Source organism: Armatimonadota bacterium, assembly GCA_016789105.1.
Lineage (GTDB): Bacteria > Armatimonadota > Fimbriimonadia > Fimbriimonadales > Fimbriimonadaceae > UphvI-Ar2.
In genome coordinates this window covers 401,237-457,672 of the sequence record JAEURN010000004.1, presented here as the reverse complement: position 1 = coordinate 457,672, position 56,436 = coordinate 401,237, and the positions used below count along the sequence as shown (strand labels likewise).

Sequence of the window (56,436 nt, the reverse complement as noted above, 5' to 3'; positions counted from 1 at the left end):
TCGGCAACGATCAATTTATCGGCAGTCTCCAGGCGCAACATATCGGGCTTAGCCAGTTGGATCGAATAGGCAGAAGTTGTGCCGCCAACCACCGAAACCTGGACGTCGGCCGAGAGGCCATCGGCCTTCAAGAGGGTCGTTTTGAAACTATCGAATGCCGGAGCGGACAAAAGCGCGGTCGCCGCGACCGCTGCCGCCAAAACCGGAAGGGCGAATAGGATGCGATTTCCTTTCATGGTTGCCTCTACGTAACGGGGACCCGTTGGGGATCGTTCCCCCTATTCTACCGGGAATCTGGATCTGGACAGAAAGTTTCCCAAGAGCGGGAGAAAATCCGCGCCAGGCTCGACTAAACTGCAAAACGCCGATGAAGCTGCCTCCCGCCCTTTATGCGGTTCTCGCCGTCTTCCTGATCTTGACCGGGGTCTATAGCTCCCTGACCCCGTATCGCCAAGGCGGTTTCCTCAAGCATCAGCGCGATCCGGCCACGGGCGGGCCCCAGCGGGCCGAAGATATCGGTGCCCCAGACGAACGGCAGCATGCCAACTACATCGCGTTTGTCAAATCGGGAAAGGGTTTCCCCGTGCTTGTCCCCGGCTCACCAGACGCCTACGAGAATTACCAGGCCCACCAACCACCCCTTTATTACATCTTGGCTGCGGGATGGTCCACCGTGACAGGAGCCGACCCGACGGACCCTGGAGCGGGATTCCGGCTCCGATTCTTGAACTCGCTGATCGGCATTGGCACTTTGCTCGGCATTTATTTCGCCGGGATCTGGGGGTTGCGCCGGCAAGATGTCGCCTTGGCCGCAACGGCCTTTGCCGCCCTGTTGCCCATGAACATCGCCCTCCACGCCGCGGTTTCAAACGATCCCCTCCTCTATTGTTTGGTGACCTGGGTGTTCGCGCTGTCCCTCAAGGGCATCCATGAAGGTTGGGATAACAAGGTCGCCCTCACGATCGGGCTGCTCGCTGGGCTCGGATTGCTCACCAAGACCACGGCCCTTGTTTGTTTCCCCGTCATCCTTGGCGCGTTCCTGATCTCCTGGCGCAAAAATGGGGCAAAGCCGGGGTTGCAAGCCGTTGCGTTGGCGCTGGTGTTGCCGGCAATTTTGGCCTCTCCCTGGTTAATGCGAAACAAATCGCTTTACGGGGACTTCTTTGCGTTGTCCGTCTTCAACGCGGCCTTCACCGGTTCGCCGCAAGCCTCACTCTTCATCGGGGCATTGGGGGCATGGGGGTATTGGTTGAACATGGTGCTGTGGTGGACAGCCCGGTCGTTCGTCGGCGCATTCGGATACATGGATGTGTTCCTCTTCGATTCCATGCGGCCCGACCAATCCGGCGCCCTCTATTCGGCCATCTTTGCCATCCTCGCCGGGATTGTGATCTTGGGTTTGCTGGGATTAAAGGCAGAATCGGCAAAAGCCGCCGAAGAAGATTTGCCCGCGCCATCCCACCTTTTGATCCTGTCAGCTGTGCTCCTAGTTTTCGCGACGGCCTTGTTCATCCGGTTCAACATGCAATATTTCCAAGGCCAGGCAAGATACCTGTTCCCCGCGCTCGTCGCCTTTTCCTACTTTTTCGCCTTTGGAGCGGTGAGGCTGACCAAGGATAAACCTCAATCCGCCTGGATCGTCCCCGCGGTATTCCTCGGACTGTTGAATTTGGCGGCCCTTCAAGCGATTTCCGAAGGGTTCCCGCTAAGGCTTGGGCAATGACCCCGATGCCGAAAAGGGCACTCCCGCAATTGTGCGGTACCCATCCCGGTAACCCGCTAAATCAGCTTTTCGTCCAAACTCAAGGTGTTGTCTAAGGCATACGACCACGTGAAACCTGAACAATTCGACGAGGATCTCTTGCTGGTCGATAGGGTTTTGTCGTCAGACCCCCATGCCTTCCAAGCCCTCTACGAAAAGTATTACGACCGGGTCTACGGCATCTCCTACGGTGTTTTGCGAGACGCCGACGAAGCCGCCGACGCCATCCAAGAGATCTTCACCCTCGTCTATAAGAACCTCGGCCGGTTCGATCGCAGGTCTAAGTTCTCGACCTGGCTGTTCCGCATCGCCGTCAACCGATCGATCCAGCAAGCGCGCAAGCTCAAATACAAAAAACGGGAAGCCGAATTCGACGACCGAATCGAATCCATTCCGGAGCGAGTCCCGCCCACCGAAGACAACGATCCCAGGATCAATGAAGCCATGGGGCAACTCCACCCCAACGACCGGGCGATCCTCACTTTGTTTTATGGCGATGAACTCAGCCTGCAAGAAATCGCCGATAGCATGGGGTGCTCGGCCAACGCGGCAAAAACCAGGCTGTTCCGAGCCCGCGAACGGTTGCGCGAAGCCTACGAGAAGATTTCTGGGGAAACCATCGACGGAGTGGGACTGTGAGCGCCACCGAATACAACGACATCTTGTGGCAATTGGCCGAGCACCAAGATGCCAAGCAGATCGACGCGTTCCTCAAGCAGCATCCTGAGCTCAAAGGAGAACTGCAATCGCGCATCAATATGATCGCCGGGCTCAAAGGTGTCACGGCGGCACCCAAGCGAAAGCCCGAGCGGTTCATGCCTTCGGCCAGACCCCTTTCTGCCGGGCCGCCCCGCTGGGCGGCCGCGCTTGCCGCCGCTATTTTGGTGGCCGGTGCCGTTTTTGCCACCCTCGGCACACTTCGGTTTATCGAATCCCGCAATGCGCCCGAACCCACTTACGACCCTGGGCAGATCAAACCGGGAATCGAGGCCAACAACGGCAACCCCCAATCCGGCGGAAACTCCCTGCCGAATCCGGTGAACAATCCGCCAACGACGACCGGCCCGGGGGATACGCCGCCCATCCAAGCCGAACGACCAGTTGACCGGCGTGTGACCCTTGTCGCCCGGCAGACCTCGCTTTCGGCCGCCCTCAACGATGTCGGGATCCAAGCGGGCATCCGGTTGGAATCGGCCCCAGGCATGCCCGACCCGACCATTGCGGTTGATTTCCGCGACCTGCCCGCCCTCCAAGTCTTGGAAAAACTGGGGGCGGAACTCGGGTTCACCGCCTCGGTGCAGTCCCCCGATTCGATCCTCCTCATTCCCGCGCGAGACCCCAACGCCCCCGGGGCAGGCACGCTCCCCGGATTTGTGGAGCCGAATTCCGGCCCAGGTGATCCGGATTCCGGGCTCCAGCCGATCCCGACCGGCCGCCCTGGCGCCGGAGAGCCAGCCGACCGCTCGGCTAACCGGTAACGAGCCCCGTTTCAAACTTTTTGTGTTATCATTGCAGTCAGTATTTAGGATCAACATGCGAAAAGCATTCACCCTCATCGAACTCTTGGTCGTGATCGCGATCATCGCCATCTTGGCGGCTATCCTCTTCCCCGTTTTTTCCCAGGCGAAGGTGGCGGCAAAGCAAACCCAATCGCTTTCCCAAATGCGGCAATTAGGCATGAGCGTCATGATCTATGCCGGCGACTACGACGACTTTTTCGTCCCGGCTTCTATGCGCGACGTCAATCCGGCCTTGGATCCGACGATTTGGACGCAAGGGCTCTCACCCTACGTCAAAAATGAACAGATTTTCATCACTCCCGACTCAGGCGGGGGATTCGCCGCCAGTTGGGCAACCCGTCGGCACCAGTCGGTTGGCTACAGTGATGCGACCGGGGTCGACCCCAACAGTACCGCCGTCCCCGGAGCCGCGCTCCCAGGAACCGAAGGATTCACCTCTGCGGCCAACTTCAGCCAAGCCGAAGAAACCGCCAAAACCGGACTGTTCGCGGTGACGGCCAACGCGCCCAAAGATGTCACAACGACCAAACACCGGGGCTACGTGTTCAATCCGTACAACGGCCTCAACGACCCAGGCGGCGACTATAAAAAAGGCCTCCCGATGATCAGCGACCGGGACTTGGTCACCGAAACTGGCGACGAAAATTATCCGGCCTCTCCCAGCTTGAGCGCCGGCGCACTTAAGCCGATCAAGTGCCCCTTTGGAGCTGACAAGAAGAATAACGGGCGGGCACCGGTCATCTTTGCCGACGGGCACGCCAAAGTTTACAGTGCCAAATCTTTGAACACATTTGGCAACGTGATCTGGCGATTCCGGTAACGGGGCTCCCAACCGGTAAAATTAGCGGCCGGACACTTGACAGCGTCCGGCCGCGTCAATACACTATCGGTTTCAGGGCCGACCGACGATGAGCGAAGACGAAAACATCTCCCAAGAAGGACAAAGCGCGGAAATCGAACCGGTTTTGATGCAAGCGGCCGACGCCAAAGAGCGGATTGCCGCCGATGCCGTGTTCAGCCTCGCCCCCGGCGTGGTCATTCTGCTGATCGCCGCGGTCGTCTTCTATTACCAACGGAGCCAAGGCGGGCTTTTTTCGGGACTTGGCGTTGTTTTGGGAGTGATCGGCATCGGGTTACTCGGTTTTGGCATTTACCGACTCACCAAAGTCCGGGAAGTCGAAGGACATCCGGTTGAATGCCCGTTCTGCCAGAAAACCAACATTTTGACGGCCGCCCCCGAAAGTGATTTCCGATGTATCCATTGCAACCGGGAAGTGCCCATCGAGGGCGGCAAGATCCTCAACGTCTATCAGGTTCGCTGCGGTTACTGCAACACGCTCAATTACTACAGCGAAAAATCCACTGGGTTGATCTGCGAATCCTGCGACCGGGAGATCCCCATCGCAACCGACGAACAAACGGCGGCCAAAAAGGTCTTTGAAGCCTATACCATCCACGACGACGACCAACCGTACGACCTCATTTTGGTCAAGGCGCCCGACAGCAACGAAATGATCTCCTGCCTTCAGCAGATGTTGGCCTTGAACCGAAACCAAGTGAAAGAATTGTTGGATGAACTTCCACAAACCCTGCTGACCGGGATCCCCAAAAAGAAAGCGGAGCTCTTGACCGCCCAAATTGCCGTTCACAAGGGCGTCGCCGAAAACAAAGTCAGCGGGACCTGAGTCCGCTTTTTTGCCTGAGAAACCGGCGGCGGCCGTCCAACTATTGTAAGTGTGAAGCAGTTGCACCCCGCATTTGTGGCAGTGGTTTCGGCCGCCATCGTTCTTTTTGCAATCGGTTGCGGAGGCGGAGGAAACAGCACGCCCGGCGGAAACACCACGCCGCTTGCCTGCGGGCCCAACTTCCTCACCCCAAACTACGTCCAGGCGACCGACCCCGGCGACAACCAGCCGAACAAGATCCTGACTTGGCCCGGCTTCCCCATCAACGTCTACTTTGCCTCCAACCAGGTCAACACCTACGGCGGCAACAGCTATGACACAAACGATATTTTTTGGGCGGCCATGCAACGGTGGGTGGCGGCAAGCAGCGGAAACATGGTGGTGACCCAGGTAGGCTCTTCTTCAGGCGCCGATATCACCGTCGATGTCAACCAGCTTTCCACGGCTCCCGGGGGCGGGGGCACGCTCGGATTCACTCAAGTCACCTATTACCCCTCGACCGGGCAAATCGTCAGCGCCCACGTGACGATCAACACGTGGCCTGGGATGACGGCTGCCCAGTTCCAAGATGGGCTGAAGGCCACATGCACGCACGAATTCGGCCATGCGCTCTTCCTCCAGGGTCACAGCGACGACAGTCTGGACAATATGTACTACCAAGGCTCTTCGAGTCTAGATAAACCGCTGACCCAGCGAGACCAAAACAGTTTCCTCACCGCCTACTGCGGAACGTTTGCTTCGCGGTCTCGTGCCCGTGGCGAAACCGGCGAACAGCCGGTGACGGTCACCATCGAGTGCAAAGGGCACTAGAAGGCGTTCCCCTGCCTTGGGCGCAGGCTGTCGCGCCCTCACTACGCCCTGGCAACCGGATTTTCAGCGGATGGCCTGTTCGGTCTCGCCGTCGAAAATGTGGATCTTCTCGATGGTGGCAACAAACTTGTGCTCGCTCCCCATCTCCAAGCGGTTTGCCGGATCGAGCGTGGCGATCATGGCGACATCCCCGACCTTCAGGTAGGCGGTGTCTTCCGCCCCGAGCTTTTCGAGCACATCGACCGTTGCCGTGAAGCAGTGGGATTCGTCGACTTTGCCAGCAAGCGAGGCGTCGGAAACATCTTCCGGCCGGATCCCCAGGGTCACCTTTTTGCCTTCCATTCCCGCGGCGGCATGACCCGCTGGCAACGGGAGGGTCAGGTTGGGGGAAACGAACTTTCCGGCTTGGATAGATCCTTCAACAAAGTTCATGGGCGGGGCGCCAATGAACCCGGCAACGAATTTGTTCGCCGGGAAATTGTAGACCGTTTCCGGTTCGTCGCACTGTTGGAGCACCCCGTTGGACATGACACTGATGCGTTGGCCCATCGTCATCGCCTCCACTTGGTCGTGGGTCACATAGATCGTTGTGATTCCCAAGTCGCGGTGGAGCCGGATCAGCTCGGCCCGCGTTTGGATGCGGAGCTTGGCATCCAAGTTGGAAAGCGGCTCATCCATCAAAAAGACTTTCGGCTTGCGCACAATCGCGCGGCCCAAGGCCACCCGCTGGCGTTGCCCGCCAGAAAGCTCCTTGGGTTTGCGGTGCAACAAATGGTCGATGTCGAGCATCTTCGCCGCCTCATGGACGCGGCTGTCGATATCGGCTTTGACCTTTTTGGCTTCTGCAGCATTGGCAATTTGCCAGAGGAAACCCTTTAGTTCACGAAGGCGGAGCCCAAACGCGATGTTGTCGTAAACCGACATGTGCGGATAAAGGGCATAGTTTTGGAACACCATGGCGATATCCCGATCTTTCGGAGGGACATCATTGACCCGGCGGTCACCGATGTTCAAATCGCCTTCGGTCGCCTCTTCCAGGCCCGCGATCATGCGGAGGGCCGTTGTCTTCCCACAACCCGAAGGGCCGACGAGAACCATGAATTCTTTATCTCGAATCTCCAAGTTCAAGTTATCGACGGCTTTGACATCTTTGCCAAAAATCTTTGTGACGCCTTTGAAGCTGACCCCGGCCAAACTGTGAATTCTCCTTTGCCTTTGGTCCAGGCGCCGTTGCCTGACTGGAAGGGATTATAGCCAATCGTGCCGCACGCTACGTCCTCTTCAAAAAAAATGCAGGCCAGACACTGGAATATGCAGCCAAGTTAGAGGCTTTTTAACGTATCATTGACATTAGCGGGTTTCCGCCCGGTCATCGACGACCTGTTTTGAAGCCATGAAAACACGTGCATTCACCCTCATCGAACTGCTGGTGGTCATTGCCATTATCGCAATCCTCGCCGCCATCCTGTTCCCCGTCTTCGCGCAAGCCAAAGTTGCCGCAAAGAAGGCGCAAGCCATCTCCAACGTCAAAAACATCAACACGGCTGCCCAGATCTATCTGTCGGACTACGACGACACGATGCCCATCACCAATATCTGGAACCCGCAGAACAACCGCACCCTCTATAACCGGTTCTGCCCGGTTCCGGCTGAGCAGGCAGCAGCATTCACCGATCAAAGCGGGATCAACGCGTTTAACACGTTCTACGTGAATTCGATGCGGCCCTACCTCAAAAACGAGCAGATCTACGACGACCCCGTCGCCTCCTCGACCACCTCGATCTACACGTTGAGCATTGCCAACGGCATGCCCTACCAAAACATCAACAACAACTACGCGTATGCCTATAACGGCTTGTTGAACAGCTACAGCGCAACGGCCGTCACCAACCCGGCCGGCTTGATCCTGTTCTCGCAAGACGGCAACCGCAAAACCCCCGGTGCTTGGTTCGCCAACCCGTACATGGGTTGCGAAAACGCCAACCGCCTGACGTCCTGCGTCTACAAACCCGGATACGCCGGCTGCAACACGCTGGACAACGGCTCCACCTCGTTCGTCTCGCGCTCCACGGGTGGCGCCGGTTGGGACATGTATAGCGGCCACTGGATCGTCACGTTTGTGGATGGCCACGCCAAAACCCGCAAGATCGGTTCCCGATCCACCGGCCCCACCGATCCGCGGATCGACCCGTTCACCGATTGGCAAGGCACCAACGGTGGCACCAACCTCATGAAGCGCTGGTGGTCGGCAGAAGACCCCGCCGGATGCCACGCCTACCTCTTCCGGCCCGACCTGGACTTCGGAACCTGGGACACGGCGGTCGCCCTGTAATGAAGAACCTCCTTGCCATCGCAATGCTCGCCGCGCTCATGTGCGGCATGATTGCCGGGTGCGCCTCGGACACTGCATCAACCGATGCCGCGCCGAAAGGCAATGCGCCTGAAACTACCACCGCACCCCCAGGGGCCAAAAACCCCGAAGAACGCGGGATGGAAGAAATGCGCAAACAAGGCACCAGCCAACCTGGCGACCAGGATGGCGGCGGCCAAGACGGCAAGTAGCCGTAAGCCGGATCTATTGAGACGGGCGGGGGATTGTCCCCCGCCCGCCCCCATTTTTGCCTCAGTGAGAACTCAGTGGCACTCCGGAACCCCGTTCAAAAAAGCAAGGTCCCGCCACTCGACTATGCCGCCGAGCCAGAGCCTTTTTGACGTATGATTGAGAACGGCGGGTTTCCGCCCGGTCATCAACGACCTGTTTTGAAGCCATGAAAACAAGAGCATTCACCCTCATCGAACTGCTGGTGGTGATCGCGATCATCGCGATCCTCGCCGCAATATTGTTCCCCGTCTTCGCGCAAGCCAAATTGGCTGCCAAAAAGACGCAGTCGCTCAGCAATCTGAAGAATATGGGAACCGCAACTCAGATCTACCTCAGCGATTACGACGACTACTACCCGCAAGGGACCGTTGAAGCGCCAGGGATAGCAGTTGGCGCCACTACGGCCAACCGGTTCGTCCCGACCCCCGACAGCATTGCAACCAATCTCGGTGTCAACCAATCCTTGGTCAACACGGCGCGGTCATTTGTAACAAATGCAATTCAGCCGTATATGAAAAACATTGATATCATTCACGACCCTGTAGCAAACCGTTTTGATGGCGGCACCTTCTCGATGATGGGTGGACTCAAACCGCCGGGAGATTCCAAGGATTTGACCTATACCTACAACGGACTCCTGAATGCATATAGTGCAACTGCTATTGGCAGCGTTGCCGACTTGATCGTCTGGTGGCCGGGTCAGGGCAAACGCTCCCTGATCGGTGGCGGCTACGCCAGCCCCTGGCTCATCTGCCCTCAAGCCGGTGTTCCCTGCGTTTATCAGCCTCAGACTCCCACATGTTCGACGGCCGTCAACGGCCAGGCAAGCTCCTACACGTCCAATTCCAGCGGCCAAGGGTACGACCTGTTTAGCGGTGTCATGACTTTTAACTACGCAGACAGCCACGCAAAGGCCCGGAGAATTGGTGTCAACCAAACGGGCGACCAAGACCCGCGGACGGACCCATTTGCCCGTTATAGCGGTCAATTTGTCGCCAACCGGTCTTGGGATCAGTACTTCTGCCACCCCTACCTGTTCCGACCGGAATTCGACTTTGCAAACTTCGGCCCGAGGACCATCTTCTAGGTTGATGAAAAAGTTCGTTTTCATGGCTTTTGCAACCCTGGCCGCATTCGCTTCCATTGGTTGCAGCAGTGATGCTGGCTCCGATGCGCCGGCGCCAAAAGGCACCAAACCGGAATCAGTCGACCTGACCGACTCCAGCAAGCTCACCCCTCAACAACAGGAACTTGCCAAAGCCCGGGGGGCTAGTGGCGAAGCCTCAAAGGGTGATCAGGGCGAGACCGAAGGCGGTCGTTAGGACGCTCTAAATTGCCAAAGTGGGGGATGGCTAGCCATCCCCCTAACAAAACTTCGTGGCACTCCGGAACCCCCTTCACGCATAATGGGTGTTAATGTCTCAAGACATCCTGCGCATCGTTGCCACCGACTGTGGCTCCACCACCACCAAGGCCATCATGATCGAGCGGAACGCCGAAGGCCAATACCGGTTGGTTGCCCGGGGCGAAGCCCCAACCACGGTCGAAAAACCCTTTGAAGACGTCACGATCGGCGTCACCAACGCCATGACCGAACTCGAAGAGGTCAGCGAAGGCAAGGTTCCAGATGGTTTCACTGCCAAGCGGCGAAACCTCCTCAAAGACGGGCACGTCTGGCGCATGGTCAAAGACGGGAAAAGGGATCAAGAACGTGCCGGCGAATTCGACGGCAGCGACCTCTATGTCAGCACATCCAGCGCCGGGGGCGGGCTGCAAATGATGGTCGCCGGAGTTGTCAAATCGATGTCCGCCGAATCTGCCGAGCGGGCCGCCCTCGGGGCCGGAGCCATCCTGATGGACACTCTGGCCGTCGACGATGGCCGCAAAGACTTTCAAAAGGTTGAGCGGTTGCGCAAACTTCGCCCCGACATCATCCTCATGTCCGGCGGAACCGATGGCGGCACAAAAATCCACCTCATCGACATGGCCGAAGTCATCCGCCGGGCTGACCCCAAGCCGCGGTTCGGCGACATGAAGCTCCCCGTCATCTACGCCGGCAACAAGGATGTCCGGGAAGAAGTCAGCGAAGTTCTCGGCGACTCCATCGCCCTCAACGTGGTCGACAATTTGCGGCCGACCCTGGACAGCGAAAACCTCGACCCGGCCCGGGAAGAAATCCATGAGCTGTTCTTGGAGCACGTCATGCAACAAGCTCCTGGTTACAACAAGCTGTTGGAATGGGCGAGCTACGACGTAATGGCGACTCCCAACGCAGTCGGCAAACTGCTCAAGTCGTATGCCGATCAAGAAGGGATCAACATCCTCGGAGTCGATATCGGCGGGGCAACCACCGACGTCTTTTCCGTATTCGACGGCATCTATAACCGGACGGTCTCGGCCAACCTCGGCATGAGCTACTCGATCTGCAACGTGCTCAAGGAAACCGGCACCACCAACATCGCCCGCTGGTTGCCGTTCGAAATCGACCCGTACGAAGTTCGGAACCGCCTGCGCAACAAAATGATCCGCCCCACGACGATCCCGCAGGCCTATGAGGACCTGCTGATTGAACAGGCGGTCAGCCGCGAGGCCCTGCGCCTTGCATTCGACCACCACAAATCGCTCGCCCGGTCGCTCAAAGGCGTCCAACAACAGCGCGATGTCGGACAGATCTTTGAACAGCAAGAATCGGGCTCGACGCTCATCAAAATGATGAAGTTGGACATGATCATCGGCTCCGGAGGGGTGCTCAGCCACGCCCCGATGCGCGCCCAAAGCGCCCTGATGATGATGGACGCCTACCAACCCGAAGGCATCACCATGCTCACGGTGGACAGCATCTTCATGATGCCCCACCTCGGCGTGTTGAGCGAGCACTTTTTTGAAGCCGCCAAACAAGTGTTCGACTATGACTGCATCGTCAAATGCGGCCACTGCATCAGCCCGGTCGGCACCGGCAAAGAAGGTGAACCCATGGTCACTGTTACCGGCGACGGCATCAACGAATCCGTCCAAGTTGGGCAGATCAAAGTCATCCCACTCGGGCGGCACGAGTTCAAAAACGTGACCGTCACCCCGACCAAAAACTTCGATGTCGGGGCGGGCAAAGGCAACAGGGTTGAAGCGAAATTGGAAGGGGGTACGGTCGGCATCGTCATCGACGGCCGCGGCCGGCCACTCGTCCTCCCCACGGAAAACGCCACCCGAATCGCCAAACTCCGCGAATGGTTGGAAGCCATGGGATTGCCGTTGCCCAAGTAATTGGTTGCACGCACCTGAGATCTTTGCGGCGGTTCAGACAAACTGCTTTGCATCCGCCGCCATGTAAACATTTGGCGGCGCACCGCCTTTGAATCACCCACAGGCTTTGGATCTGATCCGGATGACCGTGGTGGAAGCGCAAATTCTTGGGTGAATCGTCCCACAATCCCGTGCCGGGTTTGCCAAGTTTACAGAAGAACTTAATGTCGTATATATTGATAATAAGTTCTCTTATATGTTTTTCCAATTGCCTACATGATATATAACAACTTAGGCACCAAGGGGAGCGGGAAAGGATTGTTGGAGACAGCCTTTTCGACCTTTTTCGATTGGTCTAACCGATCCCCCTTGGAACACAGACCTTTACCGGTTGCTAGAAGCTAAAGTTCCTCAATCTTTGCCAATAGGGCCTCTTGCCCGCCCAACGGCCTACCGTTCTGGATTCGACAACCCGAAAATATTTCCTGGTTGCCGATGGATCGGCACCTCTGGGAAGAGAGATGGATTTCAAGAACCTTACGCTGGTTGCCCTTGCGGCCACATGCGGCGCCGCCTGTGCCGACGAACCGGTGACCGCCAAATTGGATATGCCGGTTTACAGCAAGTACGTCTGGCGCGGCATCAACTTCATCGACGACCCCGTCTTCCAACCTTCAGCCAACCTGGCCTGGCACGGATGGAACCTCAACTTCTGGGGTGATTACGACATCAACGGCTCAAAGAGGTTTGACGAGTGGGATACGACGGTCAGTTATTCGGCTAGCGGCCCCCAAGGCTCTTGGAGCCTTGGCTACATCGACTATGCCTTTCCTCTCGGCCCCATTCGAACGGCCGAGTTTTACGGCAGCTTCACCTTCAGCGGGGACTTCAGCCCAACGATCCAGGTCAACATGGATGTCGACGAGGCCGACAAGGCGGTCTATGGCCGCTTTGGGGCCAGCCGCCAACTCGAGACGCCGGTTGGCGCGATCGGTTTGGGAGGCTGGGTCGGGTACGGCAACCGAACCCACAACAGCTATTACTATGGCAACGGTCGGAGCGGTTTTGCCGACTTCGGTTTGGAGGCCACCTTTACCCGCACCCTCTTCCGGGGGACGGACGGCTACCTCAAGGTCGGATACGCCGGCTTTCTGGACTCCAAAAACCTGCAGGGCGCGCCGAACCGCACCAATTTCACCTTCGGAATCGGGTTCACAGCGGGATTCTGACCCACTAGTTCTTGGCCCGCAATGCCCCCGGCAAAATCGCTGGGGGCATTTTTTGTGCTGAACGGGGCTACCAGCCCTCAAGCCTCTCGTATTCATGCCGAAGATGGGGATGTGCCGGGTTCTGCCCGGCCACTCCACCCCAAGGATCGGGGTGGGAAACGCAACGGACGGCGCGACAGAACAGGAAACTGCCGTGCAATTACTGGACAAGCTTTTCGGGCCGCAATCCCGCAACCTGAACCGGGCGATGGATCTGACCACGCAACGGGCGGGCCTCATCACGCGGAACTTGGCCAATGTGAACGTCCCCAATTACAAGCGCCAAGACATCGACTTCGGCATTGAGCCCGAAGGTGAAGACCAAAGCAGTATTTCCACCCTCCGGACGCGGCGCTCCCGCATGGATGGAGACAACGAGTCCCGACCCGTGCGGTTGGATGGCAACAGCGTGAACTTGGAGGACGAAGTCATGTCGATGGCCGAGATGGAAGTCCGCTATCAATTGATGACCGAAATCACAAGCCGCTACTTCTCCGGATTAAAAAGCGTGATCCGGGAGGGTAGATGATGACACTGGGCTCAGCATTGCGGTCCAGCTCTTCCGGCCTCCACGCCGAGCGGATGCGACTTGATGTCGTTTCGGCAAACATCGCCAACGCCAACAGCGTCAGCACCCCGGGCAAAGAAGCCTACCGCCGCAAAATCGTCGTCCTCGAACCGACTGACGAGGGGCCGAGGATCGAAAGAATCGTCGATGACCCTTCGGACCTCCGTGCCGTCACCGAGCCAGATAACCCGCTCGCCGACGCCGAAGGAAAGGTCTATTACTCCAACGTCAACCCCGTGCTCGAGATGGTGAACATGATGTCCGCCACCCGGGCATACGAAGCAAACGTCGCCGCTTTCAACTCCACCAAGGGGATGATGATGGCGGCCCTGAACATTGGGAAGGTTTAAGGCTGAGCCATGCGCATCGATGCCTCGATCAATCCCGCCAAAACCCTTGCGAAGCCACCGCAAGCCGAAACAGGCGAAAAGTCTGAAAACTTCGGCCAAATGTTGATGGACGCCATCAAGGAAGTCAACTCAGCCCAGTCCGACGCGACCAAGCTGCAAAACGACCTTATGGCGAATCGACCGGTGGAAACACACGACCTATTGATCGCAATGGAACGGGCCAGCACGGCCTTGCAACTCATGATGCAAGTCCGGAACAAAACGCTGGAAGCCTATCAAGAGATCAGCCGCATGCAAGTCTAGCGGCTAGGAAATGAACACCGGTCAGCGGGACACACATGGGTGCCTTACTCGACCGAATCAGACAATGGTGGGACACCGCCGACCGAACGCAGAAAATGGTCACGGTGTTCGGCGGGGCGTTTCTTGCGCTTTTGCTTGGACTCACAATCTTCTTTGCCGGAAAGCCGAAGATGCAGCCCGTCATACCCGGGCTCAGCGATGCGGAGCGAGGCGGCATTTACGATGAGCTCACCAAGGGCGGGTTCCAAGTGGAAATCACTCCCCAGGGAGAAGTCGTCGTCCCCAACCAAGATGTCCCCAGGGCCAAGATGTACTTGGCCACAAAGAACAAGCTCCCGAAAACAAGCACGGGTGGCATGGACCTCATCAACTCCATCGGAATCGGCGATAGCCAGAAGAAGGAGAATGAAAAAATCATCGCTGCCAAAACCGCCGAGCTTGCCCAGTCCATCATGACCATGCCCGGGGTGGCCAACGCCCAGGTTCACCTTGCCGCTGGAAAAGATTCGCCCTTTGGCGACCAAACCATCCCGCCGACGGCCGCTGTGCGCATCACCGAATCCAACGACGGGGCGCTCACCCAAGACAACGGCAAAGCGATCGCCCGGTTGGTCCAAAACGCCATTACCGGGATGACCCCCAAGAGCGTCACCGTTGTTACAGATTCCGGCCGCATGATCTACGACGGCGAAGAAGCCAATTCTTCCGGAACTTTGGCCAGCAAGAAGATGGAGGCCGAATCGGCCGAAGCCAAAAGGAGGGCCGCCGAACTCCAGCGAGAACTCGACATGGTTTTTGGCAAGGGCAACACCATCGTCCAAGTCGATGTCCAGCTCAACATGGACACGACTACCATCAAAAAGGATGAAACGGTGCGCACCGGAGATCCGACGGTAGAAGAGTCGGCTACGGAGACGATGGTCTCCAGCACTTCGGAACCGCTCAATGGCGTCGGTGCAGAAAGCAACATCCCGGGCCAGAACAACGCGAAAGTCAACTCGGACAAGAATTCCAACTACCAAAGCGACCAAAAAACCAAGCACTACCCCACGACCAACACCCAGACGGAAATTGAAAAGGCGGCGGGGGAGATCATTGGCATGAACGTGAGCGTGTTTGCCAACAGCGGAGTCATCAAGGATCTAAAACCGCTGCAGAGCCGGGTCGCCAACTATGTCGCGCCTTGGAAGGGCAACCCCAAATTCACGGAATCTGTCACCGCGGCTGAATTCAGCAATGAGGCGGCAAAGTCCCAAAAGGCCGCGAGCGACGCCGCCGCCAGCGCTGCCCAAATGCAACAGGTCATCTCGCTCCTCCCCATTGGAGCGCTCATTGCCGTTGCCGCAATCCTCATCAAATCCCTGACCGGCACCATCAAAAGGTCGCAGAACCAAACCCTGGTGCTTTCCAACGGCGACAAACTCACCATCCCCGTCAACAGCGACCCCAAACTGTTGGCCCTCATCGACCAGGCAACCCGGCCCGCCCCAGAAGCCCTCCCCGACTATCAGGAACTCGAAGAGATCATCGAAGAGTCCGTCGACGAGAACGGCGATGTCGTGGTGACGACCCGCAAACGCAAGAAAGGGATGTACGAAGACGAAGGCGAAGAGGACCCCGATATCGAATCCATCAAACGCAAAGTCGACGTGCCGCTCGAACAGATCCGCAAGATGTCGCGCAACAACCCAGAAGCCGTTGCCATGCTCCTGAAAAGCTGGATGATGGAGGAGGCGAAGTAGATGCGCAAGAAAGCCATCGAACTCACCCCCAGGCGCAAGGCGGCAATCATCTTGGCCGTCATGGGGCCGGAATTTGCCGGGGAAATCCTCAAACACTTCAACGAAGACCAAGTCGAAGCCATCTCGATGGAGATCGCCCGGTTGGAAAAGGTCTCGCCAGAGCTCAAAGCCCGCATCATCTCTGAATTCCATGAGATGGCCCAAGCCCAAGAATTCATTGCCGAAGGCGGGGTGGACAGTGCTAAAAAGGCCCTCATCGCCGCATTTGGTGAGGACAAAGCCGGTGAACTGACCAAAAAAATCGTTTCGGCCATGCAGGTCGTCCCGTTCGAATTCCTCAAACGAGCCGACCCCCAACAGCTCCTCAGCTTCATCCAAGAGGAGCATCCTCAAACAATCGCCTTGATCTTGGCCTACATGAACACAACCCAGGCGGCGACCATCATCAGCAAACTGCCGGCCGATTTGCGAGGCGAAGTAGCCGAACGCATCGCCGCCATGGACCAAACCCCGCCGGAAGTCATCCGGTCCGTCGAATCCATCTTGGAAAAAAAGGTCTCCAACGTCATCAACACCGAAATGACTAAAGCTGGGGGGCCCAAATCGCTGGTGGATCTGCTGAGCCGCGTCGACCGGCAGACGGAGCGCCTGATCTTGGATGCCCTCACCGAGAACAACCCCGAACTCGCCGATGAAGTCAAGAACATGATGTTTGTCTTTGAGGACATCGTCCAACTTGACGACCGCGCCGTCCAATCCATCCTCAAGGAAGTCGATTCCAAGGATCTCGGCACCGCCCTCAAAGGCGTCAAGCAAGAAGTCCAAGAAAAGATCTACCGTAACATGTCCGAACGGGCCGTGAACATGCTCAAAGAAGACATGGAATTCATGGGGCCGGTCAAGATGCGGACGGTCGAGGAAGCCCAACAAAAGATCGTGGCCGTCATCCGCCGTCTGGAAGAATCCGGGGAAATCGAAATTGGACGGGACGAGGAGGAGATCCTTGTCTAGGGCCGTTATCGGGCGGAACATCCTGCGGCAAGCCGTCCCCCACGGGACGTTCTTGGATCAGCTGCAGACCACTCATGCCGTGGCCGCCCAAGACCCCACGGCCAAGCTCACCAAATCCCAAATCGACCAAAAATTTGCCGAGGCGCACGACCAAGGCGTCCGGCTCGGTTATGCCGCCGGATTTGCCCAAGGCGAAGCCAAGGGAATCGAAGCCGGGCTTGAAATCGGCGAGATGAGAATCCGGGAAGAACACGAGGCGGGCCATGCGGAGGCGATTGCTGCATTCGCCCAAGATTTGTCTCGGTTGCTCTCGGAAACCCAAAGGAACATCGAGCAGTGGTACCAGGAGACCGAGGAGCAACTCGCCGTCCTCGCGGTCGAAATCGCCCGGCGGGCCGTCAGCCAGGAACTGTCCCTCAACCCTGACGTGGTCGTCGCAATCAGCAAACAGGTTCTTCAAGAAGTCACGACCGGGAACCATGTCCGGCTCCGGGTCAACCCGGTTCAATCCGCAACCTTAGAAGCCCGTCGCGAGGAGATCATCCGCTCGGTCTCGCATATCCGCGACATCGAAGTGGTTAGCGACCCAAAGATCGAAAACGGCATTGTTGTTGAATCCGACAGCGGCGTCGTCGATGCCAGGGTGGAGACTTATCTCCACCGCATGGCCGATCACATCTCCGAAGAGGCGGCATAAGCGATGCAGGCTCCCCAATTCAAGAGCGCAATGCGCGCGATCGACTCCGTGCACCGGTTCGAGGTGATGGGGCGCGTCACCCAAGTCGTTGGGCTCGTCATCGAATCCGCCGGGCCGTCGGCCCGGATTGGAGACCTATGCATCATCGAAGCCGAACCCGGCCAGCCCGGAATCCGTTGCGAAGTCGTTGGATTCCGCGGTGAAAAGGTCTTGATGATGCCCCTGGGCGAAATCAGCGGGGTCAAATCCGGGTGCCTCGTCAAAGGCACGGGGCATTGCCTGCGCGTCCCCGTTGGCGAAGGGCTCTTCGGCCGGACAATGGATGCGCTCGGCCGCCCGATCGACGGCAAAGGGCCGCTGGCCGTCCACAACCACTACCCCGTTATTGCGCAACCGCCCAACGCGATGGAGCGGCAGATGATCCAGCATCCTTTTGAAACCGGGGTCCGGGCCATCGATTCCATCTTGACGATGGGCGTTGGGCAACGGGTCGGAATCTTTGCCGGATCCGGCGTCGGGAAATCAACTCTGCTCGGGATGATCGCTCGGAATGGGCAATCCGATGTCAACGTCATCGCCTTGGTCGGCGAGCGCGGACGCGAAGTCCGCGAATTCATCGAAAACGACCTCGGCCCCGAAGGGTTGGCTCGGAGCATCATCATTTGCGCCACCAGCGACGAGCCGGCCCTTATGCGCATCAAGGCGGCCCTGAGCGCCACCGCAATCGCCGAGTACTTCCGCGATCAAGGCCTGAACGTGATGCTGATGATGGACTCCGTGACCCGGTTTGCCATGGCCCAGCGCGAAATCGGGCTGGCGATCGGCGAGCCGCCGAGCACAAAGGGGTACACGCCCAGCGTTTTCGCCCTTTTGCCAAAATTGATGGAACGCGCGGGTTGCGGACCAAAAGGGGCCATCACCGCGATTTACACGATCTTGGTTGATGGGGACGACACCAACGAACCCATCGCCGACGCAGCCAGATCCATCCTGGACGGCCACGTCGTTTTGGACCGCAAGCTCACCTCCAAGGGCCACTACCCCCCGATTTCTATCCTGCAAAGCCTCAGCCGGGTCATGCCGATGGTCACCGACGAAGGTCATGTCCGCAACGCCGCCCGGTTGAGGGAACTCATCGCCGCCTATGCCGACATTGAAGACCTGGTGTCCGTCGGCGCTTACAAACCAGGATCCAAACCCATTGCCGACGAGGCGTTGGATAAATGGGACCGCATCAACGCCATGCTCCGGCAGGGGAAATCGGAAAGCACCCCGATGGCCGACGTGCAACTCGTCTTGAACCAACTCGTCAACTGATATGTTCAAATTCCGACTTCAAACCGTTCTTGAACTCCGCCAAAAGGAACTTGAAGAAACCGAACTGGCTCTCCAACTTGCCCGAGGAAAGAGGTTGGACGCGGAAAGCGACCGCCAAGGGATTGACCGGCTCATGGCGCAGTTGAGAGGCTCCAACCCATCCACATTCCAAGGGCGGCTAGACGCCTGCGCCTACAACGACCGGCTGGAAGACGAAGCAAGGGCGTTGGACAGCCTAACCAGTGTCCTCAGAGCCGAAGAGGAACAGGCTGAGGCAAAGTGGATCGAGGCCCGAAAAGAAGTCAAAGCTCTTGAAAACCTGAGGGAAAAGGCTCTAGCCGAGCACAATGCGGAGGTCAACCGCAAGGAACAAGCCGCTCTGGACGAATGGGCAACCATGCGGAGGGTGGCATGAACCTGAGGGTGCGGGGGTTTGAGGGCACGCAAGCCCGGATCGCCGAAATCAAATCCCGACTCGCACAACTCGAACAAAGGACGACTCCCACGCCTGCCCCGGTCGCCCAACCCTCCATGGGCGGGCAGATCGACAAGCGATCGGGTGCGCCGAGCCGCCTTGGAGCCGGGTTCACCCTCCCCATGGATGGCAACGCCCCGCTTAACCCGATGATGCTGGGCCAGATCGCCCCACCGCAGGGGCCAGAAGGAGGCGACCTCCGGACCTTGGCCACCCAAATCGCCGAGAAGTACGGGATCGACCCCGCTTTGTTCCAGTCTCTCGTCGAACAAGAGAGTTCGTTCAACCCCCGCGCCGTTTCTTCGGCAGGGGCCATGGGGCTCACACAACTGATGCCCAAAACGGCTCAGGCCATGGGTGTCGCCGACCCCTATGACCCCGTGCAAAGCCTGAACGGCGGTGCCAAATACCTTTCCCAGATGCTCAAAGAATTCGGCGGTGACCGCAGCCTTGCCTTGGCCGCATACAATGCCGGACCCGGGGCCGTCAAGCGGTTTGGGGGGATCCCCCCGTTTTCTGAAACCCAAGACTATGTCCGCAAAATCTTGGGGCGGATTGGAGGTAACTGATGTCCGAAGAAGCCAAAACCAAACCTAAGGGAAAGAAGGGGCTGGTGATCGCCCTTGCCGTTGCCCTCCCGCTTCTTATTGCTGGCGGAGTGGTGGGGGCCGCCTACGCCGGCGTTGTCAAAATCCCCGGGCTCAAACTCCCTGGTATGAAGGCGGCATCAACAGCCGCTGCCAACTACACGGACAAGGAAGACAAAAAGCCCGAGGCTAAGCCGGTTGAACCCCAGGCGACCATCGAACCTGAACCAAAGGCTGAGCTCGCGCCCACCCCCAAACCGGAAACCGATCCTGACCTCGGGGCAAAAAAGCTTGCCGGTATCTGGAACAACCTCAACGCCCCAGATATCGTGCGGATCGCGGCGACATATGAGGACGCCAACTTTGCCCGGGTTTTGAGCAAGATGGATTCCGAAAAGGTGGCGAAAGTGTTGGCAGAAATCAAAGACTCCAAAAAAGCGGCTGCCATCAGTCGGCTGATCGAAAGCCAAGCCAGTGCCATCCCGCCCGAACAGCCATACTGACCCTGTGGAGTTTGGAAAGCCCCCGGCAGACTTCCCCGTAGAGGCCGGCCTTGTGCAGCGGCTTGTTGCATCGCAGTTCCCCCAATATTCTGGGCTGGCTTTGCAAGAAGTCGAATCGGGTTGGGACAATTCCATGTTCCGGCTTGGCAAGGACCTTGCCGTTCGCTTGCCTCGCAGGGAGGATTCGCTGGCTTGCACCCAAGCTGAAATCGAGTGGCTCCCTTTGTTGGCAAAGCAGCTCCCGCTCCCAACGCCGGCCCCCCTCCATTTCGGGCAACCAGACCGCGACTTCCCCCATCCGTGGACGATTGTGCCTTGGCTCCCTGGAAAGCCGGCCGATTTGTTCCCTCCCGCTGCTTCGGAGCCGGCTGCCCTGGCCCGGTTCTTTGAGGCCTTGCATAAACCAGCGCCCGCGAATGCGCCCGTTAACCCCTACCGGGGGGTGCCGCTCCCGGATATGGATCGACGCCGCCAATCATCGGGAGATCCCATCGAACCGCACCTCACCCGGCACCAGATTGAGCAGTGGAATCTGTCCCTGGAAGAGGATTGCCCCGGATCAGCTTTGTGGATCCATGGCGACCTCCACCCGATGAATGCCTTGACAGAAGGAGGCCGATTTGCGGCAATCCTCGATTGGGGCGACCTCACATCTGGCGACCCGGCTTGCGACCTCGCCCGGTTCTATATGTTTTTCCAAGATCCCGATGCCATTTGGGCGGCCACCCGCGACCCTGGGGTCGTCCGCCGGGCTCAGGGATGGGCGCTCCACTTTGGCGTGACCCACCTACGGCATGGGGAACACGGCCAGCCCCGCCATGGCGAGATCGGGAAGCAAACCCTGGAAACCCTGGAGCGGGCAAGCCTCATGCGCTAAATTACGGGCCGGTACAATTCCTAACCCAAATCCGGCTGTAGCTCAGTGGATAGAGCACTGGTCTTCGGAACCAGGTGTCGGGGGTTCGAATCCCTCCAGCCGGGCCAAACCTACTTTTTCAGTGTCCACGCCCGCAAGGCATCCGGGTGGTCGGTGTTCAGCCAATCGACCCCCACCTTATCCATCAGCCCCCAGAAATCGGCCCGATCCGGCACACCCCAAAACCGGCTCTTCCGCCCTTCGCTGCGAACGGAATCGGCAAACCCCTTGGCTTTGTTGAAGTTCTCTGGTGGAAGCTCAACGTTTTTGTTGTAGCCAACCCAAGACCACGCTTCGCTGACTAGGGGCATGCGGCGGACGGATATCCCTTTTCCCAGATCATCGCGTCGTCCGTCCAGGGCCAACCACCCCGTCGGGTCTTTCAAAATCAAGTCGACAGGCCGGTCTCCGCTCACCACGACCCGGACGGCGCGGATGGCAGAATCGGTCGAAAATGTCTCCGGGTGGGCGGACACCTGCCGCACCAGCAGCGGATACACCCTTTCCCCTTCTTCTTTGATGTCGACCAGGAGGGTGACTTCCGGCCAGTCTTTGGCAAGCTTTCCATCGACCTTCATTAAATCCGCCAACGGCTTTAGATATATGTCGCCCAAGGTGCCGCCTTTTGCGGCGTCGGCCCTTTCGTGCCCCACCCGGAGTTCGCCATCAATCAGGAACACATCGGCCTCAATTGAGCACATCCCTGCTTCTAATGCCCCCCAAAGGGGCTTGGATTGGGCGTAATCGTTGTGCGAATGGCCCCTGACAACCGGCGAGGGCAAGGTCGCCATCAGGCCCAAAATCAAGAGTCCAACCATGCTGCCACCAACCGCCAGAGCCTACCGCGCGTCCAGGTATCGTAACCAAATCCTCATGAAAACTTTGACCGCCGCCACGATTTTTGCCTGCGCTGCTGCCGTATGGGCCAACCAAGGGGTGCCGGCGCAAGACCCCAAAATCTTGCTGCCGGGAGACAAAGCCCCGGCGATCAAAGTGGCCAAGTATTACCAAGGCCAAGAAATCAAAGCTTTTGAAAAGGGCAAGGTTTACGTCGTCGAGTTCTGGGCCACCTGGTGCGGTCCCTGTATCGAATCGATCCCCCATCTCAACGACCTTAGCCTCAAGCTCAAAGGCAAAGCCGAATTTGTTGGGGTCAACATCTGGGATGAAGAGGATGGCCAAGATGCCCGGATCAGCGGGTTTGTGAAGAAAATGGCGGCCAAGATGAGCTACCGAGTCGCCGTGGACACACCGCAAATGGATATGACTTCCAAATGGATGGAAGCCAGCTACAGCGACGGAATCCCTACCGCGTTCATCATCAACCAAGAGGGTCTCGTCGCATGGATCGGCCACCCGATGGAGATTGAAACACCACTCATGCAAGTGGTTGAGAAGAAGTTCGACATAACTGCCGCCCGCACGGCCAGGGAGGCCGAAGTCAAGAAGCAAATCGAGCAAAACGAACTGCTCGACCAGATCACGGGAGCCGAAGAACTTTACAAGCAAGGCAAAAAGGACGAAGCAATCAAAATCCTGGATGCCCTTGCAGAGAATGAAACCGTCGGAGGCAACGCCAAGATGGCCAAACTCGGCCTCTACGCCGGGGACAACATCCCGGCCGCTAAGGAAATGATCAAATCCATGGCGAAGGGCGAGTTTGGGGACATCGCCAATTTGGCGTTTTTTAGCTACGAGCAAGCGATCGATAAGGCCGGCAACCGGGAGCTCGCCGTATTCACATCCGACCAGATCCTGGAAAACCTCAAACACGACGACGCCTTGGTGCTGTTTTCCGTCGCCCCCGCCTACAGTGTTACTGGGGAGCACAAAAAGGCCCTCGAAATCCTTAACCGTGCACTCAAGGCCTTTGACTCTTCACCCTATGCCCAAGACGAGCAGATGAAGAGCCTCCGCAAGGAAATTGAAAACGCGGCTGCCAAGGAAAAGGCAGCGATCGGGGGCTGAACGCCCTTGGGGAAAAGTTTGCGGCACGACCGCGCCTGGCATAGGTAATTTCCGCACATGTCGCGGTTTCTTGCCTGTTTGTTTTGCGTGTTCGCCTCTGTTGGTGCCTTTGCCCAAGAATCCGAAGTTTTGCTACCCGGGGACAAAGCCCCGACATTCGAGTTCGGGAGCGTCATCCTTGGCCATCCAGCCCCCACCTTGCAACGGGGTACAAACTACCTTCTCTACTTTTGGTCTCAAGCCAATTTCGATTCGCTTGAATACGATGCGGACACGATTAGGCAGATCTCGGCCGATAACCCCGGGCTCAGTGTCATCGTCGCCAACATCGATTCGGCAGAAACCCGGTACCGCGAATACGACGCCATGGCCCGCGGACTATTCCGGGGTCAATCCCGGATTGCATTGGTTCAGGACACTGGTTCCCAAGTCTTGGGCCGACTCTGGTACAAGGCCAGCCTGGCCGACTCGAATATCTCATTTTTTGTAAATAAACATGGCTATATCGGAGCCATTGGGGAACCAGAATTCGCCGAAGCCGCCTTCCAACTATTCCAAGATGACAACCTCGATATGGCCCGGTCGCGGAAGGTGCGGACGGACGAAATCAAAGCCCGATATGCCGCCAACGCCCCCTTGCGGCAAGCCAACTCGGTCATCAAAAGCAACATCGGCAAACCGGAGGCCGCCTTCCAACTCGTCCTCAACCAAATCGAAACTCAAGAGGTGGAGCCAGAACAGTTCGGAACTCTGTGGAACATGCTCTTGGCGATCGCGAAATGGTCGGTACTAGACTCTGGCGACCCCAAGCGGGGCATCGCCTTTGCCCAACAGGTCCAAGGCAAGCTCGACCCAGAACTTTATGCCGGGCTCTCTGACTGGCTGGCCTTCGAAGCGTTTTGCCAAATGTTCATCAGCCCCGACCAAGCCATGGCGACTTTGACCAAAGCGGGGGAAGAAGAGGCCGAAACCGCCTACCTCAGCTTGTTCTTGGTGCTCATCGACATGGATGGGGACGTCCCCATGCGGAAGCTGACGAAATCTGAAAAGGAGTCGTTTGCTAAAACGTTCAAAGCGATTTTCGATAAGAGCGGATCTGACCTGATCCAAATCGACTGCCTGCACCGCACCATCCAAATGGGGCAATGGGATGAAGCAAAACAAATGGCGGCCAAGCTCCAAGAAAGCGACCTCCTCACATCCACCGAGCGCGACGCGGCCATCCAAGCAATCGACGCCGCTCGGTCGTTTGACAAGCCGTTTACAACCGTGCTCAACGGCAACACAAAGCCTTACCCAACCGGGGCAGAGGCCATTGCCGGGCTCATTGCCGACGGTGGCGGGGCGATGGTTTCCGATGTTTTTGAGTTTGCCGCAGCAGAAAGCCTCAGCGGGGTTTATGGCACCGAAGACTTCGAAGCCATCCTCGAGACCGTCGGTGACCTCTACAACATTAGCCCGGGCGAGACCCCATTCCTCGTCTTGGCCGATTCATCGAAACTGTCCGACGAAGACATGCGGACGTTTTTCGGCTATTTCACCGAGTCATTAGATCTGCTCCCCACAACGGCAGTGAGGATCATCCGGCAATACGACGGCAAACAATCAAAAGCCCCATTTGCCAAAGACCTCGCCGACATGCTGGCCAAATCCGAAGACTACCGGTCGATCTATCTGGACGAAACCTCGGAATTCCTCGAAGAATCCCTTGCCATGGCCGAATTGTTGATCCGATCCGGCGACAAACCAGCGGCCGAAAGGATGCTCAACAAATGTCGCCAACAACTCTTTGAATATTCACCCGGGCTTTCCACCACGCCAGACGACTATTTCTACCCCTCGTATCTTTACTACCTTTCCCTCGTGGCCCGGGCCGGGCGACCTTAGAGCACGATCGCGGCGGGTAAACAGGGGCCGAAAATGAAGATCGGCCTCTTCACCGCCCTGTTCGGAGATAAACCGCTCACCGAAGTCCTCGACATCGTCCAATCGCTTGGCATCGGTGCCGTGGAAATTGGGGCTGGTGCCTATCCGGGCTCTCCCCACCTTGATGTCGAGAAGCTGTTGCAAAGCAAGGAGGCCCGCGATCAGTTGCATGCCGAATTGGCACGGCGGGGGCTGGTTCTCAGTGCCATTTCCGTGCATGGCAATCCCCTCCACCCGGTTAAGTCCATCGCCGTAGACCACCACAACGCATTCCGCCGGGGGGTGGAACTGGCCCATGCGCTTGGCATCGAAAGGGTTAACGGATTCAGCGGCTGCCCGGGCGACAATCCGGATGCGAAAAACCCAAACTGGGTCACTTGCGCTTGGCCCGATGAATTCCGAGACATCCTCGCCTACCAATGGTCTGTCGCGTTGCCCTACTGGCAAGAACAAGCGGATTTCCTCGAATCCAAAAACGTCAATTTCGGCATTGAGATGCACCCAGGATTCCTGGCCTACAACAACGAATCCTTGCTGACGCTGCGCAACGGGGCCGGCAAAAACGGTCACCGGATCGGGGCCAACTTCGACCCATCTCACCTGTGGTGGCAAGGCATCGACCCGTTGGCCGCCGTTCGGCAACTTGGTCGCGAAGGTGCCCTGTTCCATGTTCACGCCAAAGACACGAGGATCGACCCGGAAACGGCCCGGATCAACGGCAACCTGGACACCAAGTCCTATGGCGACATCGCCGGCCGGTCATGGGTGTTCCGCTCGGTCGGCTACGGCCACCCGGTGGAATGGTGGAAGGACTTTGTCTCCGTCCTGCGCACCGTTGGCTACGACTTCGTCTTGAGCATCGAACACGAAGACGGTCTGATGACATCGACGGAAGGCCTTTCCAAGGCGGTAGAGGTTCTCAAGCAAGCCGTCATCGCCGAAGAGGCCGGCCCGATGTTCTGGGCCCGCGACTGAGGGCGCGCCGGGGGCCGGTTCAGGATTTCCTCGGCCGCCCCCCATCCGGCCCGCATGAGACTGGAAAACACCAGGGACATCGTCTGAATTCGCCGCAACCCCGGCCCTTGCCAACCGTCTAACCCCGTATAGCCATGACCCTGGCGCTCGTACCCCTCCTCCTCGGCCAAGCTCCCACGTTCGAGCAACTCGAACAGATGAAGCAGGATGCCATCAACAAGCTCACCGGGTTCAAAGGAACCTATGTGATGGTCAGCATCCCCCAAGAAGGGGCGGGCATGCGCCAAGAAGTCACCTTGACCATCTCCCCCGATGGCCGCCGGACAAAGCTCTATACCGAAGGCCTTGATGTTGCCGAGAGTGCCTACAACAAAAAAAGGAAATGGACGGCCTATCTACTGGACAAGGCTTATGAAATGGATGAACCGGAGGGTGGGATTGAGTTGCCACCGAACGCCCCAAAACTCACCCCAGCCGCGGGCGAGATGTCTCTGACACTGGACGACTTGGGACCCCGGTTCGCCACCAACCCGAGCCCAACCGTTACCGCGGCCACCGAAGACACGGTGGACGGCAAAAAGCTCACCCGTTACGACGCCAAGACAATCAGCCCGACCCAAAAATCCCAGGTTCAAATCACCCAATGGTTTGAACCCAAGACATTCGTGTTGCGACAATTCGAAATCACCAAAACCACCGAAGGGCGGGTCAGCCGCATCAAAGGATATTTGATCAAAGACTCGATCAACACCAAGGTTGATCCCAGCGAATACGACCTCCCCGCCGCCTATTCCGGGTTCAAGAAGATCAAGCCCCGCTAGGTGGCCCAAGCCCCCCGGTTTGAATTCAAACCCATAGGTATAATCCGCGCTTGGCCCTCGGGCCGGAGGCTTTTCGTTTGAACTCCCGAAACAGTTGGTTTCTCATCCTTGTAGTCGCCCTGACCGGGCTCTCGATTTGGGGCTACACCCTCAAACCGCTCAAGAAGGGCCTCGATGTCGCCGGTGGGATCCGCCTGACCATGCAAATGGACAAGGCCACCTTGACCGCCGAGCAGGCCAAAAACCTTTCCCGCGTGCAAAAAACCGTCCAGGGGAACTTGGAGCGGCGGGTGGGGCAAGGCCTTGGCGTCAACGAAGGAACGGTCACGACCAAGGGTGAAGACCAATTTGTAATTGAACTGCCCGGTGCAACCGACCTGGAGCAAGCCAAGGAACTCCTGAGCAACACTGCCAAAGTCCAGGTGTTCCACGCCCGCAGTGTCGGGACGCAAAAACGCCCGAACAAAACCTACCAGGTCGCTTCCGAGCAGGAAATCGACAAGAGCGGGGCCCCCTATGCCACGTTCACCCGGAGCACATCGCCCGACAAGATCATCGAACCCGGCACACCGGAGTACGACCAAATGATCAAGAGTTGGGATTTGATCCTGGAAGGCGACGATGTCGTCGATGCGTTTGGCGAAGTCCTCGGCAACGGCAAATCTCGGCCGATGTTCAAATTCAGCGACGCCGGCTCAAAGAAGCTAGCGGCTTGGTCCCGCCGGTACCTTAATGAAGGCGAAAATCTCGCGTTCGTCATGAACGGTCGCGTGCTGCAGATCTCCCCGAAGAAGGACGGCGCGGTGCTTTCGGACAATGCCTACATCGACGGCGAGTTCGACGCCGGATACATCCGCCAACTGACGGATCTCGTGAAATCCGGCTCGCTGCCCGTTGACCTCAAGGTTTTGGCCAGCGAAAAAATCTCCCCCACCATTGGTGATGAAGCCTTCAACCAGATGGTGCGCGCCGGGGTTATCAGCTTCGTCATCATCATCATCTATTTGATTGGCTATTACGCCTTCCCTGGGCTCGTCGCCGCCGTCGCCATGACGCTTTATTGCTTGTTCACCATCACGGTGATGAAGTACATCGGGGCGACGTTTAGCTTGGCTTCTTTGGCCGCTTTCATCCTGTCGGTTGGGATGGCCGTGGACGCCAACATCCTTGTTTTTGAGCGGGTCAAAGAAGAACTCCGGGCGGGCCGCAAGCTGCTGACCGCGGTCGAACTCGGCTTTAAACGGGCCTTGTCGGCAATCCTCGACTCCAATGCCTGCACAGTCATCACCTCGACGGTGTTGTTCATCCTCGGCACCTCTGCTGTGAAGGGATTTGCAACTGCCCTCGTCATCGGGGTTTTGGTCAGCTTTTTCACCGCCGTCGCCGTTACCCGGTCGCTCCTTGTCGGCCTCACATCGCTGGGAATCGGAACCGACCCCAAATGGTATGCGCTGAACCGCAACCTGTTTGGAGAGAAGCTGGAAGCCGGCGCATCGGACAAGGTGATCCAAGTCATCGGCAAGGCCAAGCGGTGGTTCACCTTGTCTGCCGTGCTCATCGTCCCCGGTATCATCGCCTTGGCCGTCTTCGGCATCAAACCCAACGTCGAATTCCAGGGCGGATTTGAAGCCAGCTTCGTCGTCGATAACTCGGTGACAACCCAACAAGTGAACGCCAATTTGGCCGCCGCTGGGTTCAAGGGCACCAACGTCAAATTGGCGACGCTCGAGGGTGGCAAGCACCAGGTCTACATCACTGTCCCCACTGGTCAAGGTTTGCAGAGCGCCACAGCCCAAGCCGATATCGCCAAAGCCGCAGGGCTGACGGTCGACAAAGACTCCGGAATCAGTGAAATCGGCCCCAGCATCAGCAAAGAAACAACTACCAACGCCATCAATGGCGTGTTGATCTCGTCGGCCCTGATCGTGCTTTACATGGCACTCCGGTTCGGATTCGCCCTTGGCGGCATGAAGAACGGGGTCAAGTTCGGGGCGAGTGCCGTCATGGCCCTGCTCCACGACGTGCTCTTCATCGTTGGCATGGCCGCCATCATCGGAAAGCTTTTGGGTTGGGAGGTCAGTTCGATGTTCATCACCGCCATGCTGACGGTCATCGGCTTTTCAGTCCATGATACGATCATCATTTTCGACCGGATCCGAGAGAATCTGCGGCGATCCAAAGGCGCGGAAACCTTCGAGCACTTGTGCGACAAATCCGTGACCCAAACGGTTGCCCGGTCGATCAACACCTCGGCCGCGGCGATGCTGCCCCTGGCTTTGCTCCTGATCTTCGGCACCCCCACTCCTGACCTCAAGTTCATGGTTCTCGTCATGTTCCTTGGAATCCTCGTCGGGACATACAGCTCCATCTTCAACGCCTCTCCCATCCTCTGGCTTTGGGATCGGGCCGTTGTCAAACGAAAGGGCGAAGCCGAAGGGCTGGTTTACGAAGCGCAGCACGAGACCAAACTCCGAGCCGCCCAGGTTGTTGCAACCCAAACCTCGGCAACCCAAGAGGACACCAGCGCATACGGGACGATCCGCCGCAAGAAATCCGTCCGCGAACAGGCCAGCCACTCCATCGAAGACGAAGAGTAGGATGACCTGCCTCGTCGTCATCCCAAGCCGCATGGGGTCTTCCCGGTTCCCGGGAAAACCCCTCTGCGACCTCTTGGGCAAGCCGATGGTCCAATGGGTTTATGAAGCCGCCGTTGCATCCGGGGTTTCCAACAACGTCGTCATTGCCACTCCGGACCAAGAAATCGTACACGCTGCTGGCCAATTTGGGGCACCTGCCATCCTAACCTCGCCCGACCACCCCAGCGGGACTGACCGGATCGCCGAAGTCGCCCGGTCGATGCCCCACGATTTCTACCTCAATGTCCAAGGAGATGAGCCGCTCATCGATCCCGGCGACCTCGCCGCCTGCGCCCGACCGCTCTTCGATGACCCCGCCGTCCAGATGTCTTCGCTAATGGCGGACTGCCCAGACCATGAGGTTGAAAACCCGGCCGTTGTCAAGGTGGTCACCGACCTTGCGGGCGACGCCCTCTATTTCTCACGCCATTCCATCCCGTATCCCCGGAACGAAAGGACAACCCCCGTCAAAAAGCACATTGGCCTCTATGCCTACCGGCACAGCTTGGTCGAATCTTTTGCAAGCTGGCCGCAAACCCCTTTGGAAATCGCCGAGTCGCTCGAACAACTCCGCTTTTTGGAACATGGCGTGCGGGTCCGGATGGCCGAGGGCAAAGGGTCGGCTTTGGCTGTGGACACGCCGGAGCAAGCAGAAGCCGTCCGGCGTCTGCTTGCCGAGCGGCGTTAGTCCGATATCCCCGGAATCCCCCGGGTGACGTGGATTTGGGCCGTCTCCAGCATTTTGACAGCGGCCGCCCGGAATTCCTCTTCACTGACTTGGTCAAGCGCATCGGCCCAGCGCGCAAGGGGGACGGAAGGGAGATCCATGCCATTCAACAAACCGCGCCAGCGGGTGTCGTCGTCGCGGTCGCCAAACAATGTGGAGTCCGAATCCAGATAAACCGAAGCAAACGCATTGGGCCGGAGCAGGATTTGCCTTGCCATGACCTTGGCCCGGGCAAGTTCGGGAAGCGCAAACCCTTTGACCGATTCCTTGAGGCCGTTGACCATCGTGCCGGCATGGATCAATTCGTTCGGCTCGGCCCGGCGGATCATCACCAAACGCGGGACGAACCCCTGGCGGGTCGGCCACAAAAATCCTTCGACCCGATAGGCCAGGGCATCCCGTTCTCGGAGTTGTTCCCAAACGGCCGACCCCTTGCCGATACCAAGCGCAACCGAAGCCAGGAATTCGGCGGCGGCACCCTTTTCGCCTACGCGGATCGGGGCTCCGGTGAGTTCGTAGCTGGTTGCGCCGGTCGCCTGACGGTCTGGGGGCTTGACTTCCTCAGAATAGCGGCTGATTTTGCGGTAATCCGGCAGCGGCCACCCCGCTGCCGCCTTGGCGAGCACATCGCGGGCTTGGCCGACTTCCACCGGACCGGAGACCACGACCCGCACGCCATTGAGATCCAGGTTCCGGGCATGGCAATTCGCAAGGGCTTCGCCATCCACCTTCTGCGAAAAATCCCCGGGCGGCCAAACAAGGTCACGCCAAAGATCGGCCGGGGCCTTGGCCAGCATCTCCTGCATTTCTTCCCAACGGTTGGCGCGCCAATTGGGTTCCGCGATGAGACTAGCAGCAAGCGCCAACGAGTCGCGCCATTTTGCCGGGGGAGAAACAATTTCAACCCGGATGAACCCGGGAGCGGCGCAAACCCGCGGACGGATGCCTGCCATGCTGCCAAAAAACTCGACATCGCTGGTTGAATAAGTTTTGGAGTTTTGGCCGATGGAAGCGGCCATGACCCGCCAAGCCGCATCTTCCTTCGCATAGGCTCCGTCCCGCCACAGATAGGCATGGATCGCCACGTGGTCCATTTGAGGATCCGGTAACTCGAGAACGCTGAATTTGACCTGAGTCTGAACCAGCGCCGCCCCGATCAACGCGGCGATCATTGCGTCCCCCCAATATGCAGCGCCCCGCCTTGCCAATCTTGCAGGGCACTCCAGATTTCTTGATCCGTTAAGCCGACAGCCGTCGAGCGTAACGATTCGATTTTGAAGGCAGGGGCTTGCCGGACTTGTTTGGCCCGCAAAGCTCCGTAAGCCGGACCCTCGGTAAGAAGGCCGCTGACGAACCTTACCGCTTGCAATCGGACGAAGGGCGCGAGCCGGGGGACATCCCCGACCCCATATTTGCCAAGGCTTTCGAATGACCGGGTGTCTTCCGAGAAAAGCAACAGGGCTCCCCGGTTGAAACTTGGTTCATACACGGTCGAAAACCCTGGTTCTAGCCCCTGCATGGCCAGGGCAACGCCAATGCGAGCCAGGGTCATCGGGCGATCTAGGCCAGCGGCAACAACGGCCCGCGCGGCCCCCTTGGCCTTGACTGTCTCTTTCATCCCGATGGATTCCAAGACATTCCTAGTTTGATACCGGGACTTGCCCGGGCTTGCCGCGCCAAGGATTTCTTGCAACCTCAACGATACGGGCCCCGGTTCGACCTCTCCCCGGACAAAAACGCTCAATCCACCGGCGGCGCGATAGGCTTCTGCTGCGCCTTTGAGGTCTGCTGGCGTCAACTGGGCCAGGGCCCCGATGTTGCCATGGATGCTTTCTACCGGCGGGTCAAAGAGTTTGAGCCAAGCCGCATCCAAAAACCGACTGAACCGGTCGCGGAAAACGCCTTCTTGGTCGATAATCTTGACTTCGTTCGCCAATTCCGCCTCCGGCACGTCCAACGGTTCCAACAGGTCGGCAAGGCTTTGCACCGCGGCAACTGCCTGACTGGATGGACCCATGATCACGAATGCCGTCCCGTCCCGCTCGGTAAAGGCGGTCAGGCTCAGCCCGACAGATTCCAGCCGGCGATCCAACTGCCGGTCACCGCCCTTGGCGATCAGGTGTTCCAACAAGTGCCGCGTCCCGGAGGTGCCGCCATCTTGCGGAAGGTTGGACTCATCCACATAGAGGGCCGCCATTACTTGGCCCGAATCGGACATGCGCTCAATCCGGTACTTGGCGCCATTGGGCAACTCCTTTTGGACGATGTCGCCTTCCTGGCTCAAAGCGATCAGGCCGCACAGTGTTGCCAACATCAGCGTAAGTAGCTCGCCCCGTTGATGTCGATCACGTTCCCACTCATGTAGGCAGCTTCATCTTTGACCAAGAACGAGACCGCCGCCGCGCAATCTTCCGGAGTGGCCATCCTCCCCAATGGAATGGACGCCAAAATCTCGGGTAACCGTTCACCCATTCCGTCCCGGGCCATCGCCGTATCCACCCAACCCGGGGCAATGGCAAAGTGCCGGATGTTGTGCGGAGCCTGTTCCACCGCCAAAGCTTTGGTCAGGTTGAGCAGTGCCGCCTTGCTGGCCGAATAGAAGGCGGCACCCGGTTCGCCCCGGTGCCCAACCCGGCTGCAAACGTTGACAACCGTGCCCCCATTGTTTTGAATGAAGTGCTGGGTGGCTTCCCGGATGATCCAGGCGGCACTTTCAAAGTTCACAGTCATGCAGCGGTTGAACGCCGCTTCAAACGAGGCGTCGGGGCTCCCGGCAAAATCCATGGTCAGGTAGACACCGGCATTGTTGACGACCGCATGGAGGGGCCCATCTTTCAAAACCCGGCTAACAAGTTTCTTTGCCAACCGGACATCGCCCAAGTTGGCTTCATAAACTCCGGCCGCCCGCTCGCCCAACAGTTTGATGACCTGTTCGGCGGCATCGGCACGCTCATGGAAGTGGACGGCGACATCCCAGCCATCGGTCGCCAGGCGCAAGGCGATGGCCCGGCCGATCCCGCGGCTGGAACCCGTCACAAGGACCCGCTTTTTAGACATAAACCAAACTCTGACACATCACGGCCCGTTTAGACTCTAAACTAGGCTCTGGATCCCATGAAAACCCCGGTCGCGCTCCCGATTGTCTTGGTCCCCTCCTTCTCTATCCTGGCCCTGGCTTTGGTTTTCGCTCCAAGGTCGCCACATTCTCAGCCGAAGCCGGAGGCGCCCAAAGCCAAGCCCGGCTCGATGAAAGCCGTGACTTATGCCGAAGATGTGGCAGAAATCCTGAACACAAGCTGCGTCCGGTGCCACCGCGAAGGCCAAAACGCGCCTTTCAGCCTGGAAGGCTATGCCAACGCCAAGCGCTATAGCGACATGGTGGCTTTGGCTACAGGCAAGAGAATCATGCCGCCGTGGAAAGCCCAACCCGGCGACGTGGAATTCCATGATGACGCCCACTTGAGCGACGATCAAATCGCCACCCTCGCCGCATGGGCCGAAGCAGGCGCCCCGAGAGGCGATGCCGCCAAGGAACCGAAACCGCCAAAGTTCACCGACGGCTGGGTGAACGGCAAGCCCGATATGGTCATCCAAATGCCTTATGCCCTCAACCTCGAGGCCGAGGGCCATGACGAATATTGGAACTTCGTCGTCAAACCCGAAATCACCGAACCGACCTGGATCAGCGGGATCGATGTCGAACCTGGCAACAAAAACATCGTCCACCATGTGCTGGTTTACTTGGACAAGAAGGGCCAGGGCCGCAAATTGGCCAAGGGGCCCGAAGGGGATGGGAAGCTGGGCTACCTCAGTTCTGGCGGCGGGATCGGCTTTCTCCCGGACGGGTCATTGGGGGGATGGGCCCCCGGTGCCCACGGTCGGTTGCTCCCCGCTAACGCCGGGTTCTTGCTTGAACCAGGCACCGATTTGATCCTCCAAGTCCACTACAACAAGTCAGGCAAGGCGGAAAGCGACCAATCAAAGGTCGCCCTCTACTTCAACAAACAAAAGCCGGAACACGAAGTGAAACTCGCCTTCTTGGCCAATCCGTTCATTCGCATCGAGGCCGGCAAATCGAGCCAGAAGTTCACATACACATTTCCGTTGCCGGAAAAGATCCGAGGACGGCAGTTAGTGGATGTGATGTTGCCGCGCGGCGCAGCCAACGGCAATCCGGTCGATTACCGCATCTATAACTTGATGCCGCACATGCACCTGCTCGGAAAAACCATGAAAGCGACGGCCGAACTCCCTGATGGCACAAAGAAAGTGCTGATTGACGTGCGGGACTGGGATTTTAATTGGCAGTTGGTCTACACGCCAATCAAGCCCATCGACCTCCCGGGTGGCACCAGGCTCATCCTCGAATCCGAGTATGACAATTCGACAAACAACCGATTCCAACCCAACGACCCGCCCAAAACCGTCACTTGGGGTGAGCAGACCACAGACGAAATGATGCTCCTCGTCACCGCGTATTCCGTGATCCCCAAAAATTGAAGGATCCCCGACATCCGCACCAAGAACGAACCCCGGCCAGGAAGTGGCCGGGGCGTTTTTTTTCAACCTCAGAGCCAAGTTCATGACGAAACCTGACACGTTCTGCCTGGTCCGCTAAAACCCGGGAACTCTGAGGAGGTTTTGACTATGGTAATCCATTGCTGGGCACCACCTCCTTTTGTTTGTGAATTTGCCGCCGGAGCGACATATTTGTTGACGCCCCAACAAAGCGTGAAGTTGCAATCATTTGGAATCGGACTCATTGGAAATCTGGGTGGCTGCCGCAACATCCCGCTGGGCCGATCCTTCATCCATGCGCAGGCGATCCATCACCTCACCCAGTCCCAGAACCGTGGTCACCCGATAATAACCAGGGGCCACCTTCACCGAACAAACCATCAACCTCACGGGACCATCTTGCCAGAACCAATAGTCGGCGTTTGCCGAAGACACTTCGGCATGGGGCGCACCGTTGAACAGCCGGTAGCGGCTTACCATTTGCCCAACCTCATCTTTTGTCGACCGATTGAGCATGTCCAGGGCCAGGATGATGTCGTCTTCCTTGCCAACCAGGCTGACCGTCCGCTCCGGGGTTTCCCAGCCAAGCCCGGTGAATTCGGAACTCACGCCCGGGGGCAGTTCTTTGAGAGCAACCCCCTTTGAAGGCCGGCGGAACCCGCCAACGAGCGCCGTGTTCAATTTTTGGCCGAGCCTGATTTGGCTATCCTTGCTCATCAACGAAAGGTCGCTCGTCAAAGCGTCCCGCCCGATTTGAACCTCATCAAGCTCCAACTGCGGGGATCCACCTTTCCCGTTGATCGCCAAGCCGGAGACATCGCAACCCGCCAATGCGGCGCATGCCGCAACCAAGGCCCATCCGAGTCGGCGATCCATTCAATCCACGCTCAAAATCTTGTACTTTTGGGTGCCACCAGGGGTTTCGACTTCGATTGTCTCCCCAACCCCCTTTTCAACGCAGGCCGCGCCCATGGGCGATGCTATCGAAATCAAGTCGTTGGCTGGGTCGGCTTCAAAGGCCCCCACCAATTCAATTGTCATCTTGTCGCCCCATTCCAGGTCTTCCAAAACGACTTTGGATCCAAGGTGGGCCACTCCCTCGCGCTTTTCCACTGAGACGATCTTGGCATTGAGGATCACCCTGTCCAACTCAGCGATCCTTGCTTCCAGGCGGCTTTGGTTCAACTTCGCTTCGTGATACATGGCGTTTTCCCTGAGGTCACCATGGGACTTGGCCTCCCGAATGTTTTCGGCAATCCGGGCGCGTTCCGGCCCTTTCAGGAATTCGAGCTCCTTCTTCAGCTTGTCGTACCCTTCTTGAGAAAGCATCGTGTCGTTGGACATAACGAACCGCTTATTCTACTGCAAACAGTGTCAACCGGCTTCAAAGGTCAGGTGCGGACAGCCCGGGAATAGACCGCCTCAAGACGTTCCATCATCTGGTCGAAGGTGAATCGGTCGTGGATCAACTGGAGCGCATTGGATCCCATCCGAAGCCGGTCGTCGTCATTGGAAAGCATATAGCTCATCCCAGACCGGAAGTCCTCTGGAGTTTGTTCGGCCAAGAGCCCGGTTTCTTTATGGATAACAAGTTCATCCACGCCGCCGATCCTGGCCCCGACGACCGGGCGCTTTCGGGCCATGCTCTCCAGCACCGCCAATGGACAGGCTTCTGCCGAACTGGGGAGGATGGAAAATTCCATCGCATCCAGCAGGCGGGCAACATCACCACGGTTGCCCGTAAAGGTGACCCGCCCGCTCAAGTCCCTTTTTTCCACCAATTTGGCAAGGAAGTCGGCGAACTCACCCTCGTTCCGGCCGACGAACAGGATATGGGCATCGGGGTGCTCCTCCAAAAGGGATGGCAGGGCGTTGACCGCGATCAGATGCCCTTTTTCTTCGGCGACCCGCCCAACCAAGCCGATTAACCGCCGATTTGCAGGCAGGTTGAATTCTGTTTTGACGTCACGCTCTGCCTCGTATTGCATGTCGTGGAAATCGGTGCCGTTGTGGACGACATCGATGAACTCGGCCGGGACATGCGAGCCTTCCAAGAGCCCTTGGATGTAGTTGCTCACCGCAATCACGCGGTTCGATTTGCGGGCGGCAAGCCGGTAAACCAAATAATGCGTCTTGACGTGGACACTGCAAACCAGCGGGATGCCGTGGAGGGCGGTCGCCACCAGGCTAAGGTAAGCCGCACGGCTCAAGTGGGCGTGAACCAAATCGTACTGGCGTTCCCTGGCCAACCGGCTCAATTGGCGGAGGGCGGGGATCCCCCATCCCCCTTTCATATCGAACTGGTGAACCGTGACCCCGGTGCCGCCGAGTTCCTCCACAACCCAAGGGATAGGAGGCGAAGCGAAGTCCACCCTGTGCCCTTGAGACTGCAAACGGCGCGCCAACGCGAGCGAATGCTTTTCAGCCCCCGAAGTGGCTGAGCTGGATATGACTTGCAGTATCTTGAGCGCCTGCACCAAAACCGCCTGCCCGAGAGTGCCAGTATACCGGCCAGGCTACCCATCCCTCAGGCCGGATTATGGTTAAGCTTCGCGCATGGCAGTCCGGTTGGAGAAGGCATTGGAACTCCTCCGATCCTGGCCCGCATTTCGCGTTTTCCGCCACGCGGATTTTCGGTTGTTGTGGTTCGGTGCCCTAATCTCCTTCACCGGGTCGCAAATCCAAATGGTCGCCCAGGGCGCCTACGTTTATGAAGTGACCGGCCGCAAGACCGCCTTAGCTCTGGTGGCCGTGTTCGGCATGCTCCCCGTGACCATCCTCTCCCCGGTCATGGGCGCAGTAGTCGACCTGTTCGACCGTCGCAAGATCATCATCCTCACAAGCATTGCGTTGTTCCTGGCTACCGCCTACAACGCCTATGGGGCGTCGACTCACACCCTCACGATCATGCAAATCTATGCCGTCGCGCTCATCGGGGGCTTTGTCCAAACCGTGGAACCGACGTCCCGCCAAACCATCGTGCGCGAAGTCGTTGGAGACCAAGACCTGGCCCAGGCCGTGCCGCTCCAAGCCATGACCTTCAATATCGCTAAGTCGATCGGGCCAGCCATCGGCGGAATCCTGACCAGCGCCTTTGGGTTTGCAACCTGCTTTTGGGCTAACAGCATCAGCTTCCTTGCCATGACCTTCGCGGCGATGGCCATCAAGACCAAAACCGAGAAATCTGAACGGAGACCCCAGCCGATCAAAGACCTTATCTTTGAAGGGATGCTTTTCACCATGCGAAACCCTTCTCTGCGGATGCTTTTTTTGATGGAAGGGGCCCTCAGCCTATTCGGGATGCCCTACTTTTTTCAGATGCCGGCAATTGCAAAAGACTTTTTCCACCTTGATGAAGCCGGGCTTGGCGTCTGTTACACGGCCAATGGCCTCGGGGCGCTCACCGGATTGATCACCATTGCAACCCTGAGCGTCCGGCCGATCAAGACGCGCATCGTCCGATATGCCATGTCCACTTTTGCCGTGGCTTTGGCCGCACTTTGCGTCACCCGGAACTTTGCTTTGGCCCTTCCCCTCTTCGCAATCTTGGGTGCTTGTTCCATCTCCATGTTCAACACGACCAACACGCTGTTCCAGCTGATCTCTCCCGGCCAGTTGAGGGGTCGGGTGTTGAGCATGCACCTATGGGCCATCGCCGGACTCGCACCGCTCGGGAACCTTTGGATGGGCTGGATTGCCGACGCGTTCGGCCTTCCGGTGGCATTGGGGATTGGCGGAGCCTGTGTCGCCGCCGGCGCGGTTTTGGCCTTTGCCAACCGCAAAAAACTCATTGAACCAGTCGTAGTTTCCGAACCAGTAGAGCGCGAGGGTGGTGGAGCCCGATGACAGACTTGAACTGACGACCTACCGCTTACAAGGCGGTTGCTCTACCGCTGAGCTAATCGGGCACGATCCGGAAAAGTACCCGACCCGCCCATCCGGAGGCTGGGCGGGCCGGGCCGTTGGTACAAAACCTACTTTTTGCGGCGGGCCCGCGATTTGGCAAGCCGCGGGGAGCCATCGGGGCCATAGACCAGTTTGAACCCGGCCGGAACCTTGCTCAAAGCTTCTTTCAATTCCGCGGGGACATCGGCCGTCGTCCGGCTGCCGACGCGCCGACGCCGACGGGACTTCTTGAATTCGTTGGCCGCAGCTTCGGCGGCTTTGACATCTTCGACAACCGCAAAACTCTCATCGCCGCTCCGCAAGATTTCGGCGGCCGGCGGGATGTGGACGAAGAGATAGTTGTCACATTCGAGCAACCTCACTTCGAACGGGAGGACAACTTTGCGTTTGCCGACCCGCAGTGTCAAGGCACCTTCTTTGGGTGCGGTTTTAAGTTTCAGTGAGGCTTTGATTTGCTCGAGCGACTTTGCCATTGAATAAGTTCCTTGTGCACGGGGGCCACAATTCCAACGGCAGATTATGCCCGAGCATTTATTGAATTACAAGGGTTATTTGACCTATTTTTGATAAATCGCAATGTTATCGATCAATCTGACTCCTTTGAAACGAGCGGCAACTATGAGCCTGGAATCCTCGCCAATTTTCCGAGTCGGTACCATCGTCAATGGATCTACAAGTTCCAGATAGTCAACTGAGAAGCCTAATGTTGCCAGCTCGGCCATACCAGTCGATATGGATTCGGCAATATCGCCTCCTTCCTCGCTGATTGCCCCGGCAACATTTTTCAAAACCATTGGCAACTGAGCGGCTGCCTCTCGGTCTTCCGGTGAAAAATACGCGTTGCGGCTACTCAAGGCTAAGCCACTTGGTTCGCGGACTGTTTCCAAAAGCCTTATGTCCACCGGCAGGCATAGGTCGCGAACCATCGTCCGGACTACAGCACATTGTTGGAGATCTTTGAGCCCGAAATAGGCCCTTGTCGGCAAGACGATGCCAAACAAACGCGCAACAATGGTCGCCACGCCATCGAAATGGCCGGGTCGCAGTTGGCCCTCATATTGGTCTGAAACACCAGATACCGTGACCTTAGTAGATAAACCATGCACCATTTCTGCGGGATCTGGGCAAAACATCGCTGCGATCCCGGCCGATTCCGCCACATCGAGGTCTGCCGCCTCGTTCCGAGGATATTTTTCCAAATCTTCATTCGGGCCAAACTGCAAGGGATTCACAAAAATGCTCCCCACACCGACTTCGTTCTCAGAAGAAGCCGCCACCATCAACGCATGGTGGCCAGCATGCAGGGCCCCCATGGTTGGGACAAATCCTACTTCGCCCACTGACGACCGGTAAGCGCGGAATTCGGCGATTGTCCGCAAGACTTTCAAAAACTGTTCTCCGGCCCGGGGAACCGATTCTCCCTGACTTCCAGACAATAGACACTGAGACCTTCCAAGAATAGTGATCTTGCGTCCACATATCTTTTTGAATGTTTGAAAACTTTTTCGCCGAGACCAAGCACGTCGTGCCACACCTGGATCTCCCCGTCACAGTGCGGCCCAGCCCCGATACCCACCGTTGGGCAAGAAACCGATTGGGTGATTTGAGCAGAGAGCGCAGCCGGCATGAGTTCCAAAACAATCCCGAACGCGCCCGCTGCATCCAGCCGCTGGGCGGTGTCGACGATCGCTTCCCCATCCTCACGGCCCTGCACGCGGAATCCGCCAAAGCCGTGGACACTTTGGGGGGTGAAACCAACGTGGCCCATCACTGGGATGCCTGCTTTGGAAATGGCCTTGATGGCTTCCGGGTAGTCCCCTTCCAATTTCACGCCTTCGGCCCCTTGCTTCATCAAGTACACCGCAGAATCGACTGCTTGGGCAACCGACGACTGGTAACTGCCAAACGGCAGGTCGGCAACCAGCAGTGCATTCTCAGCGCCCCTCCGGACCGCCCGCACGTGATAACCCATGTCTTCCAAACTGACGGGGATCGTCGTGGGGTGCCCTTGGATGACGTTGCCGAGCGAATCGCCGACAAGGATGAGGTCAACCCCTGCGCCATCGGCAATCTCCGCTGACATCACGTCGTAGGCAGTGAGGCAAACGATGCGGGTTTGGCCCTTCATCGCTCGGATGCTCGGGGCGGTGCGCTTTACGGACATCCGCCTGATGTTATCAGAAGCCGCCGAGTTGGCTCAGGAACCCGCCGCCGACGTCTCCCTGGATTCCAAACCACTTGCGGGTTTGGTATTTGTTGCAAATGTCGTTCACTTGGTCGTCGGTCTGTTTTGCCAACTGGTCGATCCGGCCGCCGGAAGTGCCTTGCATTTTGGTCAGGGCGGCAATGGCTTTGTCTGGCGATTCGCTGGCCATGTCGACGGCTTCCAAAATCTCGACGATCATCGCCCCGGTTTCGCCAAGCGCCTGGGCATAACTAGCCTGGATCGGCTTGCATTCGTCTGGCGGTGGGTAACTCAAAAAGAAATCGTTCAATTGCTTCCACTGTTCCCTCTTTTTGCCCGCATCGACAACCAAAGAGTCTTTGTCGGGCTGCTTCTCATCGATCGGGATTGGGGATTCGTCGGGAGAAAATAGCCCTTTCATCGCGTCCGTAATGCTGCTCGTCTTCATCTTGGTCATCATCACCGTCAGCTCGCCAATCTGGTCGCCGGCCATGGATTTGCGCATGTTCTCGGTTTTCCGGAGGTGCTCCAACCAATTGTAAACATCGTCCGGCATGCGGATCGCTTCTTGCGGCTTGGGGAGCGCCGGCTCGTTCTTGATGGCTTCCAAAGGCAACGCGGGGCTAGGGTCGCCCGGAACCGAGGGCAACACCGATTGGTTGCCAGCCACTTGCGGCAAAACCTTGGACTGCGGCCCAAGCAACCCGAGGGCCGCCATCCCCCCGCCGATCAGGAGCAACGTGGCCAAAACCCCGATGCCGATCCCCAGGCCCAGCATCGACCGCTTGGACTGGGCGGCATAAGGGTCAACGGGTTGTGGTTGCATGGGTCTCCTATCGGATTAGACGCCAGAAACAGTGAGAGGTTGCCCAGATTCACCACCCTGGCAACAGTTCCAGGATTCTCTTGAAATCGACAAACGACTGTGGAATATGGTTGGCATCGGACTAACAAACCTGCAACATTCGCGGGCAAAAATCGTCCAATCCCTTAGAAGGAAAACGAAATGGCCAATGTCAGCCCCAACCATCCGCTCGCGCTGATGATGGCCGACCTCGTCCATGAGCAGGTCGGCCTCCACATCGGATCCGTGCCCACCTTTGCCGAGGAGTACCTTGCCAGCCTCCTCCTCGATTTCATCCGAACTGACCGACTCTATTCCATCCGCGATTCATCAGGGCAACCCGTGACTTCCGTTATCGAGATGGTCTCGGAAGGCGATGTGCGGCTCCGTGCGGATTCGTTTGAACGGGAGCGCGAAGTGCACAAGCACATCGGCGACTTCATCTTGTTTTGGACGGGCATCTATCCGGATCACTTGCGCAAGTTCCGGCTGGGAGTGCTGGATGACGTCCAGTGCGACTATTCCCGCCAAGGCCGGGAAAGCTACCACGTGGTCAGTACGTTCGACCATCCACCTTACGACCGCGAATCGGCACTGTTCGAGACCTTGAGCGAAGGGTTCGAAGAATTTGCCTTTGTTTTGCGCCAAGTCGGCCGGCGATCCGGTCTTTACGCGGCCTGAGGCCTGGCGGACGGCATCTCAGTATTGAGGAACCGGCGGCTGGCAAAACCGACCATCCCGGCCAACGCCATCCCCACCCCCATGGCGATCAGGCATTTTTCAATACCGAGCCACGTGAGCAACGGCCCGATCGCCAATACCCCGAGCGGGTTCATAGCTTGGCTGAGCATCGACCACGTTGAATTGACCCGGCCTCGGAGCGCATCGGGGACAGCCAACTGGAGATAACTCTGCAAAGGGATGATGATGAGCGGCAGGAACAACGCACAAACCGCATTGATGATAAGCATGCTCCAATAGGGGCGGCAAAAGGCCATCGCGGCGACAGCCCCGCCAAGTCCCAAGTGCCCGGCAATGATCCACCGGCCAGGTCGGGCAATCGTCATGCGGCCCACGGCAAGGCTCGCAAAGACCATAGGCGCGGCAAAGGCGAGTTCGATCCAAGCCAACGTCTGATAGCCGCCGCCATACCAAGCGCGGTTGAATGCCAGATAAACGACAAAGAATCCAGAGACCGCCAGGGTACTCAGCATGTTGACGGGCAGCGCCAGGCGGATCAGGGGGTCTTGCGACACCGCCGCCAGTCCCTCGCGCATGTCTGCGACGACCCTCTTCGCTACGCCGCCCGGCTCGCCAGAAGGCACTTCACCGCGCAAAGGCGCAAGATTCGGCAACCGCGACACAAAAAACGCCGAAACCAAAAACGTTGCTGAATTGAATGCGACGGAAGTCAGAAAGAAGAGGTTGGGCGCTGCCAGGTAAAGCGCGCCGAGCCCCACCGCCGATACGGCCATCCCGACCATCATCACCGTTTGCCGGGTTGCTTCGTTCAAAGCGTTTGCGGCGACCACGTCGCCCGGCGGCACCAAACGGGGCACGGATGCCGAGCGGGCGGGGAAAAACACTGTGTTGACCGTGGAAAGAAGGAACGCCGCCACGAGCAAAACCCATACCGGGGGGTTTGGCTCTTTGAGCGCATACATCGCAAGACCAAACGTGATGGCTGCACTCATGTAGTCGGCAAACAGCATCAAAAACCGGCGATCCACCCGGTCTGCCAAGACTCCGGCAAGAGGGCCGAACACGACAAACGGGATCGCCCCGGCCGCCCCGACCAAGCCGACCATCCGCGGATCTTTGCTCACGTGGTCGGCCATGTACAAAAACACGAGCCAGTAGAGGGAATCGCCAAGTTGCGAAACCGTTTGGCCGATCCACAGGTTGCGGAACGGCCGGTGCCGGAGCACCGCAAAAGAAACCAAGGAAAATCCTCCTTGCGGCGAGCTCGCCGCGTCAGTCGTTCAGGCTCGCGGCGTAACCTTCTGCCGAAAGCAAGCCATCGAGTCCGCTTGCATCGTCGAGTTTGACTTTGACAAGCCACCCTTCCCCGTATGGGTCAGAGTTGACAAGTTCGCTTTGGGCACCGAGCGACCCGTTCGTTTCAACCACTTCCCCAGCGAACGGCGCATAGACGTCGCTGACGGTTTTCACGCTTTCTACGGTGCCGAATCCTTCTTCGGCGCTCAGGTGGCGACCGACTTCTGGCAGGTCGACAAACACCACGTCCCCCATCTCGCTTTGGGCATGGTCGGTGATCCCGATCACGGCCACATCGCCTTCGACGCGCACCCATTCGTGCGATTTCGTGTATTTCAGATCACCCGGTATGTTCACAAAGGCGGTTTTACCCAACGCGGTACGCTCTCCCCCGGTGATGAAGGTCGATTTTGTGACGCTTTTCCCAGAGATGGTGCTGCCAGCGGTGGGGCACAGCATCATGGCGCGCGCGGCCGCTTCGGGGGCGGTCACCTTTGGCACACAAAACCCAAGGGACTTTGCCACTGATGCCCATCGCACTGTCGACGACTCGCCCTATGGCGGCGGGCCGGGCATGGTTCTGATGGCCCCATTGGTGGCCGCAGCGGTCGAATCGTGCCAACCCGGCCCAGGTGCTGTCGTTATCCTCACCGACCCCGCCGGAACGCCTTTCCGGCAATTCCATGCCGAAGAATTGGCGCAAGCCGGCCACCTCATCTTGATCTGCGGGCATTACGAAGGGGTGGATGAGAGGGTCGCCACTCAGGTCGCAACCCACGTTTTCAGCATCGGGGATTTTGTCTTGACGGGGGGAGAAATCCCTGCCCTTGCCATCGCCGACAGCGTCATTCGGCTGCTGCCTGGTGTCTTGGGCTCGGCAGAAAGCCACCAGGACGACTCCCACTCCAACGACGGGTTGCTCGGATTCCCCCTCTACACCCGGCCGGCTGAGTTCCGAGGGGAACCTGTCCCCGAAGTCCTCCGCTCGGGCGACCACAAGAAAATCGCCGAATGGCGCCGCCGACAACAGCTCATCCGTACAAAAATGCGGCGGCCGGACCTATTCGCCCGGGCGGACCTGCATCCTTCCGACCTTGATTTGCTATAATCCCTCTCTGGCCTTGCGGCCCACCCCCACATCGGAGAACAGATTCAAATGTCCAAACAGGCCATCCTGGAAAGCGTCGCCGCCCCCCACATCAAGGGCGAACTGCCCGTCATCAAACCCGGCGACACCGTCCGCGCCCATGTCAAAGTCCGTGAAGGCGGCAAAGAGCGCATCCAGGTCTTTGAAGGGCTCGTCATCGCCATGAAGAACGGCGGCATCGCCCGCAACGTCACCATCCGCAAAATCAGCAACGGGGTCGGGGTCGAACGGACCCTGCCGCTGCACAGCCCCAACGTGGAGAAATTCGAAGTGCTGCGCCACGGAAAAGTTCGCCGCGCCAAACTCTATTACATCCGGGGCAAAGTCGGGAAGGCAGCCCGCATCGCCGAAAAACGGTAGCCTGCCATGGATTTGCTGGTCGGTCAATTGTTGGCACAAAGCCAACCGGGCGGGATGGTCGTCATTGTCGACAAGATCGCCCGGACCCCGATCAGCCAAATCATCATTTTCGCGGTGGCGCTTACGGTCATCCGGCTGGGGCTCTTCAAATACCTCAAAGATACGCCGATCCACTTGCGAACCGGGATCTACCCCACGCTGCGCACAATCAACGACCTTTCCGATGCGCTGATCTATGCCGCCGTCGTGGTGTTCATGTTGGTCAGGCCATTCGGCATCCAGACCTTCTATATCCCATCGCCATCGATGGTGGACACGTTGCGGACCAACGACTTCATCGTCGCCAACAAGTTCATCTACCGAGTCAGCAACCCCAAATTCGGCGACATCATCGTCTTTAAGCCACCGGTTTACGCGCGCACCAAAGACCAGCCCGATGCCGACTTCATCAAACGGTGTCTGGGGACGCCGGGAGACCTCATTGAAATGAAGGATTGGCAGCTCTACCGCAACGGAAAGCCGGTGGAAGAGCCTTACAAAACAATCAGCAATCCTGCGGTCGGCAACGAACTCCCGCTGCCCAAAGACGAATGGCAGCCCTACATCGACGAACAAGAAGACTTCAAGCTCGTCGATTCAGACGTTTACAAAACAACCGACCCGACAACCCCCGGCAACCCGACCGGAGTGATCCCCGTCGTCTTCGAAGGCGATATCTGGGCGCCGCGGGGCGGGTCGCGCTTCCCCATCACTTGGGTGGACGACCCCAGGCAGATCAAAGACCTCCCCGCCGTCCGCATCCCCAAGGACTACTATTTGATGATCGGCGACAACCGGAACGGATCCAACGATGGTCGCTATTGGGGGCTCATCCACCGTTCGGCGATCGTCGGACGGGCGGAATTCACTTGGTTGCCGCTCGCCCGGGCCAAGCGCCTGGACAACCCGTTCCACTAGCGGGATTTGAGAAACGCCCGCCAATCCCAAAGTTCTGGGTCGTCGCTGAGCCGCAGGGGTTGCGGAGCCCCCACCCGGGACGCCAACGCCTTGATGATCCGGATTTGAGACCCGATGAGGCCCGGATCCCCAAAAGGCTTGGTGATGGCACAGGCCGCGCAAACTGCACGACGGTTGATCGGCCGGTTTCACCCCGAACCTAGGTGGTCGAATGTTGCGGCCGGGTTTCCGCAGCAGGCACACAAGCCGCCGGATTTTGCGAGAAACCTCTCCATATCCGACCGGGAAACAAGCGAAACCCGCAACGGGTAGCCGCCCCCAATCAAGTGCCAGAGCTTTTGGCCAAGCGCGATCTGTCGATCGGGCTCGGCCAAACCGCCAGACTTGCCGGCGGCCCGGAACTGCCGGACAAACGCCGACTCCTCCTTGCACCAGGTGCCGCAATAGGGTGACCTTGGTTGGCCCGGGGATTCGACACAATTGGGGCACAGTTCGGGTGGCCCGGACTTCGGGCCCTCCATCTCAGGCTGCACCTTGAGAAACCACCCAACCGTCGCCCGGGCGGCTTCCTCTTGAGACTGCCCTGCCGTCCATTCCGGCAGACTTGTGAGATCCATCGGTTTGCAGACTACCTACGGGCGCTTGGCGATCAAGTCCACCGGTGCCCGTACTTTGGCCATGGAACGGCGTCTTAGCGCTCGGTGGCCCATCGTTGCAATTTTGAACTTGATTTGCCGTCTGTCACTGGCCCAGCGTGGTGGCTCTCATCCCGCCCTGCTCATCAATACCCAACGAGATTACACCGGGAATGTGGCCGCTATCTTAATCCCGATTTGTCGGCCAAATCGGCGGGGAATGGGCAATACCCAACTATAGAGTTTACTGATGACGGCAACGTCAAAAACGATGTTCTCAAGGCCGTTTATGTACACGGTAAAACCGTCGCAGTCAGCGTCCGGCTTGCGGATTACCTGAACTCTCCGGATTCCATTGTCGGTTCCTCGAATTTGTTATCAACATTCTGGACTAGGTAGATTCATGGCGTGAAAATCGCGGTGGTCGGGGCAGGGGTGATGGGCTTGAACGCTGCTTTGACCGCCCAGGAGCGCGGGCACGAAACCAACGTCTTTGAGCAGTTCGAGCCGATGCACACCCAGGGGTCTTCACACGGGCGGTCGCGCATCATCCGGCTTGATTACCCCGACCCGTTCTATCTCAAAATCATGCTCGAGGGATATCCGCTCTGGAAATCGCTGAACCAAAGGCTCGGTGTCCAGGTCTTCCACGAGTGCGGGATCTTTACGTTTGGCGACCCTGACCACCCCGACCTCCAAACCCTGGAACAGGGTCTGATCGAACAAAACATCCACTACGACAAAACCGGGCCCGGGCAAAGCCACTTCCCGGCTCTGCACCTGGATGAGGAGGAAATTGCCATCCACAACCCCGTTGCTGGCTGGGTTGATGCCGATTTGTTTAGAACTTATGCCCGAACTTGTATTTTAGATCATGGCGGCGCATGGAACTCAATCAAGATCGAACGCCCCGAATCCCTTGTCGGATCATTCGATTCCGTCATTGTCACGGCCGGGAGTTGGGCCAAGAAAATGTTTAACCTCCCGCTGACCGTCACCGCCCAAACGTTCGCCTATCTGCAAGTGCCGAACCCAAAGCACCACACTAAGGTTTGGATAGAAACCGGGGAGCACGGGATCTACGGGTTCCCTCCCGAAAGCATTGACCGGCCACTGATCAAGTTCGGGGTTCATTCATCCGGCGACGAAGTCGATCCGGACGACCCGGCCCGGCCAGTCTCGGAAGAAAAGTTGTGGCTTCTGCGGGATTTCGCCCAGCGCCGCTTCGCCATCCCAAATCCGGAGCTCACCGGACCGCAAGCCTGCCTCTATTCGCGGACTTCCACCGAAGATTTCTTGTGGGGACAAATCGGTGGCAACCTGTTCTGGGCGTCCCCCTGCTCCGGCCACGGGTTCAAATTCGGGCCATGGATGGGCGAGCGGCTCGTTGATTTCGCCGAGGGCAAGCTCTTGCCGCAGGATTTCCCGCGTTTTTGCCTCCCTTAGCGCAAGCCGTATCGACGGCCCTTCCAGGCCACACCCTTTCGCACGGCAAAAACTGATGCCCACTGCGTGATTCCAGCGGACGCCACGCTCACCGGGAACAGGGGCAGGCACCACCATGGCAAACGGGTGGCTCGCAGTGTCGCGGCAAAAGAAACCAGCCCGAAAATCGCGGCGAACGGGTTCAGGAACACCACGGCGGCCAAGCCCCATAACAACACCCCCAATGCCAATGCCCCCCAAACTCGGCCCGTCACCCAAAACGAGTTTTTCAACATCCCCTTCCAGGCTTCGCCGATATCCCGGTACATGCGGACGCTGAGCACAGCCGAGGCGTCTACCGTGGCCACCGGGACTCCCAACCGGGCAAGCAACCGGCCAATCTGGATATCTTCCAAAACTTCCCCCTTGCAGGTTTCGTGCGGGTTGATTTCAAAGTAACGCGCCGGATCCCAAAGGACAAATTGCCCGTTTGTGAACCGCGCATGGCCCAAGCCACTGGACTGGATAAGCCCAAAAGGGATCGTCCCCAAAAGGATCCATGGGACCCAAACCAGGTAGGCCGGTTCCGGGAACTTCCCGGACAGCATCTTGGGGAATGCAGTGACGACGGGACATTGTTTCCCGAACTTTTGCGCCAGGTCTAGCAAGGCCCCGCCAAATCCCGGCTCCACCCGTGTGTCCGCATCCAAGAAAAGCCACCAGCTGCTTGGGCTGATTTCGGCCGCCACTTTGGCCAATTGCCAGCAAGCATGGTTCTTTCCCGTCCACCCCGGAGGCAGATCGGTGTGCCCCCTCACCACCGTGGCCCCGAGTTCCCGGGCAACCTCTCCTGTCCCATCCGTGGAGCCGTCGTCATAGACGACGACCAATTCGCACTCCTGTACCAACTGGGGGAGCAGGGCCTTGAGGTTATCGACCTCGTCTCGCGCCGGGATCAGCACAGTGCCGAACTTTTCACCGCGCGGCTTTGCCCGAGGGATCAAAAAGAAATTCAATAGTGAAATGAATGCGATTAGGAACCAGACTGCCGTCAGAACCCATACCGCCCATTCCATAGGACAATTCTAGCTGGTGGCTGAGGCAGTATCCTTCCAAGTCGTATTCATCTGATGTCCAGTATGCGGTTATCAACGGATCAAAAGGTCTATCTCGTGCTCGTGGCGTCGGCTTCTGCCGGTACCTTCGCCACGTTTGTGACGGGGATCCAACCGGGGATCATCGCCCCGGTTTTGAGCGCCTTGATCATCCTAGTCGGGAATTTTGCGGTGTTCCGGGCCGCAGCCTCCGCGATCGGAAAAGTCCACGCTGTCCAAGGTCTCGGGGCGGTCCTCACCGTCGGGATTCTTTCGGAACTTCTGGGTCTCTATACTGGTTTTCCCTTTGGAACTTACCGTTATAATGAAGCTTGGGCCCCCGTCCTCCCAATGCCCGGCAACCACTTTTTCCCGCTGATGCTCCCCCTGGCTTGGACGATGGTGGTTGGTGCGGCCAGCCTTTCCGCCAGCCGAGCCGCCGAACCGTTCAGCCGCCGTGCCTGGTTGATTTCGGTTTTGTCCGTTGCATTATTGGCGACAGCGGTCGATTTTGCCATGGAGCCCGTCATGGTCGATGCGCTCGGATACTGGACATGGCGGGGGCCAACCCACGGGTTTTCTGCCCCTTGGCAAAATGCCGTCGGTTGGTTTTTCGTGTCGGCAATCGGCTGCCTGCCGCTAACGGCCCGGCTCGCCGGCGCGAAGAATAAAATCGAATCTGGTGCCGGCACGCTGGTTTTGGCCGGGCACCTTGTTGTCATGTCTGCTGTTGCCGCTACCCACACCCATGTTGGGAACTCTCGAATGACTCTCGTCGGGGTTGCCGTCCTTTCATACCTTTGGATCAGCCAGGCCATGAAGGGCCTCTTGCAACGGAAAAAGTCGGAGGTTCCGGTTGGGTAAGAGGGTAGCGGTCATCGGGGCCGGGCTCGGTGGGCTGGCAACTGCCGCAAGGTTGGCTTACAGAGGCCACCATGTCACGGTTTTTGAACAAACCGACCAAGTCGGGGGGCGGAACCGGAGGGAGCAAGTCGGGGACTGCCGGTTTGACGGCGGGCCGACCTTGTTGATGATGCTCGACCCGTTCCGGAAACTCTACGCCGACCTCGGCGAGAGACTGGAAGACCACCTGGAACTCACGCTCTGCGACCCGAGCTACCGGGTGTTCTTTCGCAACGCACCCCCATTTGACGGCACTCCCAACGTTGCCCGGATGGTCGCCCAAATCGAGTCGCAGATGAACCGGCAGGACGCCGAAAAATACCCAGGTTTCCTGGGCGAGCTCGCCGAACTCTACCGGGCTGCCATCCCAAACTTCGTCCGCAACAACTACCGTTCCCCTTTCGATGTCATCCACCCGGCTCAGGTGGCCAGGGTCCTGAGGCATGGGATGCTGGGCAACCTGGCAAAACGCGTGGAGCAGACGTTCCAAGACCCAAGGCTCCACCAACTCTTCACCTTCCAATCGATGTACCTCGGGCTCTCCCCATACGATGCCCCCGCGGTTTATGGATCGCTGACCTACATGGAGTACGGCGAGGGCATTTGGTATCCCCGGGGAGGGTTGCCAATGGTTTCCGAATCCGTGGCGCGGCTTGCCCAACAGGCGGGGGCAGAAATCCGGCTGCGGACACCGGTTGCCTCCATAGAATCCGATGGGCTAACCCTGGACAACGGCGAGCGGTTCCTGGCCGATATCGTTGTTTCAAACGCCGATCTGCCCACAACCCAGAAGAAATTAGAGAAAGCCGCGGCCCCCAAACCGCTAAGGAACTCCTGTTCGGCCTTTTGCCTCTATATCGATTATGCCGGGGCACTCCCCGAGCTGCTTCACCACAACGTCGTCTTCGGCGCCGATTACCGCGGGAATTTCGAATCGCTTTTCACCCGGCTCGAGCTTCCGGATGACCCGGCGTTCTATTGCTCGGTCAGTTGTAAAACGGACCCCCAATGCGCACCGGAGGGGAGCTCTAACCTGTTTATCTTGATCCCAGCTCCGAACCTCGACCATGATTGGTCGGACGATGATGCCGAGACATTGAAGCAAAAGGCATTTGCACGCCTTGCCGAGATCTCATCGTTCGACCCTGGCCTTGTGCGCCAAGTCAAAGAACGCACCCCGCGGGACTGGCATTCTGAGCTCGCCCTTGACCAAGGCGCCGCGTTTGGCATTAGCCACGACCTGTTCCAAAGCGCATTTTTCCGCCCGCGCAACCGGAGCCGTTCTCAAAAGAACCTCTACTATGTCGGCGCGTCAACCGCACCGGGAAACGGGTTGCCCATGGTGTTGATTTCAGCGGAATTGCTGGAACAACGCTTGGTGCTCGACGGGCAAATCGCGCCTGGAGTGGAGCCCAATCCAGCCATGGGGGCCACACCATGAACCAAGAGCGGGGCATTTTGGGGCGGGCCGTGGGAAATATGGTCAGACGGGCGGTCCGGCAGAGGTTCCGGCATGTGTTGTGGATCCCGCCCCGGCAACCCTTGGCGGCCCCCTGCATCTTTGTCGCCAACCACAACGGATGGCACGACGGCTACCTGATGTACCATTTGGTCAAAGCACTCGGATTGCCCAGTCTCGACTGGATTGAGGAGTTCGGCGCGTTCCCCGCTTTCGCTGCCATCGGCGGATTGCCCTTCCCAAACGACGATGCGTCGGCCCGTGCCAAGACGATTCGTTCAACCATCCGGTTGATGAACTCCCAGCAGGCGAGCCTCGTCCTGTTCGCAGAAGGCCGGTTGCACTCGGGCCCTGGCATTTTGCCCTTGGGCAAATCCCTGGCAACGGTTGCCAAGCATGTGCCCCAGGCGGCCGTCGTCCCCGTGGCGATCCGGTATCGGATGGGGATCCATGAAAGGCCAGAAGCATTCGTGATGGTCGGGGTTCCGGTCCAGTCCGAAGGCGACCCGCGGGATCCGACCCGCGAAGCCCTGTGCGCCACTTTGTCCGAACTCGACCGCCACATCGCCAGGCAGGACGTGTCGGGAAACGGTGAAGGCTTCCAGGTCTTGGCAGACGGCACCAAAGACGTCAACGAACGGTGGGATGTGCGGCGGGCTCCCGGGGGGTCTCAATGGCGCAAATGAGTGCCGTTGTCCAAACCTCGTTTGCAACACCGGCAGACCATGCGGAATGCCGACGTCTCCACCGCAAACACGGCACCACTTACTTTTTCGCCACTCAACGGTTCCCAGAACCCTTGCGGCGGCACACCCACGCCGTCTATGGATTCGTCCGGGTTCCGGATGAATGGGTCGACAACCCCGGTGGCACCAGCCAAGATGAGCAGCTGGCACTCCTGGCCGACTGGAGAAGGCAGCTCCGACAAGGCACTGAAGGTATCCGGCCAGACCACCCTGTCATGCGTGCTTTTGTGGACACGGTCAACTCCACAACCGTCAGCCCTTGCGAGGCGGCCGTCTTCATTTCCGCTATGGAGACCGATGTCCGCAAGAGCACATACGGGGATTACGCCGAACTCCAAACCTATATGCGCGGATCTGCCGCCGCCGTTGGGGTGATGATGCTCCAACTCATGGTGCCCAACCATTCCGGGAGCCAATACCAGGCCGCCAAAACTCTTGGCGAGGCCATGCAACTCACCAACTTCTTGCGGGACATCGATGAAGATTGGCGCGACCGGCAGCGGATTTACATGCCTCTCGACGAGCTCGCCGCCTTCAACGTCGACCCCGCACAAATCGCCCGGCGCGAGTTCGACCGTAATTTTAAGGCATTCATGGAGTTCCAAACCGACCGGGCCAAAACCCTCTACCGGTTATCCGACCAAGGAATCGCAACATTGCCGGCCGAAGGGCAAAAGCCCGTACTCCTGGCCCGAATCCTTTACTCCAAGATTCTTGACAAGTTAGCGGAACAAGGGCTCAACCCCTTTGCCGGCAGAGCCCGGACGACCAAGTGGGAAAAGATCGGCATTGCCTTGCGCGTTGCCGCCGATCCGGCGGCATTCCTCTCGCCATAATCCCCGGGGAGATAGCCTTGAACCGGTACCGTTGACCGATGGCCGCCGATCCCGTAATCCCAGCGGCTGATTTCCGCCAAGCCAGGCGCGCCGTGCGGAAAAGCTTTTGGCAAGTGTATTGGCCCCTTGCCCTAAGTTGGTTTTTCATGGGCTGGGAAGGCCAGGTCGCGGTTGGCCTCATCGGGCTGATGCCGGAAAACGAAGTTCTCCAAGCTGGGGTGTTGGTGGTCTGGGGTCTTGCCATGCTTGTAGAAAGCCCTGTCATCGACCTGTTGAGTACAGCCACGACCCTGGGAACGGATCGCGTCCGTTACGCGCAGATCTCGAAGTTTGCGGGCATTCTCATGCTCTGGGTGGCTGTGGTTCACTCCCTGGTCGTCTTCACACCGGCCTACCATGTCGTCGCCGTCGAATGGATGGGCAACAAGCCAGAAGTGGCCGATGCAGCGCGGGACGGACTTTTCTGGATGCCCCTTTGGGCGGCTTGCGTGGGTTGGCGCCGCTATCGGCAAGGCATCATGATCCGGGCCGAAAGCACCCGCCCCATCTCCATCGGCACCCTCATCCGCGTCGTGACAACGGCCCTGGTCGGTGGCGGGCTTTACCTGAGCAAAGCCCTTTCGGGAATGTCCGTGGTTGGTGCCGCCTTCGCCGCCGCGGTCTTTGCCGAAGCCCTTTATATCCACTTCGCTTCCGCCAAGGTGATCCATGCCCTCCCTGACGACCGTGGCGAGCCGCCGATGGGTCTTGCCAAGCTGTTCCGGTTCCACCTCCCACTCACGGCAAGCACGTTGCTGATGCTCACAACGCCCTTCTTGATGGCCCGGGCGCTGAACCAAACGGCCGATCCAATCATCGCGATGGCAGCCTGGCAAGTCGCCGGAACGGTTGCCTGGCTATTCGAAACCGCCACATTCGCCCTCCCCGAGGCCGTCATTGCCCGATACCGGCCCGGCGACGAGCGCACCATCGCCATGTTCTGCCTCGCCGTTGGCGGGGCGTTAAGCGGGGGCATGCTCGCCACCCACGTCACCGGGCTCGACCGTTGGATTTTTGAAACCGCCTACCATTCAAAACCTGAAGTTGCCAATCAGGCATCCATCGCTTTTCTTTGGACATCCCCCCTTCCGCTGCTGGTGAGTGCCCAATCGTTTTTCCGGGGGATGTTGACGGCGCACCACATCACGTCGGCCCGTATGGCCGCAATCTTGGTTGGTTTGGCCGCCATGGGTTTGGTGTTGCAAGCCGGATTGAAGACCAGCCTCCCCGGAGTGGTCGTCGGGGCGCTGGGAGTGCTCTCGTATTCGGGAGTGGAACTTGCCATCCTTGCCGGAACTTGGGCCCGCTCGGCCAGAAAGCCTCCCCTGGGGCCGGACCTGAGTCAGGCGCAAACGGAACCCGGGGTATAAAACAGTCCCGATGCGCTTCATGCCCGCCGCCTTGGTTTTGCAGACCGGCCTCGCTTTGGCGGGCGTGGCCTCCGGCAGTGCGGATGGATTTTCGATCTATGCGGATCGGTACCCAACCGATCGGGAAGCGGCCGCAAACTTCACGGGCGCAAAATTGGAACCCCGTTATGGGTGCTATGCCGGCGCCTTCATCGACCTCGATGACACCATCCGCGACACGTATACAGACCAAACGGGCAAGGTTCGCCGGATCCCCGATTTGTTTGAACGGCTCACCGGAAAACCCCATGCCACCTACTTCTATTACATGGGGTACGGGCGGCCATTGGCCGGCGACTGGATTCAAAAGCTGGGCGGAGAAGGCAAAATCGTCCACATTGCGCTGGAACCCAACGGCGGCCTGGATCTGGTCAAAGACGATGCTTACCTGGCCTCTTTGGCCAAGGGTCTCGCCAGCACGGGAACCCCAGTCTTCATCCGGTTCGCCAGCGAGATGAACGGCCGGTGGGTCAAATACAACGGCAACCCAAAACTTTATCGGGAAAAGTTCCAGCTGGTTGCCAGAAAAATGCACGAATTGGCACCAAATGTCGCCATGGTCTGGTGCCCCTACGCCACCCCGACCGACAACATCGCTACGTACTATCCCGGAGATGCGGCCGTCGATTGGGTTGGGGTGAACATTTACAGCGTCACCTATTACGACCAAAAAATGGGGCAACCGGGCTACCACGACCACCCAGTGGAGAAGCTGGATTACATTTATGACCGCTATGCCAAGGCAAAGCCGATTATGGTCGGCGAATTTGGGGCCACCCACTTCAGCGCCGTTGAAAACTCCCCGACCGTCGCCTTTGCCGTCCGCGCCATCAAAGGGATGTATGAATCTCTGCCACGCCGCTACCCCAGAGTCAAGTGTATCAATTACTTCAACACCAACAACCTGGATCTGGAGCACCGAAAGAACAACAATTACGCCGTCACGCAGAACCGCGAAGTGCTTGACCTCTACCGCCGGTTGGTTGGCCAGGATTACTTTCTATCCGAAGCCGCCGACCAATCCGGCTACCTTGCCCACTCGATGGTCGCCATCCCCGTGAGCGGAGACAAGGCCCCGCCCCTCTATCCCAAATCCCCGATGCGGGTCGTCAATGGCCAAGTGCTCACCGGAACCGTCCGGCTGAGCGGATGGGTGGAAGACGGTACCGGAAAGGCCAAAATGCACTTCATTGTCGATGGGAAGAAGTTGTATATCGCCTCTGTCAAAGATGATTGGGGGTTTGACCTGGACACCACGAAACTCACCAACGGCACCCACAAACTGGAGCTCAGGGCCGAAATCTCTGGGAAGCTGATCGGCCAGGCATCGGTCGACGTCGCCGTCCGCAATCCTTGATGTTATCAAACCGTTAACAGTTTGGCAACAGGTGGCGAAGCAGGGGATGGCTGGCGACAAACTGTGGCTATGCTCCCCGCAATTTTTGCATTGTCGCTGAATGCCCAACCCAAGGCGCTATCGTTATACACCGCGCCCGCTGCCAGCGAATATGCGCGGGTCGTGCCAGGGGGGGTGACCGTTCTGCCGAATGGAAGGTACCTAACCCC

60 protein-coding genes and 2 tRNA genes (2 of these 62 only partly in view) are annotated in these 56,436 nt (G+C 58.3%); 44 read left to right on the top strand and 18 right to left on the bottom strand.

Annotated elements, in window-relative coordinates; translation table 11 throughout:
* Positions 1–236 carry the 5' portion of a thioredoxin family protein gene (locus JNM28_05190; protein MBL8067822.1) on the bottom strand. It extends 766 nt beyond the left edge of the window, so 236 of the gene's 1,002 nt are visible here — the first part of the coding sequence; the start codon lies at positions 234–236; its stop codon lies off the left edge, out of view.
* Between the two features lie 131 nt (positions 237–367).
* On the opposite strand from JNM28_05190, the gene JNM28_05185 reads away from it, so the two are divergent.
* The 6 genes from JNM28_05185 (at position 368) to JNM28_05160 (ending at position 5,777) form a co-directional block, all read left to right on the top strand.
* Positions 368–1,723 carry a glycosyltransferase family 39 protein gene (locus JNM28_05185; protein MBL8067821.1) on the top strand — a complete coding sequence of 452 codons (1,356 nt, stop codon included), beginning with the start codon at positions 368–370 and terminating at the stop codon, positions 1,721–1,723.
* A gap of 87 nt (positions 1,724–1,810) precedes the next feature.
* Positions 1,811–2,401, top strand: a complete 591-nt coding sequence (locus JNM28_05180) for an RNA polymerase sigma factor (protein ID MBL8067820.1) — start codon at positions 1,811–1,813, stop codon at positions 2,399–2,401.
* Positions 2,398–3,240, top strand: a complete 843-nt coding sequence (locus JNM28_05175) for a hypothetical protein (GenBank protein ID MBL8067819.1) — start codon at positions 2,398–2,400, stop codon at positions 3,238–3,240. The genes JNM28_05180 and JNM28_05175 overlap by 4 nt, the downstream gene beginning before the upstream one ends.
* Positions 3,241–3,295: 55 nt before the next feature.
* Entirely contained in the window at positions 3,296–4,102 is an 807-nt protein-coding gene (locus JNM28_05170) for a prepilin-type N-terminal cleavage/methylation domain-containing protein (GenBank protein MBL8067818.1), read from the top strand.
* Between the two features lie 88 nt (positions 4,103–4,190).
* Positions 4,191–4,967 (top strand): hypothetical protein, encoded by a 777-nt coding sequence (locus tag JNM28_05165; protein ID MBL8067817.1) that lies wholly within the window; start codon positions 4,191–4,193, stop codon positions 4,965–4,967.
* A 51-nt stretch (positions 4,968–5,018) separates the two neighbouring features.
* Entirely contained in the window at positions 5,019–5,777 is a 759-nt protein-coding gene (locus tag JNM28_05160) for a hypothetical protein (protein ID MBL8067816.1), read from the top strand.
* A gap of 63 nt (positions 5,778–5,840) precedes the next feature.
* Here JNM28_05160 and JNM28_05155 read toward each other — a convergent pair whose 3' ends face one another.
* Positions 5,841–6,971: an ABC transporter ATP-binding protein gene (locus JNM28_05155; GenBank protein ID MBL8067815.1), complete on the bottom strand. Its 1,131-nt coding sequence runs from the start codon at positions 6,969–6,971 to the stop codon at positions 5,841–5,843.
* A 199-nt stretch (positions 6,972–7,170) separates the two neighbouring features.
* On the opposite strand from JNM28_05155, the gene JNM28_05150 reads away from it, so the two are divergent.
* From JNM28_05150 to JNM28_05065, 18 genes are all read left to right on the top strand, one after another.
* Complete coding sequence (locus JNM28_05150) at positions 7,171–8,109, top strand: prepilin-type N-terminal cleavage/methylation domain-containing protein (GenBank protein ID MBL8067814.1); 939 nt, start codon at positions 7,171–7,173, stop codon at positions 8,107–8,109.
* Entirely contained in the window at positions 8,109–8,339 is a 231-nt protein-coding gene (locus tag JNM28_05145; protein ID MBL8067813.1) for a hypothetical protein, read from the top strand. The genes JNM28_05150 and JNM28_05145 overlap by 1 nt, the downstream gene beginning before the upstream one ends.
* A 206-nt stretch (positions 8,340–8,545) precedes the next feature.
* Positions 8,546–9,466, top strand: a complete 921-nt coding sequence (locus tag JNM28_05140; GenBank protein ID MBL8067812.1) for a prepilin-type N-terminal cleavage/methylation domain-containing protein — start codon at positions 8,546–8,548, stop codon at positions 9,464–9,466.
* Positions 9,467–9,470: 4 nt separating this feature from the next.
* Entirely contained in the window at positions 9,471–9,701 is a 231-nt protein-coding gene (locus JNM28_05135) for a hypothetical protein (protein MBL8067811.1), read from the top strand.
* 94 nt (positions 9,702–9,795) lie between these two features.
* Positions 9,796–11,640, top strand: a complete 1,845-nt coding sequence (locus tag JNM28_05130) for a glutamate mutase L (protein MBL8067810.1) — start codon at positions 9,796–9,798, stop codon at positions 11,638–11,640.
* A gap of 500 nt (positions 11,641–12,140) precedes the next feature.
* On the top strand, positions 12,141–12,848 hold the full coding sequence (locus JNM28_05125) for a hypothetical protein (protein ID MBL8067809.1): 708 nt from the start codon (positions 12,141–12,143) through the stop codon (positions 12,846–12,848).
* Positions 12,849–12,999: 151 nt separating this feature from the next.
* On the top strand, positions 13,000–13,416 hold the full coding sequence (gene flgB, locus JNM28_05120; protein ID MBL8067808.1) for a flagellar basal body rod protein FlgB: 417 nt from the start codon (positions 13,000–13,002) through the stop codon (positions 13,414–13,416).
* Positions 13,416–13,805 carry a flagellar basal body rod protein FlgC gene (flgC, locus tag JNM28_05115; GenBank protein MBL8067807.1) on the top strand — a complete coding sequence of 130 codons (390 nt, stop codon included), beginning with the start codon at positions 13,416–13,418 and terminating at the stop codon, positions 13,803–13,805. The genes flgB and flgC overlap by 1 nt, the downstream gene beginning before the upstream one ends.
* A gap of 9 nt (positions 13,806–13,814) precedes the next feature.
* Positions 13,815–14,108: a flagellar hook-basal body complex protein FliE gene (gene fliE / locus JNM28_05110; GenBank protein MBL8067806.1), complete on the top strand. Its 294-nt coding sequence runs from the start codon at positions 13,815–13,817 to the stop codon at positions 14,106–14,108.
* Between the two features lie 35 nt (positions 14,109–14,143).
* Positions 14,144–15,850, top strand: a complete 1,707-nt coding sequence (locus tag JNM28_05105) for a hypothetical protein (GenBank protein ID MBL8067805.1) — start codon at positions 14,144–14,146, stop codon at positions 15,848–15,850.
* Entirely contained in the window at positions 15,851–16,861 is a 1,011-nt protein-coding gene (fliG, locus tag JNM28_05100; protein ID MBL8067804.1) for a flagellar motor switch protein FliG, read from the top strand.
* Positions 16,854–17,558 (top strand): hypothetical protein, encoded by a 705-nt coding sequence (locus JNM28_05095; GenBank protein MBL8067803.1) that lies wholly within the window; start codon positions 16,854–16,856, stop codon positions 17,556–17,558. The genes fliG and JNM28_05095 overlap by 8 nt, the downstream gene beginning before the upstream one ends.
* Before the next feature lie 3 nt (positions 17,559–17,561).
* Positions 17,562–18,875, top strand: a complete 1,314-nt coding sequence (locus tag JNM28_05090; GenBank protein MBL8067802.1) for a FliI/YscN family ATPase — start codon at positions 17,562–17,564, stop codon at positions 18,873–18,875.
* Between the two features lies 1 nt (position 18,876).
* On the top strand, positions 18,877–19,290 hold the full coding sequence (gene fliJ / locus JNM28_05085; protein MBL8067801.1) for a flagellar export protein FliJ: 414 nt from the start codon (positions 18,877–18,879) through the stop codon (positions 19,288–19,290).
* A gap of 116 nt (positions 19,291–19,406) precedes the next feature.
* Positions 19,407–19,919 (top strand): lytic transglycosylase domain-containing protein, encoded by a 513-nt coding sequence (locus JNM28_05080; GenBank protein ID MBL8067800.1) that lies wholly within the window; start codon positions 19,407–19,409, stop codon positions 19,917–19,919.
* Positions 19,919–20,440: a hypothetical protein gene (locus tag JNM28_05075; protein ID MBL8067799.1), complete on the top strand. Its 522-nt coding sequence runs from the start codon at positions 19,919–19,921 to the stop codon at positions 20,438–20,440. The genes JNM28_05080 and JNM28_05075 overlap by 1 nt, the downstream gene beginning before the upstream one ends.
* Positions 20,441–20,444: 4 nt before the next feature.
* Positions 20,445–21,317: an aminoglycoside phosphotransferase family protein gene (locus tag JNM28_05070; GenBank protein ID MBL8067798.1), complete on the top strand. Its 873-nt coding sequence runs from the start codon at positions 20,445–20,447 to the stop codon at positions 21,315–21,317.
* Positions 21,318–21,348: 31 nt separating this feature from the next.
* Positions 21,349–21,424, top strand: a tRNA-Arg gene (locus JNM28_05065).
* Between the two features lie 3 nt (positions 21,425–21,427).
* Here the strand turns inward: JNM28_05065 and JNM28_05060 are convergent.
* Complete coding sequence (locus JNM28_05060) at positions 21,428–22,174, bottom strand: hypothetical protein (GenBank protein MBL8067797.1); 747 nt, start codon at positions 22,172–22,174, stop codon at positions 21,428–21,430.
* Positions 22,175–22,229: 55 nt separating this feature from the next.
* Here JNM28_05060 and JNM28_05055 point away from each other — a divergent pair, with 55 nt between their 5' ends.
* From JNM28_05055 to kdsB, 6 genes are all read left to right on the top strand, one after another.
* Positions 22,230–23,324, top strand: a complete 1,095-nt coding sequence (locus JNM28_05055; protein ID MBL8067796.1) for a TlpA family protein disulfide reductase — start codon at positions 22,230–22,232, stop codon at positions 23,322–23,324.
* A 57-nt stretch (positions 23,325–23,381) separates the two neighbouring features.
* On the top strand, positions 23,382–25,211 hold the full coding sequence (locus tag JNM28_05050; GenBank protein MBL8067795.1) for a hypothetical protein: 1,830 nt from the start codon (positions 23,382–23,384) through the stop codon (positions 25,209–25,211).
* Between the two features lie 33 nt (positions 25,212–25,244).
* Positions 25,245–26,225 (top strand): sugar phosphate isomerase/epimerase, encoded by a 981-nt coding sequence (locus tag JNM28_05045; protein MBL8067794.1) that lies wholly within the window; start codon positions 25,245–25,247, stop codon positions 26,223–26,225.
* 134 nt (positions 26,226–26,359) lie between these two features.
* Positions 26,360–27,046 (top strand): hypothetical protein, encoded by a 687-nt coding sequence (locus JNM28_05040; protein ID MBL8067793.1) that lies wholly within the window; start codon positions 26,360–26,362, stop codon positions 27,044–27,046.
* Between the two features lie 50 nt (positions 27,047–27,096).
* Positions 27,097–29,643 carry a protein translocase subunit SecD gene (gene secD / locus JNM28_05035; protein ID MBL8067792.1) on the top strand — a complete coding sequence of 849 codons (2,547 nt, stop codon included), beginning with the start codon at positions 27,097–27,099 and terminating at the stop codon, positions 29,641–29,643.
* A 1-nt stretch (position 29,644) separates the two neighbouring features.
* Positions 29,645–30,370, top strand: coding sequence for a 3-deoxy-manno-octulosonate cytidylyltransferase (gene kdsB / locus JNM28_05030; GenBank protein MBL8067791.1), 726 nt, complete (start codon positions 29,645–29,647; stop codon positions 30,368–30,370).
* On the opposite strand, the gene JNM28_05025 is transcribed toward kdsB, so the two are convergent.
* From JNM28_05025 to JNM28_05015, 3 genes are read right to left on the bottom strand one after another with little or no spacing between them, the layout of a single operon-like run.
* Entirely contained in the window at positions 30,367–31,581 is a 1,215-nt protein-coding gene (locus tag JNM28_05025; GenBank protein MBL8067790.1) for an insulinase family protein, read from the bottom strand. The two genes, kdsB and JNM28_05025, sit on opposite strands and share 4 nt — an antisense overlap.
* Entirely contained in the window at positions 31,578–32,723 is a 1,146-nt protein-coding gene (locus JNM28_05020; protein ID MBL8067789.1) for an insulinase family protein, read from the bottom strand. The genes JNM28_05025 and JNM28_05020 overlap by 4 nt, the downstream gene beginning before the upstream one ends.
* Complete coding sequence (locus JNM28_05015; GenBank protein MBL8067788.1) at positions 32,723–33,466, bottom strand: SDR family oxidoreductase; 744 nt, start codon at positions 33,464–33,466, stop codon at positions 32,723–32,725. Before JNM28_05015 ends, JNM28_05020 begins: the two co-directional genes overlap by 1 nt.
* Before the next feature lie 57 nt (positions 33,467–33,523).
* Here JNM28_05015 and JNM28_05010 point away from each other — a divergent pair, with 57 nt between their 5' ends.
* Entirely contained in the window at positions 33,524–34,909 is a 1,386-nt protein-coding gene (locus JNM28_05010; protein ID MBL8067787.1) for an ascorbate-dependent monooxygenase, read from the top strand.
* 243 nt (positions 34,910–35,152) lie between these two features.
* On the opposite strand, the gene JNM28_05005 is transcribed toward JNM28_05010, so the two are convergent.
* From JNM28_05005 to JNM28_04995, 3 genes are read right to left on the bottom strand one after another with little or no spacing between them, the layout of a single operon-like run.
* Positions 35,153–35,803: a hypothetical protein gene (locus JNM28_05005; protein ID MBL8067786.1), complete on the bottom strand. Its 651-nt coding sequence runs from the start codon at positions 35,801–35,803 to the stop codon at positions 35,153–35,155.
* The gene (gene greA, locus JNM28_05000; GenBank protein ID MBL8067785.1) at positions 35,804–36,271 is read right to left on the bottom strand and encodes a transcription elongation factor GreA; all 468 of its coding nucleotides are present in this window, start codon (positions 36,269–36,271) and stop codon (positions 35,804–35,806) included. It lies immediately after the preceding gene.
* Between the two features lie 47 nt (positions 36,272–36,318).
* A complete protein-coding gene (locus tag JNM28_04995) occupies positions 36,319–37,332 on the bottom strand; it encodes a glycosyltransferase family 4 protein (GenBank protein MBL8067784.1) in 1,014 nt (337 codons plus the stop codon).
* A gap of 151 nt (positions 37,333–37,483) precedes the next feature.
* On the opposite strand from JNM28_04995, the gene JNM28_04990 reads away from it, so the two are divergent.
* A complete protein-coding gene (locus JNM28_04990; protein ID MBL8067783.1) occupies positions 37,484–38,773 on the top strand; it encodes an MFS transporter in 1,290 nt (429 codons plus the stop codon).
* Here JNM28_04990 and JNM28_04985 read toward each other — a convergent pair.
* From JNM28_04985 to JNM28_04965, 5 genes are all read right to left on the bottom strand, one after another.
* Positions 38,761–38,835: transfer RNA gene (locus JNM28_04985), tRNA-Thr, on the bottom strand. The genes JNM28_04990 and JNM28_04985 overlap by 13 nt on opposite strands.
* 66 nt (positions 38,836–38,901) lie before the next feature.
* A complete protein-coding gene (locus JNM28_04980; protein ID MBL8067782.1) occupies positions 38,902–39,306 on the bottom strand; it encodes a hypothetical protein in 405 nt (134 codons plus the stop codon).
* Between the two features lie 84 nt (positions 39,307–39,390).
* On the bottom strand, positions 39,391–40,221 hold the full coding sequence (locus JNM28_04975) for a pantoate--beta-alanine ligase (protein MBL8067781.1): 831 nt from the start codon (positions 40,219–40,221) through the stop codon (positions 39,391–39,393).
* On the bottom strand, positions 40,218–40,997 hold the full coding sequence (gene panB / locus JNM28_04970) for a 3-methyl-2-oxobutanoate hydroxymethyltransferase (GenBank protein ID MBL8067780.1): 780 nt from the start codon (positions 40,995–40,997) through the stop codon (positions 40,218–40,220). Before panB ends, JNM28_04975 begins: the two co-directional genes overlap by 4 nt.
* Before the next feature lie 13 nt (positions 40,998–41,010).
* Positions 41,011–41,844, bottom strand: coding sequence for a hypothetical protein (locus tag JNM28_04965; GenBank protein MBL8067779.1), 834 nt, complete (start codon positions 41,842–41,844; stop codon positions 41,011–41,013).
* Positions 41,845–42,024: 180 nt separating this feature from the next.
* On the opposite strand from JNM28_04965, the gene JNM28_04960 reads away from it, so the two are divergent.
* Positions 42,025–42,543, top strand: a complete 519-nt coding sequence (locus JNM28_04960) for a hypothetical protein (protein MBL8067778.1) — start codon at positions 42,025–42,027, stop codon at positions 42,541–42,543.
* Here JNM28_04960 and JNM28_04955 read toward each other — a convergent pair.
* Positions 42,531–43,805, bottom strand: coding sequence for an MFS transporter (locus JNM28_04955; protein MBL8067777.1), 1,275 nt, complete (start codon positions 43,803–43,805; stop codon positions 42,531–42,533). The two genes, JNM28_04960 and JNM28_04955, sit on opposite strands and share 13 nt — an antisense overlap.
* Before the next feature lie 31 nt (positions 43,806–43,836).
* On the bottom strand, positions 43,837–44,217 hold the full coding sequence (gene gcvH / locus JNM28_04950) for a glycine cleavage system protein GcvH (protein ID MBL8067776.1): 381 nt from the start codon (positions 44,215–44,217) through the stop codon (positions 43,837–43,839).
* A 40-nt stretch (positions 44,218–44,257) separates the two neighbouring features.
* On the opposite strand from gcvH, the gene trmD reads away from it, so the two are divergent.
* Genes trmD through lepB form a run of 3 tightly spaced genes read left to right on the top strand, consistent with a single transcriptional unit; the run spans position 44,258 to position 46,324 of the window.
* Positions 44,258–44,968, top strand: a complete 711-nt coding sequence (gene trmD, locus JNM28_04945) for a tRNA (guanosine(37)-N1)-methyltransferase TrmD (protein MBL8067775.1) — start codon at positions 44,258–44,260, stop codon at positions 44,966–44,968.
* A gap of 48 nt (positions 44,969–45,016) precedes the next feature.
* Positions 45,017–45,367: a 50S ribosomal protein L19 gene (rplS, locus tag JNM28_04940; protein MBL8067774.1), complete on the top strand. Its 351-nt coding sequence runs from the start codon at positions 45,017–45,019 to the stop codon at positions 45,365–45,367.
* A 6-nt stretch (positions 45,368–45,373) separates the two neighbouring features.
* Entirely contained in the window at positions 45,374–46,324 is a 951-nt protein-coding gene (gene lepB / locus JNM28_04935; GenBank protein ID MBL8067773.1) for a signal peptidase I, read from the top strand.
* A 188-nt stretch (positions 46,325–46,512) separates the two neighbouring features.
* Here lepB and JNM28_04930 read toward each other — a convergent pair whose 3' ends face one another.
* Complete coding sequence (locus JNM28_04930; protein ID MBL8067772.1) at positions 46,513–46,941, bottom strand: hypothetical protein; 429 nt, start codon at positions 46,939–46,941, stop codon at positions 46,513–46,515.
* 426 nt (positions 46,942–47,367) lie between these two features.
* On the opposite strand from JNM28_04930, the gene JNM28_04925 reads away from it, so the two are divergent.
* Complete coding sequence (locus tag JNM28_04925) at positions 47,368–48,405, top strand: FAD-dependent oxidoreductase (protein MBL8067771.1); 1,038 nt, start codon at positions 47,368–47,370, stop codon at positions 48,403–48,405.
* Here the strand turns inward: JNM28_04925 and JNM28_04920 are convergent.
* Complete coding sequence (locus JNM28_04920; protein MBL8067770.1) at positions 48,402–49,460, bottom strand: glycosyltransferase; 1,059 nt, start codon at positions 49,458–49,460, stop codon at positions 48,402–48,404. The two genes, JNM28_04925 and JNM28_04920, sit on opposite strands and share 4 nt — an antisense overlap.
* Before the next feature lie 63 nt (positions 49,461–49,523).
* Here JNM28_04920 and JNM28_04915 point away from each other — a divergent pair, with 63 nt between their 5' ends.
* From JNM28_04915 to JNM28_04885, 7 genes are all read left to right on the top strand, one after another.
* Complete coding sequence (locus JNM28_04915; GenBank protein ID MBL8067769.1) at positions 49,524–50,342, top strand: carotenoid biosynthesis protein; 819 nt, start codon at positions 49,524–49,526, stop codon at positions 50,340–50,342.
* Complete coding sequence (crtI, locus tag JNM28_04910; protein ID MBL8067768.1) at positions 50,335–51,822, top strand: phytoene desaturase; 1,488 nt, start codon at positions 50,335–50,337, stop codon at positions 51,820–51,822. The genes JNM28_04915 and crtI overlap by 8 nt, the downstream gene beginning before the upstream one ends.
* A gap of 38 nt (positions 51,823–51,860) precedes the next feature.
* Positions 51,861–52,526, top strand: coding sequence for a 1-acyl-sn-glycerol-3-phosphate acyltransferase (locus JNM28_04905; protein MBL8067767.1), 666 nt, complete (start codon positions 51,861–51,863; stop codon positions 52,524–52,526).
* The gene (locus JNM28_04900; protein MBL8067766.1) at positions 52,523–53,422 is read left to right on the top strand and encodes a phytoene/squalene synthase family protein; all 900 of its coding nucleotides are present in this window, start codon (positions 52,523–52,525) and stop codon (positions 53,420–53,422) included. Before JNM28_04905 ends, JNM28_04900 begins: the two co-directional genes overlap by 4 nt.
* 38 nt (positions 53,423–53,460) lie before the next feature.
* Entirely contained in the window at positions 53,461–54,831 is a 1,371-nt protein-coding gene (locus JNM28_04895) for a hypothetical protein (protein MBL8067765.1), read from the top strand.
* A gap of 10 nt (positions 54,832–54,841) precedes the next feature.
* Complete coding sequence (locus JNM28_04890) at positions 54,842–56,227, top strand: copper amine oxidase (GenBank protein ID MBL8067764.1); 1,386 nt, start codon at positions 54,842–54,844, stop codon at positions 56,225–56,227.
* A gap of 69 nt (positions 56,228–56,296) precedes the next feature.
* On the top strand, positions 56,297–56,436 hold the 5' end (the start) of the coding sequence (locus JNM28_04885; GenBank protein ID MBL8067763.1) for a hypothetical protein. The gene runs 2,533 nt beyond the window's last position; 140 of the gene's 2,673 nt are visible here — the first part of the coding sequence; its start codon is at positions 56,297–56,299; the stop codon falls past the right edge of the window.

Bases quoted from the DNA above. Each gene is read 5' to 3' on its own strand.
- JNM28_05130 (MBL8067810.1), top strand. From the start codon at position 9,796: ATGTCTCAAGACATCCTGCGCATCGTTGCCACCGACTGTGGCTCCACC.
- fliJ (MBL8067801.1), top strand. From the start codon at position 18,877: ATGTTCAAATTCCGACTTCAAACCGTTCTTGAACTCCGCCAAAAGGAA.
- JNM28_05165 (MBL8067817.1), top strand. From the start codon at position 4,191: ATGAGCGAAGACGAAAACATCTCCCAAGAAGGACAAAGCGCGGAAATC.
- JNM28_05170 (MBL8067818.1), top strand. From the start codon at position 3,296: ATGCGAAAAGCATTCACCCTCATCGAACTCTTGGTCGTGATCGCGATC.
- fliG (MBL8067804.1), top strand. From the start codon at position 15,851: ATGCGCAAGAAAGCCATCGAACTCACCCCCAGGCGCAAGGCGGCAATC.
- fliE (MBL8067806.1), top strand. From the start codon at position 13,815: ATGCGCATCGATGCCTCGATCAATCCCGCCAAAACCCTTGCGAAGCCA.
- JNM28_05150 (MBL8067814.1), top strand. From the start codon at position 7,171: ATGAAAACACGTGCATTCACCCTCATCGAACTGCTGGTGGTCATTGCC.
- JNM28_04980 (MBL8067782.1), bottom strand. From the start codon at position 39,306: ATGGCAAAGTCGCTCGAGCAAATCAAAGCCTCACTGAAACTTAAAACC.
- JNM28_05055 (MBL8067796.1), top strand. From the start codon at position 22,230: ATGAAAACTTTGACCGCCGCCACGATTTTTGCCTGCGCTGCTGCCGTA.
- panB (MBL8067780.1), bottom strand. From the start codon at position 40,997: ATGTCCGTAAAGCGCACCGCCCCGAGCATCCGAGCGATGAAGGGCCAA.
- flgC (MBL8067807.1), top strand. From the start codon at position 13,416: ATGACACTGGGCTCAGCATTGCGGTCCAGCTCTTCCGGCCTCCACGCC.
- lepB (MBL8067773.1), top strand. From the start codon at position 45,374: ATGGATTTGCTGGTCGGTCAATTGTTGGCACAAAGCCAACCGGGCGGG.
- JNM28_04915 (MBL8067769.1), top strand. From the start codon at position 49,524: ATGCGGTTATCAACGGATCAAAAGGTCTATCTCGTGCTCGTGGCGTCG.
- JNM28_05075 (MBL8067799.1), top strand. From the start codon at position 19,919: ATGTCCGAAGAAGCCAAAACCAAACCTAAGGGAAAGAAGGGGCTGGTG.
- JNM28_05125 (MBL8067809.1), top strand. From the start codon at position 12,141: ATGGATTTCAAGAACCTTACGCTGGTTGCCCTTGCGGCCACATGCGGC.
- JNM28_05005 (MBL8067786.1), bottom strand. From the start codon at position 35,803: ATGGATCGCCGACTCGGATGGGCCTTGGTTGCGGCATGCGCCGCATTG.
- JNM28_05050 (MBL8067795.1), top strand. From the start codon at position 23,382: ATGTCGCGGTTTCTTGCCTGTTTGTTTTGCGTGTTCGCCTCTGTTGGT.
- JNM28_05185 (MBL8067821.1), top strand. From the start codon at position 368: ATGAAGCTGCCTCCCGCCCTTTATGCGGTTCTCGCCGTCTTCCTGATC.
- rplS (MBL8067774.1), top strand. From the start codon at position 45,017: ATGTCCAAACAGGCCATCCTGGAAAGCGTCGCCGCCCCCCACATCAAG.
- JNM28_05025 (MBL8067790.1), bottom strand. From the start codon at position 31,581: ATGATCGCCGCGTTGATCGGGGCGGCGCTGGTTCAGACTCAGGTCAAA.
- JNM28_04930 (MBL8067772.1), bottom strand. From the start codon at position 46,941: ATGGATCTCACAAGTCTGCCGGAATGGACGGCAGGGCAGTCTCAAGAG.
- JNM28_05135 (MBL8067811.1), top strand. From the start codon at position 9,471: ATGAAAAAGTTCGTTTTCATGGCTTTTGCAACCCTGGCCGCATTCGCT.
- trmD (MBL8067775.1), top strand. From the start codon at position 44,258: ATGAAGGTCGATTTTGTGACGCTTTTCCCAGAGATGGTGCTGCCAGCG.
- JNM28_05015 (MBL8067788.1), bottom strand. From the start codon at position 33,466: ATGTCTAAAAAGCGGGTCCTTGTGACGGGTTCCAGCCGCGGGATCGGC.
- JNM28_05040 (MBL8067793.1), top strand. From the start codon at position 26,360: ATGACCCTGGCGCTCGTACCCCTCCTCCTCGGCCAAGCTCCCACGTTC.
- JNM28_05060 (MBL8067797.1), bottom strand. From the start codon at position 22,174: ATGGTTGGACTCTTGATTTTGGGCCTGATGGCGACCTTGCCCTCGCCG.
- JNM28_05045 (MBL8067794.1), top strand. From the start codon at position 25,245: ATGAAGATCGGCCTCTTCACCGCCCTGTTCGGAGATAAACCGCTCACC.
- greA (MBL8067785.1), bottom strand. From the start codon at position 36,271: ATGTCCAACGACACGATGCTTTCTCAAGAAGGGTACGACAAGCTGAAG.
- JNM28_04960 (MBL8067778.1), top strand. From the start codon at position 42,025: ATGGCCAATGTCAGCCCCAACCATCCGCTCGCGCTGATGATGGCCGAC.
- JNM28_05145 (MBL8067813.1), top strand. From the start codon at position 8,109: ATGAAGAACCTCCTTGCCATCGCAATGCTCGCCGCGCTCATGTGCGGC.
- JNM28_04895 (MBL8067765.1), top strand. From the start codon at position 53,461: ATGGCCGCCGATCCCGTAATCCCAGCGGCTGATTTCCGCCAAGCCAGG.
- JNM28_04890 (MBL8067764.1), top strand. From the start codon at position 54,842: ATGCGCTTCATGCCCGCCGCCTTGGTTTTGCAGACCGGCCTCGCTTTG.
- JNM28_05010 (MBL8067787.1), top strand. From the start codon at position 33,524: ATGAAAACCCCGGTCGCGCTCCCGATTGTCTTGGTCCCCTCCTTCTCT.
- JNM28_04920 (MBL8067770.1), bottom strand. From the start codon at position 49,460: ATGGAATGGGCGGTATGGGTTCTGACGGCAGTCTGGTTCCTAATCGCA.
- JNM28_05020 (MBL8067789.1), bottom strand. From the start codon at position 32,723: ATGTTGGCAACACTGTGCGGCCTGATCGCTTTGAGCCAGGAAGGCGAC.
- JNM28_05080 (MBL8067800.1), top strand. From the start codon at position 19,407: ATGGGCGGGCAGATCGACAAGCGATCGGGTGCGCCGAGCCGCCTTGGA.
- JNM28_05140 (MBL8067812.1), top strand. From the start codon at position 8,546: ATGAAAACAAGAGCATTCACCCTCATCGAACTGCTGGTGGTGATCGCG.
- JNM28_05090 (MBL8067802.1), top strand. From the start codon at position 17,562: ATGCAGGCTCCCCAATTCAAGAGCGCAATGCGCGCGATCGACTCCGTG.
- JNM28_04965 (MBL8067779.1), bottom strand. From the start codon at position 41,844: ATGCAACCACAACCCGTTGACCCTTATGCCGCCCAGTCCAAGCGGTCG.
- JNM28_04905 (MBL8067767.1), top strand. From the start codon at position 51,861: ATGGTCAGACGGGCGGTCCGGCAGAGGTTCCGGCATGTGTTGTGGATC.
- kdsB (MBL8067791.1), top strand. From the start codon at position 29,645: ATGACCTGCCTCGTCGTCATCCCAAGCCGCATGGGGTCTTCCCGGTTC.
- JNM28_04900 (MBL8067766.1), top strand. From the start codon at position 52,523: ATGAGTGCCGTTGTCCAAACCTCGTTTGCAACACCGGCAGACCATGCG.
- JNM28_05105 (MBL8067805.1), top strand. From the start codon at position 14,144: ATGGGTGCCTTACTCGACCGAATCAGACAATGGTGGGACACCGCCGAC.
- JNM28_04990 (MBL8067783.1), top strand. From the start codon at position 37,484: ATGGCAGTCCGGTTGGAGAAGGCATTGGAACTCCTCCGATCCTGGCCC.